The sequence below is a fragment of the Bradyrhizobium sp. USDA 4538 genome, from assembly GCF_024171045.1.
Classification (GTDB): domain Bacteria; phylum Pseudomonadota; class Alphaproteobacteria; order Rhizobiales; family Xanthobacteraceae; genus Bradyrhizobium; species Bradyrhizobium australafricanum.
Genome location: NZ_JALJZE010000001.1, coordinates 7,560,890 through 7,617,064, shown reverse-complemented (window position 1 = coordinate 7,617,064; position 56,175 = coordinate 7,560,890). Strand labels below are relative to the sequence as shown.

General features: G+C 65.2%; 54 protein-coding genes (1 of these 54 running past the window's edge). 29 read left to right on the top strand and 25 right to left on the bottom strand.

The annotated features are described in order from the left end of the window. Window positions 1-471: the 5' portion of a CaiB/BaiF CoA-transferase family protein gene (locus J2R78_RS34945; protein ID WP_253608440.1), read on the bottom strand. The gene continues 729 nt to the left of window position 1, outside the view; the window shows 471 of its 1,200 coding nt (coding positions 1-471); the start codon lies at window positions 469-471; the stop codon falls past the left edge of the window. Then, complete coding sequence (locus J2R78_RS34940; RefSeq protein WP_253608439.1) at window positions 461-1,462, bottom strand: CoA ester lyase; 1,002 nt, start codon at window positions 1,460-1,462, stop codon at window positions 461-463. The genes J2R78_RS34945 and J2R78_RS34940 overlap by 11 nt, the downstream gene beginning before the upstream one ends. Before the next feature lie 157 nt (window positions 1,463-1,619). Here J2R78_RS34940 and J2R78_RS34935 point away from each other — a divergent pair, with 157 nt between their 5' ends. Further along, complete coding sequence (locus J2R78_RS34935) at window positions 1,620-2,519, top strand: LysR family transcriptional regulator (protein WP_253608438.1); 900 nt, start codon at window positions 1,620-1,622, stop codon at window positions 2,517-2,519. Here J2R78_RS34935 and J2R78_RS34930 read toward each other — a convergent pair. The 3 genes from J2R78_RS34930 to J2R78_RS34920 form a co-directional block, all read right to left on the bottom strand. Beyond that, a complete protein-coding gene (locus J2R78_RS34930) occupies window positions 2,516-3,073 on the bottom strand; it encodes a flavin reductase family protein (RefSeq protein WP_253608437.1) in 558 nt (185 codons plus the stop codon). The genes J2R78_RS34935 and J2R78_RS34930 overlap by 4 nt on opposite strands. 86 nt (window positions 3,074-3,159) lie before the next feature. Continuing rightward, window positions 3,160-3,285 (bottom strand): hypothetical protein, encoded by a 126-nt coding sequence (locus J2R78_RS34925; RefSeq protein ID WP_309145028.1) that lies wholly within the window; start codon window positions 3,283-3,285, stop codon window positions 3,160-3,162. After that, window positions 3,275-4,774, bottom strand: coding sequence for an NAD(P)H-hydrate dehydratase (locus J2R78_RS34920; RefSeq protein WP_253608436.1), 1,500 nt, complete (start codon window positions 4,772-4,774; stop codon window positions 3,275-3,277). Before J2R78_RS34920 ends, J2R78_RS34925 begins: the two co-directional genes overlap by 11 nt. Window positions 4,775-5,128: 354 nt before the next feature. Here J2R78_RS34920 and J2R78_RS34915 point away from each other — a divergent pair, with 354 nt between their 5' ends. Both J2R78_RS34915 and glnA read left to right on the top strand, forming a co-directional pair. Next, the gene (locus J2R78_RS34915) at window positions 5,129-5,467 is read left to right on the top strand and encodes a P-II family nitrogen regulator (protein ID WP_011441447.1); all 339 of its coding nucleotides are present in this window, start codon (window positions 5,129-5,131) and stop codon (window positions 5,465-5,467) included. Between the two features lie 151 nt (window positions 5,468-5,618). After that, window positions 5,619-7,028, top strand: a complete 1,410-nt coding sequence (gene glnA / locus J2R78_RS34910; RefSeq protein WP_028333940.1) for a type I glutamate--ammonia ligase — start codon at window positions 5,619-5,621, stop codon at window positions 7,026-7,028. A 166-nt stretch (window positions 7,029-7,194) separates the two neighbouring features. On the opposite strand, the gene J2R78_RS34905 is transcribed toward glnA, so the two are convergent. After that, the gene (locus J2R78_RS34905) at window positions 7,195-7,458 is read right to left on the bottom strand and encodes a tautomerase family protein (RefSeq protein WP_168855915.1); all 264 of its coding nucleotides are present in this window, start codon (window positions 7,456-7,458) and stop codon (window positions 7,195-7,197) included. Between the two features lie 152 nt (window positions 7,459-7,610). On the opposite strand from J2R78_RS34905, the gene J2R78_RS34900 reads away from it, so the two are divergent. Together J2R78_RS34900 and J2R78_RS34895 are read left to right on the top strand one after the other, a co-directional pair. After that, entirely contained in the window at window positions 7,611-8,588 is a 978-nt protein-coding gene (locus J2R78_RS34900) for a GlxA family transcriptional regulator (protein WP_253608435.1), read from the top strand. Between the two features lie 184 nt (window positions 8,589-8,772). Next, the gene (locus J2R78_RS34895) at window positions 8,773-10,002 is read left to right on the top strand and encodes an ABC transporter substrate-binding protein (RefSeq protein WP_253608434.1); all 1,230 of its coding nucleotides are present in this window, start codon (window positions 8,773-8,775) and stop codon (window positions 10,000-10,002) included. A gap of 274 nt (window positions 10,003-10,276) precedes the next feature. Here the strand turns inward: J2R78_RS34895 and J2R78_RS34890 are convergent, their stop codons facing one another. Both J2R78_RS34890 and J2R78_RS34885 read right to left on the bottom strand, forming a co-directional pair. Next, window positions 10,277-11,344 (bottom strand): ABC transporter substrate-binding protein, encoded by a 1,068-nt coding sequence (locus J2R78_RS34890; RefSeq protein WP_253608433.1) that lies wholly within the window; start codon window positions 11,342-11,344, stop codon window positions 10,277-10,279. Window positions 11,345-11,525: 181 nt separating this feature from the next. After that, window positions 11,526-13,799 (bottom strand): PAS domain S-box protein, encoded by a 2,274-nt coding sequence (locus J2R78_RS34885; protein WP_253636033.1) that lies wholly within the window; start codon window positions 13,797-13,799, stop codon window positions 11,526-11,528. Between the two features lie 760 nt (window positions 13,800-14,559). On the opposite strand from J2R78_RS34885, the gene J2R78_RS34880 reads away from it, so the two are divergent. Beyond that, window positions 14,560-15,369, top strand: coding sequence for a hypothetical protein (locus J2R78_RS34880; protein WP_229192711.1), 810 nt, complete (start codon window positions 14,560-14,562; stop codon window positions 15,367-15,369). Between the two features lie 573 nt (window positions 15,370-15,942). Here the strand turns inward: J2R78_RS34880 and J2R78_RS34875 are convergent. Next, entirely contained in the window at window positions 15,943-16,713 is a 771-nt protein-coding gene (locus J2R78_RS34875) for a gamma-glutamyl-gamma-aminobutyrate hydrolase family protein (protein ID WP_021079122.1), read from the bottom strand. Window positions 16,714-16,991: 278 nt separating this feature from the next. Here J2R78_RS34875 and J2R78_RS34870 point away from each other — a divergent pair, with 278 nt between their 5' ends. Next, the gene (locus tag J2R78_RS34870) at window positions 16,992-18,128 is read left to right on the top strand and encodes an AI-2E family transporter (RefSeq protein WP_253608431.1); all 1,137 of its coding nucleotides are present in this window, start codon (window positions 16,992-16,994) and stop codon (window positions 18,126-18,128) included. Window positions 18,129-18,135: 7 nt separating this feature from the next. Here J2R78_RS34870 and J2R78_RS34865 read toward each other — a convergent pair whose 3' ends face one another. From J2R78_RS34865 to J2R78_RS34845, 5 genes are all read right to left on the bottom strand, one after another. After that, entirely contained in the window at window positions 18,136-18,372 is a 237-nt protein-coding gene (locus J2R78_RS34865) for a hypothetical protein (protein WP_028333932.1), read from the bottom strand. Between the two features lie 44 nt (window positions 18,373-18,416). Next, a complete protein-coding gene (locus J2R78_RS34860; RefSeq protein WP_057020653.1) occupies window positions 18,417-19,634 on the bottom strand; it encodes a GGDEF domain-containing protein in 1,218 nt (405 codons plus the stop codon). A 249-nt stretch (window positions 19,635-19,883) separates the two neighbouring features. Then, entirely contained in the window at window positions 19,884-20,360 is a 477-nt protein-coding gene (gene rpsI / locus J2R78_RS34855) for a 30S ribosomal protein S9 (RefSeq protein ID WP_028333930.1), read from the bottom strand. Continuing rightward, on the bottom strand, window positions 20,360-20,824 hold the full coding sequence (gene rplM, locus J2R78_RS34850; RefSeq protein WP_016840522.1) for a 50S ribosomal protein L13: 465 nt from the start codon (window positions 20,822-20,824) through the stop codon (window positions 20,360-20,362). Before rplM ends, rpsI begins: the two co-directional genes overlap by 1 nt. Window positions 20,825-20,976: 152 nt before the next feature. Further along, window positions 20,977-21,405 carry a PaaI family thioesterase gene (locus tag J2R78_RS34845; RefSeq protein ID WP_028340177.1) on the bottom strand — a complete coding sequence of 143 codons (429 nt, stop codon included), beginning with the start codon at window positions 21,403-21,405 and terminating at the stop codon, window positions 20,977-20,979. A gap of 70 nt (window positions 21,406-21,475) precedes the next feature. Here J2R78_RS34845 and J2R78_RS34840 point away from each other — a divergent pair, with 70 nt between their 5' ends. From J2R78_RS34840 to nadC, 8 genes are all read left to right on the top strand, one after another. Continuing rightward, window positions 21,476-22,303 carry an enoyl-CoA hydratase gene (locus J2R78_RS34840; RefSeq protein ID WP_253608430.1) on the top strand — a complete coding sequence of 276 codons (828 nt, stop codon included), beginning with the start codon at window positions 21,476-21,478 and terminating at the stop codon, window positions 22,301-22,303. A gap of 106 nt (window positions 22,304-22,409) precedes the next feature. After that, complete coding sequence (locus J2R78_RS34835; protein WP_057020656.1) at window positions 22,410-22,994, top strand: CoA-binding protein; 585 nt, start codon at window positions 22,410-22,412, stop codon at window positions 22,992-22,994. A gap of 148 nt (window positions 22,995-23,142) precedes the next feature. Next, entirely contained in the window at window positions 23,143-24,423 is a 1,281-nt protein-coding gene (locus J2R78_RS34830; protein WP_038385449.1) for an O-acetylhomoserine aminocarboxypropyltransferase, read from the top strand. A 157-nt stretch (window positions 24,424-24,580) separates the two neighbouring features. Next, complete coding sequence (locus J2R78_RS34825) at window positions 24,581-24,988, top strand: hypothetical protein (RefSeq protein WP_018271884.1); 408 nt, start codon at window positions 24,581-24,583, stop codon at window positions 24,986-24,988. Window positions 24,989-25,002: 14 nt separating this feature from the next. Next, complete coding sequence (locus J2R78_RS34820) at window positions 25,003-25,959, top strand: hypothetical protein (RefSeq protein ID WP_253608429.1); 957 nt, start codon at window positions 25,003-25,005, stop codon at window positions 25,957-25,959. 54 nt (window positions 25,960-26,013) lie between these two features. Beyond that, entirely contained in the window at window positions 26,014-27,000 is a 987-nt protein-coding gene (gene nadA, locus J2R78_RS34815) for a quinolinate synthase NadA (protein ID WP_253608428.1), read from the top strand. Next, complete coding sequence (locus tag J2R78_RS34810; protein WP_253608427.1) at window positions 26,997-28,547, top strand: L-aspartate oxidase; 1,551 nt, start codon at window positions 26,997-26,999, stop codon at window positions 28,545-28,547. Before nadA ends, J2R78_RS34810 begins: the two co-directional genes overlap by 4 nt. After that, window positions 28,544-29,395: a carboxylating nicotinate-nucleotide diphosphorylase gene (gene nadC / locus J2R78_RS34805; protein ID WP_253608426.1), complete on the top strand. Its 852-nt coding sequence runs from the start codon at window positions 28,544-28,546 to the stop codon at window positions 29,393-29,395. The genes J2R78_RS34810 and nadC overlap by 4 nt, the downstream gene beginning before the upstream one ends. Before the next feature lie 4 nt (window positions 29,396-29,399). On the opposite strand, the gene J2R78_RS34800 is transcribed toward nadC, so the two are convergent. Further along, window positions 29,400-30,485 (bottom strand): COX15/CtaA family protein, encoded by a 1,086-nt coding sequence (locus J2R78_RS34800; RefSeq protein WP_168855922.1) that lies wholly within the window; start codon window positions 30,483-30,485, stop codon window positions 29,400-29,402. A 195-nt stretch (window positions 30,486-30,680) separates the two neighbouring features. Between J2R78_RS34800 and J2R78_RS34795 the strand changes: the two genes are divergently transcribed. Further along, window positions 30,681-30,890 (top strand): DUF2842 domain-containing protein, encoded by a 210-nt coding sequence (locus tag J2R78_RS34795; RefSeq protein WP_016844954.1) that lies wholly within the window; start codon window positions 30,681-30,683, stop codon window positions 30,888-30,890. On the opposite strand, the gene J2R78_RS34790 is transcribed toward J2R78_RS34795, so the two are convergent. Continuing rightward, window positions 30,887-31,915, bottom strand: coding sequence for a polysaccharide deacetylase family protein (locus tag J2R78_RS34790; RefSeq protein WP_253608425.1), 1,029 nt, complete (start codon window positions 31,913-31,915; stop codon window positions 30,887-30,889). The genes J2R78_RS34795 and J2R78_RS34790 overlap by 4 nt on opposite strands. 167 nt (window positions 31,916-32,082) lie before the next feature. Here J2R78_RS34790 and J2R78_RS34785 point away from each other — a divergent pair, with 167 nt between their 5' ends. Continuing rightward, entirely contained in the window at window positions 32,083-33,276 is a 1,194-nt protein-coding gene (locus tag J2R78_RS34785) for a GNAT family N-acetyltransferase (protein ID WP_253608424.1), read from the top strand. 4 nt (window positions 33,277-33,280) lie between these two features. Here the strand turns inward: J2R78_RS34785 and J2R78_RS34780 are convergent, their stop codons facing one another. Next, entirely contained in the window at window positions 33,281-34,219 is a 939-nt protein-coding gene (locus J2R78_RS34780; protein WP_253608423.1) for a LysR family transcriptional regulator, read from the bottom strand. A gap of 323 nt (window positions 34,220-34,542) precedes the next feature. On the opposite strand from J2R78_RS34780, the gene J2R78_RS34775 reads away from it, so the two are divergent. Then, complete coding sequence (locus tag J2R78_RS34775) at window positions 34,543-35,880, top strand: MFS transporter (RefSeq protein WP_016844958.1); 1,338 nt, start codon at window positions 34,543-34,545, stop codon at window positions 35,878-35,880. A gap of 34 nt (window positions 35,881-35,914) precedes the next feature. Here J2R78_RS34775 and J2R78_RS34770 read toward each other — a convergent pair whose 3' ends face one another. Then, complete coding sequence (locus tag J2R78_RS34770) at window positions 35,915-36,874, bottom strand: LysR family transcriptional regulator (protein WP_253608422.1); 960 nt, start codon at window positions 36,872-36,874, stop codon at window positions 35,915-35,917. Window positions 36,875-37,013: 139 nt separating this feature from the next. Here J2R78_RS34770 and J2R78_RS34765 point away from each other — a divergent pair, with 139 nt between their 5' ends. After that, a complete protein-coding gene (locus tag J2R78_RS34765) occupies window positions 37,014-37,994 on the top strand; it encodes a tripartite tricarboxylate transporter substrate binding protein (RefSeq protein WP_253608421.1) in 981 nt (326 codons plus the stop codon). A gap of 9 nt (window positions 37,995-38,003) precedes the next feature. Here J2R78_RS34765 and J2R78_RS34760 read toward each other — a convergent pair whose 3' ends face one another. Continuing rightward, complete coding sequence (locus J2R78_RS34760) at window positions 38,004-40,340, bottom strand: GumC family protein (protein WP_253608420.1); 2,337 nt, start codon at window positions 40,338-40,340, stop codon at window positions 38,004-38,006. A gap of 175 nt (window positions 40,341-40,515) precedes the next feature. Here J2R78_RS34760 and J2R78_RS34755 point away from each other — a divergent pair, with 175 nt between their 5' ends. The 4 genes from J2R78_RS34755 (at window position 40,516) to J2R78_RS34740 (ending at window position 45,343) form a co-directional block, all read left to right on the top strand. Then, entirely contained in the window at window positions 40,516-41,127 is a 612-nt protein-coding gene (locus tag J2R78_RS34755; RefSeq protein ID WP_253608419.1) for a polysaccharide biosynthesis/export family protein, read from the top strand. A gap of 3 nt (window positions 41,128-41,130) precedes the next feature. After that, entirely contained in the window at window positions 41,131-42,270 is a 1,140-nt protein-coding gene (locus tag J2R78_RS34750) for a glycosyltransferase family 4 protein (RefSeq protein ID WP_168855926.1), read from the top strand. Between the two features lie 115 nt (window positions 42,271-42,385). Next, window positions 42,386-43,930, top strand: a complete 1,545-nt coding sequence (locus tag J2R78_RS34745; RefSeq protein ID WP_092077940.1) for an undecaprenyl-phosphate glucose phosphotransferase — start codon at window positions 42,386-42,388, stop codon at window positions 43,928-43,930. Window positions 43,931-44,074: 144 nt separating this feature from the next. Further along, on the top strand, window positions 44,075-45,343 hold the full coding sequence (locus tag J2R78_RS34740) for an O-antigen ligase (protein ID WP_253608418.1): 1,269 nt from the start codon (window positions 44,075-44,077) through the stop codon (window positions 45,341-45,343). Here the strand turns inward: J2R78_RS34740 and J2R78_RS34735 are convergent. Then, complete coding sequence (locus J2R78_RS34735) at window positions 45,315-45,809, bottom strand: MarR family transcriptional regulator (protein ID WP_141341084.1); 495 nt, start codon at window positions 45,807-45,809, stop codon at window positions 45,315-45,317. The two genes, J2R78_RS34740 and J2R78_RS34735, sit on opposite strands and share 29 nt — an antisense overlap. A 123-nt stretch (window positions 45,810-45,932) precedes the next feature. On the opposite strand from J2R78_RS34735, the gene J2R78_RS34730 reads away from it, so the two are divergent. Then, a complete protein-coding gene (locus tag J2R78_RS34730; RefSeq protein ID WP_253608417.1) occupies window positions 45,933-47,132 on the top strand; it encodes an NAD(P)/FAD-dependent oxidoreductase in 1,200 nt (399 codons plus the stop codon). 177 nt (window positions 47,133-47,309) lie between these two features. Here J2R78_RS34730 and J2R78_RS34725 read toward each other — a convergent pair whose 3' ends face one another. From J2R78_RS34725 to J2R78_RS34715, 3 genes are all read right to left on the bottom strand, one after another. Continuing rightward, the gene (locus J2R78_RS34725) at window positions 47,310-48,485 is read right to left on the bottom strand and encodes a trans-acting enoyl reductase family protein (protein WP_253608416.1); all 1,176 of its coding nucleotides are present in this window, start codon (window positions 48,483-48,485) and stop codon (window positions 47,310-47,312) included. Between the two features lie 66 nt (window positions 48,486-48,551). Further along, entirely contained in the window at window positions 48,552-49,334 is a 783-nt protein-coding gene (locus tag J2R78_RS34720; RefSeq protein WP_092077950.1) for a DUF169 domain-containing protein, read from the bottom strand. 86 nt (window positions 49,335-49,420) lie between these two features. Next, complete coding sequence (locus J2R78_RS34715) at window positions 49,421-50,215, bottom strand: YdcF family protein (protein ID WP_253608415.1); 795 nt, start codon at window positions 50,213-50,215, stop codon at window positions 49,421-49,423. Between the two features lie 66 nt (window positions 50,216-50,281). Between J2R78_RS34715 and J2R78_RS34710 the strand changes: the two genes are divergently transcribed. The 4 genes from J2R78_RS34710 (at window position 50,282) to J2R78_RS34695 (ending at window position 54,169) form a co-directional block, all read left to right on the top strand. Next, the gene (locus J2R78_RS34710; protein WP_028340203.1) at window positions 50,282-51,223 is read left to right on the top strand and encodes an acetamidase/formamidase family protein; all 942 of its coding nucleotides are present in this window, start codon (window positions 50,282-50,284) and stop codon (window positions 51,221-51,223) included. A 169-nt stretch (window positions 51,224-51,392) separates the two neighbouring features. Continuing rightward, entirely contained in the window at window positions 51,393-53,219 is a 1,827-nt protein-coding gene (locus J2R78_RS34705) for an AMP-binding protein (protein ID WP_253608414.1), read from the top strand. Between the two features lie 174 nt (window positions 53,220-53,393). Further along, window positions 53,394-53,594, top strand: coding sequence for a hypothetical protein (locus J2R78_RS34700; RefSeq protein WP_016844973.1), 201 nt, complete (start codon window positions 53,394-53,396; stop codon window positions 53,592-53,594). Window positions 53,595-53,701: 107 nt separating this feature from the next. After that, window positions 53,702-54,169 (top strand): GcrA family cell cycle regulator, encoded by a 468-nt coding sequence (locus J2R78_RS34695; RefSeq protein ID WP_076825272.1) that lies wholly within the window; start codon window positions 53,702-53,704, stop codon window positions 54,167-54,169. Between the two features lie 41 nt (window positions 54,170-54,210). Here the strand turns inward: J2R78_RS34695 and J2R78_RS34690 are convergent, their stop codons facing one another. After that, window positions 54,211-55,173, bottom strand: coding sequence for an SDR family oxidoreductase (locus J2R78_RS34690; RefSeq protein ID WP_253608413.1), 963 nt, complete (start codon window positions 55,171-55,173; stop codon window positions 54,211-54,213). 228 nt (window positions 55,174-55,401) lie between these two features. Between J2R78_RS34690 and J2R78_RS34685 the strand changes: the two genes are divergently transcribed. Beyond that, complete coding sequence (locus tag J2R78_RS34685; RefSeq protein WP_253608412.1) at window positions 55,402-55,539, top strand: hypothetical protein; 138 nt, start codon at window positions 55,402-55,404, stop codon at window positions 55,537-55,539. Between the two features lie 184 nt (window positions 55,540-55,723). Here the strand turns inward: J2R78_RS34685 and J2R78_RS34680 are convergent, their stop codons facing one another. Next, complete coding sequence (locus tag J2R78_RS34680) at window positions 55,724-55,903, bottom strand: hypothetical protein (RefSeq protein ID WP_050999539.1); 180 nt, start codon at window positions 55,901-55,903, stop codon at window positions 55,724-55,726. Between the last annotated feature and the right edge of the window lie 272 nt (window positions 55,904-56,175).

Sequence of the window (56,175 nt, the reverse complement as noted above, 5' to 3'; positions counted from 1 at the left end):
CTCGCCGGCAAGATAAGCGAGCCCGCTGAAGCCGTGCGCGATCCGGGCAAAGCCCGGCTTGTCGCGCAGCGGGCCGTCCTGCCCATAGGCGCTGATGCGTAGCATCACGAGTCTTGGGTTGATCTCGCGCAGCGCCTCGAAGCCGAGCCTCCATTTTTCCAGCGTGCCCGGCCGGAAGTTCTCCAGCACCACGTCGGATTGGCGGACCAGCTCGCGAAACAGCGCGGCACCTTGCTCGGTGCGCAGATCGAGCGTCACCGACTTCTTGTTGCGGGCCTCGCTGAGCCAGACATAGGTGTCGCCGCAGTCGCTCGGGGTGCCGAACCGGCGCAAGGGATCGCCTGTGCCCGGCTGCTCGATCTTGATCACCTCGGCGCCGAAATCGGACAGCACCGTCCCGCAGAACGGCGCCGCCACGAAGGTCGCGATGTCGAGCACGCGAATTCCGGAGAGCGGTGGCTCATGCGACATCCCGCACTCCTTGTCTGCCTGCCGCCTGAATTGCGTCATGGCGCTCGATGATCGCCTGCGCGCGCTTGAGCACCGCAAGATCGATCAGCACGCCGTCCTGCCCGAAGGCGCCGTCGCCGCCGGCGCTGGCGGACTGGATCTTGGCGGTGATCTCGCGCGCCCAGCCGATCTCGCGTGCGGTCGGCGAGAACACCTCGTTGGCGGTCTCGAGCTGCGAGGGATGGATCGCCCATTTGCCCTCGAAGCCAAGCGCGGCCGCCCGCGCCGCACTGGCGCGAAAGCCTGCGGCATCGCCGAAATTGGCATAGGGGCCGTCGATCGCACGCAGGCCGTGGGCGCGGCAGGCATTGGCGATGCGGGCGAGCGCGAAGTGCCACTGGTCGTTCCAGTGCATGCGGCGCGCGCCGCCCTCGACCGCATCGGTGAGCACGGCATAGCGCGGATCGGAGGCGCCGATGATCTCGCCGCAGGTACGCAGGTCGATCGAGTAATCGCCGATGCCGAAGATGACCGCTTCCAGCCGTTCCGACGCCTGCACGATGTCCTCGACATTGGCGAGCCCAAGCGTGGTCTCGATCAGGATCTCGATGCCCAGCGGCCTTGCGCGCGGGAACTCGCGCTCGAGCCCCGCCAGCAGCGCGTCGACGAAACGGACGTCGAACGCGGTGCCAACCTTCGGCACCATGACGAGGTCGAGGCGCGGCGCGCGGCTGACGATCTCGATGACGTCGCGATGCGCCCATTCGGTGTCGAGCCCGTTGATCCGCACCGCCAGCGTCTTGTTGCCCCAGTCGATCCGGTTCAGCGCCTCGATCGCGATCTCGCGCGCCTCGGGTTTTCGCGGCGGCGCAACCGCGTCCTCCAGATCGAGGAAAATGAAATCGGCCGCGCTACTCGCTGCGCGTTCGAAGAAATGGGTCGAGGTCGCGGGAACCGCGAGTTCGGAACGCTGGACGCGGCGCGTGCGCGGCTTGGTGACGGTGAAGGACATCGGAGCGTCTTTTCTGGAGCATCTTTTCTGCATCGCGCCGCAGGATCGTCTCCCACGGCCAACAACAATCATGCTAGATGTCCGACACTGATCTTTCTAACGAGATTATCTTAAGAACTGTTCAGTTCTCCGGGACAATCGTCTGCAGGGCAAAACGATGTCGCAGATCAATTTCAAGCTGCTGCACATGTTCATCGCGGTCGCGGAGAACAAGAGCTTTCGCCAGGCCTCCGAGCAGCTCAACCGCTCGCAATCCGCGGTCAGCATGCAGATCAAGCTGCTGGAGGATCAGGTCGGCGCCGCGCTGTTTCATCGCACGACGCGACGCGTCGAGCTGACCGCGGAGGGACTGCAACTGCTGACGCATGCGCGGCGCGCGCTCGGCGAATGGGAGAACGGCCTGCGCGAGATCCGTGAGGTCATCGACATCCAGCGCGGCACGCTGTCGCTGGCCTGCGTCCCGACCATTGCCGCGACCATCCTGCCGCAGGCGCTGCACGCCTTCCAGGCGAGCTATCCCGGCATCAACATCAATCTGCGCGAGCTTGCGGCCGAGGACATGCTGGACTGCCTGCGCCGGCGCGAGGCGGATTTCGGCATCGGGCCGGAGATGGACGGCTCGACCGAGTTTCAGTTCGCGCCGCTGTTCAACGACCCGATCTATGCGTTGGCGACAAGAGCGTTTCCGTTTCGCAAGCGCAGCGCGGTCGACCTCACCGAACTGTCCGCCTATCCGATCCTGCTGAACTCAAAATCGGCGGCGCTGCGCTCGATGCTGGAGCGTGCGCTCGCCACGCGCAATCTGCAAATGAAGATCAAGTTCGAGGTCGAACACAGCTATACGCTGGCCGCGTTGGCCGGCGCCGGCCTCGGCGTCGGCATCCTGCCGAAGGTCGCCTTGCCGCGGCCGGTCAGGAAGACGATGCAGGCGCTGCCGATTGTCAATCCTGTGCTGGAGCGCACGGTCTGCATCGTCTCGCTGCGCGGACAATCGTTCTCGCCGGCCGCCGGCGCGCTGACATCAGTGATTCACAAATTCCTCAAGCCGCGCCCTTAGGTCCGCCGGGCCAACCCGCAGAACGCGCCACCAAAATAGATCAGCGGCGTCTCCCCCTCACGCAGATGCATCGCGCGGACCGCGCCGACGAAGATCGAATGCGTGTCGTGCGCATGCTCGTCGATCAGCTCGCAGTCGAGCCCGATCAGCGCATCCTTAAGGATCGGCGCGCCCGCGGCCAGCGACAGCCAGCCGTCGGCGTCGGAAAAGCGATCGTCCCGCTCGATGCCGCGGCGGCCGGCGAACACGTTGGCCAGTTCGGCCTGGTCGGCGTGCAGCATGTTGACGCCGAACGCGGCGGTGCGCCGGATCAGGCCATGCGCGCTCGCCGAGAGGTTGACGCAGGCGATCAGCCGCGGCGGCGTGTCCGACAGCGAACAGACCGACGTCGCCGTCATCCCCGTTCTGTCGCCCGGGCCGCCCGCCGACAGGATCGTCACCGCACCGGCGTGGTGGCGCATCGCCGCGCGATAGGACGCGGGGTCGACGCTCCCGTGAGCCGGAGCGGCGGCGGTCCGTGAGGCGGTCGAAAGCAGGCTGGTCGGTGCATTCATCTGGCTGTTCCGGGCGAGAGGCGACGGTTTTGAATCGTATAGGCCAGCCGGATCGATCGCAGAAACGCAAATATCTAACCAGTTGTTCAGATCATCCGATCAATGCCGGGCGTGTGCAGGCCGGCGAGCCGCGGCAGCGCCTGATCGAATGCCGCGCGATGCACGCGCGCGGCAACATCCATGTCGGCCAGCACGAGCCGCCTAATACTCAATCCCGAACTCGTCATAGAGACGGCGGAACACGGCGGGCAGCACTTCGGTGAGATCTTCCGCGATCAGGCCGGGGCCCGCCTCGCTCGCGCTCTCGCCGTGCATCCAGACGCCGATGCTGGCCGCCTCGAAGGCCGCGACGCCCTGGGCCAGGAAACCCGCGATGATGCCCGACAGCACGTCGCCGGCGCCGGCGGTGGCGAGCCACGGCGGCGCGTTGGCGGCGACAGTGGCGCGGCCGTCGGGAGACGCGATCACCGTGTCGGCGCCTTTCAGCAGCACCACCGCGCCGGAGCGCTCGGCCGCCGCGCGCACGCGCTCGAGCTTGGAGCGGCCGGGATGCTTGTTGGAAATATCGCTGAACAGCCGCGGAAACTCGCCCTCATGCGGCGTCAGCACCACCTGCTGACCGGCGCTTGACTTGATCGCCTCGAACAGCCGGTCCGGCGCGCCGGCAAAGCTGGTCAGTGCATCGGCGTCGAGCACCAGATGCCGCTGCGCCGACAGCGCGGTGTGGACGAAGTCACGGGTCCGCGCGCTGACCCCAGCGCCAGGACCGATCACGCAGGCATTGAGGCGCTTGTCGCCAAGCAACTCGGCGAACTGGATCGGGTTGTCGACCGCGCGCACCATCACCGCGGTCAGCGCCGCAGCGTTGACGGCAAGCGCATCGCGCGGCGAGGCCAGCGTCACGAGGCCGGCGCCGGCGCGCAGCGCGGCGCGCGCGGCGAGCCGTGCCGCCCCGGTCGAGGCGAGATCGCCCGACACCACGACGGCGTGCCCCCGCGCGTATTTGTGGCCGTCGATCCGCGGTACCGGAAACGACCATCGCCAGGCCTCCGGCGCATTCTCCGCGGTCAGCGGCTTGATCTCGTCGAGCACCTGCGCGGCGATACCGATGTCGGCGACGCGCACCCGGCCGCAATACATCCGGCCCGGCAGCAACAGATGCGCGGGCTTCTTGCGGAAGAAGGTGACGGTCTCGGTGGCCTGCACGGCCGTGCCCATCACCGCGCCCGATGTGCCGTTGATGCCGCTCGGCAGGTCGACCGCCAGCACCGGCGTACCGTTGGCATTGATCGCCGCGATCATCTCCAGCGGATCGCCCTTTACCGGCCGGTTGAGGCCGGCACCGAACAGCGCGTCGACGATCAGCGCCGGCTTGCCGAGCGCCTGCGGGTTGAACGGCAGCACCGGATATTTCCAGCCCTTCGCCGCCAGCGCCGCGTCGCCCTGCAGGCTGTCGCGCTCGCAGAGCAGGATCACCGAGACCTCGCGGCCGCGCGCGGCAAGCTCGGCGGCAGCGACAAAGCCGTCGCCGCCATTGTTGCCGCGGCCGGCGACCACCACGATCGGCCCCTCCTCGACCAGGTCCATCGCGGCTTCCGCGACGGCCTGGCCCGCGCTCATCATCAGCGCAAAGCCCGGCGTTCCGGCTGCGATGGTCAGCCGGTCAGCGCGCTCCATCTCGGTCGTGGTCAGAACGTCCATGCCGAATCCTCAATCGCTTCGCCTTTTCGAGAGGCAATTCCTGTGACGTTCGTGGGGTTTCTACTGGCCGACTGCATACGGATTGATCTATTTGCCTATTTGTTAGGCTTGGATATCATAGCCCATGTGGTTCGATATCAGCCGATTGCCTGTTAAAAGGCTGATAACATTCTGAAATCGGGGACCTTAACAACTTGGCATAGACCCTGCTTTTGAGGAAGCCGCGCGCAAGGCCGCTTCATGCGACCATTGCGCGTGTTTCCGGCCACCGGCCGGAAGCCTTAAGACCAACCAGACTGCGCCCCACGCGCATCGAACTCGACCCTGCAATCTGCAATGCCCGGGAGGCGCTCAGTGAAGAAGATTGAAGCCATCATCAAGCCCTTCAAGCTCGACGAGGTGAAAGAAGCGCTCCAGGAAGTCGGACTGCAAGGCATCACCGTCACCGAGGCCAAGGGATTTGGCCGCCAGAAGGGCCATGCCGAACTCTATCGCGGTGCGGAATACATCGTCGACTTCCTGCCCAAGGTGAAGATCGAGATCGTGATCGGCGACGACCTGGTCGAGAAGGCGATCGACGCGATCCGCCGCGCGGCGCAGACTGGCCGGATCGGCGACGGCAAGATTTTCGTCTCCAACATCGAGGAAGCCATCCGCATCCGGACCGGCGAATCCGGGCTGGACGCTATTTAAGGGCGGTGCTATCCGGATTTTCTGACGGCAAAAGAGAAAAAAGGCTGCTTCGGCAGCCTGATTTCGTTTGTGTAGTCACACGAACTCGCCAAAAGCGGGAATAACGTCGCTCTCCGCTGGAAACCGACCCGCACATCCATAAGGGGTATTCATGAAGACCGCCAAAGACGTCCTGAAATCGATCAAGGACAACGACGTCAAATACGTCGACCTGCGCTTCACCGATCCGCGCGGCAAGTGGCAGCACGTCACCTTCGACGTCAGCATGATCGACGATGACATCTTCGCCGAGGGAACGATGTTCGACGGCTCGTCGATCGCCGGCTGGAAGGCGATCAATGAATCCGACATGTGCCTGATGCCCGACCCGGTCACCGCGACGATCGACCCGTTCTTCGCCGAGACCACCATGGTCATCACGTGCGACGTGCTCGAGCCGACCACCGGCGAGCCCTACAACCGCGACCCCCGCGGCATCGCCAAGAAGGCCGAAGCGATGGTGAAGTCGATGGGCGTGGGCGACACCGTGTTCGTCGGCCCCGAGGCCGAGTTCTTCGTGTTCGACGACGTGCGCTATTCGGCCGAACCATACAACACCGGCTTCCGCCTCGACTCCTCCGAGCTGCCGATCAACTCGGCGACCGAATATGAGGGCGGCAACCTCGGCCACCGCATCCGCACCAAGGCCGGCTACTTCCCCGTGCCGCCACAGGACTCGGTGCAGGACATGCGCTCGGAGATGCTCGGCGCGATGGCCAAGATGGGCGTCAAGGTCGAGAAGCACCACCATGAAGTCGCTTCGGCCCAGCACGAGCTCGGCATGAAGTTCGACACGCTGACGCTGATGGCCGACCATATGCAGATCTACAAGTACTGCATCCACCAGGTCGCCCACATCTACGGCAAAACCGCCACCTTCATGCCGAAGCCGGTCTACGGCGACAACGGCTCGGGCATGCATGTGCATCAGTCCATCTGGAAGGACGGCAAGCCGACCTTCGCCGGCAACAAATACGCCGACCTGTCGGAGACCTGCCTGCACTACATCGGTGGCGTCATCAAGCACGCCAAGGCGATCAACGCCTTCACCAACCCGTCGACCAACTCCTACAAACGTCTGGTGCCGGGCTATGAAGCCCCCGTGCTGCTCGCCTACTCGGCGCGCAACCGCTCGGCGGCCTGCCGCATCCCCTACACCGCGAACCCGAAGGCCAAGCGCGTCGAGGTGCGTTTCCCCGACCCGATGGCCAACCCCTATCTCGGCTTCGCCGCGATGCTGATGGCCGGTCTTGACGGCATCAAGAACAAGATCGATCCGGGTCCGGCGATGGACAAGGACCTCTACGATCTGCCGAAGGAAGAGCTGAAGCAGATCCCGACCGTCTGCGGCTCGCTCCGCGAGGCGCTCGAGAGCCTCGACAAGGACCGCGCGTTCCTCAAGAACGGCGGCGTGTTCGACGACGACTTCATCGACGCCTATATCGAGCTGAAGATGACCGAGGTCGCGCGTTTCGAAATGACCCCGCACCCGGTGGAATTCGAGATGTACTACTCGCTGTAAATCTTACGGCACCGACGACAAGCGAAAGGCGCTTCCACCGGAAGCGCCTTTTGTTTTTGGGTGAGAACGGTGCGTAGGATGGGTAGAGCGAAGCGAAACCCATCGCACCGGTGCAAGCCTTGAGATGATGGGTTTCGCTTCGCTCTACCCATCCTACGCAGGACGGTTACACCTTCGCCTTGGCGAGCCGCCGTCCGCCGGCGTCGAGCGCGCCGAATTTGCCGGCGATCATGTCGGGCGTCGGGATCATGCCGCCGAGCGACCAGCTCGCCGGCTCGCCTTCCTCGATCTTGACCCAGACGTTGCGGCGGAAGTCCGGGTTGCCCTGCCCCTCGATCTCGACCATGAGATCGGTGACGCGCTCCAGCAGCGCCTGCTTCTGCGCGACATCGAAGATGCCGCGGACGGTGGAAATGGTGACGTAAGGCATGGTCTCTCTCCATTGCTGAGGGTGTGACAACGCAGCGAAGATGGACCGGCACGGCACAATCAGGCAGTGGCCGATCGGACAGAGATCGGGCAATATCTGCCACCGCCCGATTGCGCTGATCGGCTAGCATGACGGCAAATTCCGGAGGTCCCATGAAGCTTGCGATCCTCGCGCTGGAAGGCTGCATGCAATCGGCGGTCGCCGGCATCGCCGACATCCTCACCCTCGCCAACCACGTGATGCAGCTGCGCGGCGGCAAGGCGCGCTTCAGCTGGCAGACGCTCTCGCTCGACGGCAAGGCGGTGCGCGCCGGCGGCGGCAAGTTGCTCGCCGTCGATGGTGCGGTGGGCAGGCGGACGGCGTGCGACGCGATCATCGTGCCGGGCAGCCTGGTCGATCATCTCACCGCCGAGCGCCTGCAACCGCAATATGACCGTGCTGGCGCCTGGCTGCGCCGGCAGCATGCCAGCGGCCGGCTGATCGGTGCATTCTGCAGCGGCGTGCTGCTGCTCGCCAATGCCGGCCTGCTCGACGGCCGCCGCGCCACCATCACGTGGTGGCTGCAGAGCGAGCTGCGCCGCCGCCATCCCAAGGTCGATCTCGCCGGTGATGCCGTGATCACGCAGGCCGATCGCCTGGTCTGCGCCGCCGGCCCGATGTCGTGGGTCGATCTGTTGCTGCGGCTGATCGAGCTTGTCGAAGGCGCGGAGGTCGCAAAAATTTGCGCCGACTATGCGGTGATCGACACCGCGCAGCGCACCCAGGCGATCTTCATGCCGCTCGGCTACATGCTCGGCCAGGATCCGCTGCTGATCAAGGCGGACATGCTGGTGCGCCGCACCGGCAAGGCCCCGATCACGGTGCGCGGCCTCGCACACGCGCTCGGCCTCAGCGAACGCACGCTGAACCGCCGCTTCCGCGAACTGACCCACGAGCCGCCGCAGGCCTTCATCATGCGCCGCCGCGTCGAGCACGCCCGCACGCTATTGGAAACAACGGCGCAGCCGATCAAGGCGATCGCCCGCGCCACCGGCTATGAGGACGAGAGCAGCTTTCGAAAAGCCTTCCGCAAGCTCACGCTGACGTCGCCGCAGGCCTATCGCGCGCAGCGATCGATGCGCGCGGCCTGATCGCAGGAAGCCCGGAAGACTACGGTCAGCAACGCTGACGAACCTGATGACGTGATGCGAACCGCACACAAGGTTGTGTTTCCGGGATCGACAACGCCTGGGCTCGGGTGTTCACTGCCGGCAAGGACCCGAAAGCGGCTTCCGATAAAACACACATTCATTTTTCTGCATGGGGAGAAACGAGATGTCTTTCGTCGCTCGACGAATGGCGGCGCTTTCGACCGCCATCACCATTCTCGCTGTCTGTGCTGGCAGCGCATTGGCACAGAAGAAATACGACACCGGCGCAACCGATACCGAAATCAAGATCGGCAACATCATGCCGTATAGCGGGCCGGCATCCGCCTACGGCACCAGCGGCCGGGCCCAGGCGGCCTATTTCCGCAAGATCAACGCCGAGGGCGGCATCAATGGCCGCAAGATCAACTTCATCTCCTATGACGACAGCTACAGTCCGCCGAAGACGGTCGAGCAGGCGCGCAAGCTGGTCGAAGGCGACGAGGTCCTGCTGATCTTCGCCTCTCTCGGCACGGCATCCAACGGCGCGATTCAGAAATACATGAACGTGAAGAAGGTGCCGCAGCTGTTCATTCAGACCGGTGCCACCAAGTGGAACGATCCGCAAAGCTTCCCATGGACCATGGGCTGGCAGCCCAGCTATCAGAGCGAGGGACGGATCTACGCCAAGCACATATTGAAGGAAAAGCCGAACGGCAGGATCGCGGTCCTCTACCAGAACGACGATTATGGAAAGGACTATCTCAAGGGCCTGAAGGACGGCCTCGGCGACAAGGCGGCGTCGATGATGGTGATCGAGGATGCCTATGAGGTGGCCGAGCCGACGATCGACACGCACATCGTCAAGATGAAATCGATGAATGCCGACGTATTCGTCGACATCGCCACACCGAAATTCGCGGCGCAGGCCATCAAGAAGGCGGCCGAGATCGGCTGGAAACCGCTGCACATCCTCAACTCGGTAGGTTCCTCGCTCGGCGCCGTGATCCAGCCTGCCGGCTTCGAGAACGCACAAGGCATCATCTCGGTGGCCTACCTGATGGATCCGCTCGATCCGCAATGGAAGGACGATCCCGGCATGAAGGCGTTCGACGAATATCTCTCCAAATATTTCCCCGAAGGCAATCGGGCCGACAGCCTGATTATGACAGGGTACAATGCGGCTCAGACGCTGGTTCAGGTGCTTAAGCAGTGCGGCGACGATCTCACGCGCGCCAACGTCATGAAGCAGGCCGCCAACCTGAAGGCCTTCCGCACCACCAACCTGCTGCCCGGCATCACAATGAACACCAGCACGATCGATTTCGCGCCGATCAAGCAGATGCAGCTCAGACGACTCAAGGGCGAGCGATGGGAGCTGTTCGGGCCGATGCTCAGCGCGGAAGTGGGAGGTTAGCCGACCGCAGCCCCTCACTGCGCCGCCCGGCGGTCCGAGCGTTATCCGCGTCATTGCGAGGAGCTCGCGACAAAATTGCAAAGCAATTTTGCGCTGAAGCGACGAAGCAATCCATCTCTCCGCGTATCCGGAAAGATGGATTGCTTCGCTTCGCTCGCAATGACGCTAGTAGCCTTGGATCTGTAGGATGGGTAGAGCGCAGCGAAACCCATCATCTCGCCCCCTGCACAAGCGATGGGTTTCGCTTCGCTCTACCCATCCTACGGAGCTTGACCTACACCCGGAACAGCTTCGCGTACCTCGCCTTGATCTCCTCCGACTGCACCTGCACCTGGGCCGGATCGGCCTTGAGCATTTTCAGTTTGTCGAGCGGCACGTGACCGGCCTTCTCCTTCACCTTGGCGTGGAACGAGCGGTGCGCGAATTCGTCAGCCAACATCTGCTGGGTCTCGGCGCTGAAAAAATAGCTCTGGAACAGCCGCGCCGCATTCGGGTTCGGCGCGTTCTTGAAGATGCCGCTCGGGACGATGATCAGCGGCGCGCCCTCGGCGGGATAGACCACCTCGACCGGCTTGCCCTGATCCTTGGCCAGCACGAGGTTATAGTCGTTGCCGTCGGCCATCACCGCACGCTCGCCGAGCAGGATCTTCTTCGGCGGATCGGCCGCCGACTGCACCTGCATCACGCGCTGTTGCGAAAGCTTCTCCAAATACGGCCAGCCGAGGTCGCGCGCCAGCACGAAGGTCGCGGTCATGATCGCGCCGGAATAGCTCGGGTGGCCCTTGACGATCTTGCCGCGCCACTTGGGATCGAGCAGGTCGGCGTAGCTCTTCGGCGCCTCCTCGCGCTTCACCTGTTCGGTGTTGTAGCCGATTACCTCGAACCAGGCGCAGGATGTCGCCGAGGTGCCGTCGGGATCGATCTGGTCGGCCGGAAAATGCCTGGCGACGTCCTCCGGCACATAGGCCGCGAGCCAGTCGTTCTTCTTCCAGTCGAGGTAATGCGCGGGATCTGTGGAATTGGCGACGTCGACGGCGTTGATGCCGCTGCCCTGCTCCTGTGCGATGCGCTGGAAGATACGCTCCGCGCCCGAGCGCTCGACGCGGACGCTGATCCCGGGATATTTCTGCTCGAAGTCACGCGCGAGACGCTCGGCCGTGTTCAGCTCCAGCGCGCTGTAGAACGAGATCTTGCCTTCCTTCTTGGCGGCTGCGATCAGCTCCGGCGTCACGGCTTCCGCCGGCGGCGCCGCCGCGTGCAGCGGCTCCGCGAATACCATGCCGGCGGCGGTGGCCGCCGTCACCTTGAGCCAGTCGCGCCTCGACCATTTGCGGTCCTGCATTCCATACTCCCTGAAATCGGGCCGTTGACCGGCCGCGCCTTTGTCGCGGGAGCTTAGCGCGTAGGATGGGTAGAGCGAAGCGAAACCCATCAAATAGCGGCCGCATCAGGGATGATGGGTTTCGCGCAGTTTATCATCGGGCCGCGCTTGCGGACCCGTTGGCATCCAGGTCACGCCGCGGCTACGTCTTCGCGGGCGGATTCTCGCGCAGGAAGCGTTCGAGATCGGGCTGCACGGAATAAGGCTGCGGAACCGGATCGCCCTGAAAGTCGACCTGAAGATCAAGGCAGCGCCGCAGCATCCGCGCCAGCTCGCCGCGCCGATAGGGCTTGGTCAGCAGCGGAATGCCGTGGCCGCCACGCCCCTGCTGCGCGGGCAGCACGCCGTCACTGTAGCCCGAGGTGAACAGCACCCGCAGTGCCGGGCGCCCGGCCATCAGCGTCTCCGCCAATTGCCGGCCGTTCATGCTGCCGGGCATCACGATATCGGTGAACAGAAGGTCGAACGCGGTGCCGCGTTTGACGATCTCGAGCGCGGCGTCCGCGTTCGCCGCAACCAGAACGTGGTAGCCGAGGCTTTCGAGCTGGCCCGTGACATAGTCCCGGATCGTAGGATCGTCCTCGACGCACAGGATCGTCTCGTCGCCGCCCCTGACGGGCAGATCGTCCTCCTCCGCCGCGCGCTGTGCGGTGCCGTCGGCCTTCGGCAGATAGATCCTGAAGATGGTGCCGCGCCCCTGCTCGCTCTTGACCTCGATACCGCCGCCGCTTTGCTTGACGAAGCCGAACACCATGCTGAGCCCAAGCCCGGCGCCCTGCCCGACCTCCTTGGTGGAAAAGAACGGATCGAAGATCTTCTCTAGATGCGTCGGCGAAATGCCGGTGCCGGTATCGGTCACCTCGATCACGAGATGATCGCCGGCGCGCTCGACGCCGCACGCCACGGCGTCGGGAATCCCGAGCTGGATGTTGCGGGTCGCAAAGCTCAGCATGCCGCCGTCGGGCATGGCATCGCGCGCATTGATGGCGAGATTGACCAGCGCGGCACCAAGCTGGCTGCGGTCGACGAAGGCGAGCCAGGCGTTGCGGCCGAGCTCCGTCCTGATCTCGGTCTGCGAGCCGAGCGTCTGCGACAGCAGCCGGACCACCTCGCCGACCAGGTCGTTGACGTCGGTCTCGCCGGGCTGCAGCGGTTGCTTGCGCGCGAATGCCAGGAGGCTCGAGGTGAGCTGCGCGCCGCGATCGGCGGCATCGCTGATCAGCTTGGCGATCGCGGCGAGTTGCGGGTTGTCCTTGACGCCGTCGGCAAGGATCTCGATCGTGCCGGTGATCACGGTCAGCATGTTGTTGAAGTCGTGCGCGATGCCGCCGGTCAGCCGCCCCAGCGATTCCGACTTCTGGGCCTGGATCAACTGCTCCTCGGCGATCCGGCGCTGGCTGACGTCCCTGACAAAGGAATTGATGATCCAGCCGTCACCGCGGCGCAGCGCGTTGAGGGACACCTCGACATAGAACCGGTGACCGTCGCGGTGCAGGCACGCCGTTTCAAAGCGCATGCCCATGCCGCCGGCCGCGGTCTCCTGCAGGAAGCGGGTGATCCGCTGCCGGTGCGCGAGGCGCAGCTCCTCCGGAAACACCAGTTCGACCACCCGATAACCGACCGCCTCGGAGCGCGTCCAGCCGGTCAGCGCCTCGGCCTGCGGGCTCCAGTCGAGAATGACGCCGTCCTGGTCGGTCTGGACGAAGGCGTCGAGCGCGGTCCTGACGATGGCCTGCGCCATCTGCTCGCTTTCGACCAGCGCCTGGTGTGCCCGCCGCTGCGCGGTGACGTCATGCAGTACGGCGACCGCGCCCCGCAGATTGCCGGTATCGTCGCGCAGCGGCCGCGCGTTGACGACAAGGAAGACGGCCGGTTGCGGCGGTTGCGGTTTGACGATCAGCTCGAAATCGTCGACGTCATCGCCGCGCAGCGCACGCGCCATCGGCGTGTCCGGGATCGGCATCACGGTGGTGCCGTCGGCATAATAGTTCTGGAAGGTGCGAACGCCGGTCAGGGTATCAAAACCGGGTTCGACACTGTACAGCCGTCGCGCCGCGGCGTTGACGATCACGATCATCCCGTGCTCGTCGGCGACCACCACCGGATCGCGGATGCTCTCGACGGTCTTCTCCAGCAGGTGCTGCCTGCTGCCCAGCTGCGCCGACAATTCGGCAAGCGTCGCCGCGAGCTGAGCGGTCTCGCCGTCATCGCTTGAGCCGAGCGAGACCTGCTGGCCGCGCGACAGCGCCTCCGCCGCCCGCACCAGCTGGGCGGGCGTCCTGGACAGCGATCTCGCAATCACCTCAGCCGTCATCAATACCACCGCAACCGCGCCACCCGCGAGCAGAACGCCCGGCCAGGTCACGCCATGGATGAAGCCCAGCGCGAGCAGGAGCGCGGCGACGGGAAACAACATCCCCATCGCCAGACGGCCCGACAAATTCATCCCGACCAACCCCTCGTGTCGGCTGCACCCGAAAGTGGAAAAGGAAAAGCAGTATTCGGAAAGGGGCGTCGGCGCCGGAGCAAATATCCCTGTTGCTTAGCCGAGTCCGGCGCCGCAATCCGCCACTTTCGTATCCGTATTAGTACGGAGGGAGGCCGATTCCGGCGCACGCGCAATACCGGAAGTATAGCTGCGACCTGTCGACCAGCGGTACATCTCGCCGGCAGCACAACTCAATATACCGAGAATTTGCAGGAGGGCCCCGGAGTACATGTTTGGCGCCGTGGTCAGCCGTCGGCCGAACGCGCCAGGCGGGATGCCGACATGGTCGCTCGCCAAACATGGAACACTCCCGCGTTTCAGGGTCCAGCCCAGCCCTCGCCGGCGCTTGGCGACGCTCTCAACGCCGACTTACGACACCTCGAAGTAACGTGCCTCGGCTGCGAGACGCATCGTGAGGCGGCCGAACAGGACCTCGATCCACGAGCTCGAGCGCCCCGTGGCAAGCGGTGTTCCCGATTGCGGACGAACAATATCTCGGCCAAAATCGTCGGGACAGTTCAGGAAGGATGAGCTTACAAAAAGAGAGACGATGTGACGTGCAGGCCGCATCCTCATCCCTCGTAGGCTTAAGCTGCAAATACCGATCTGGGTCCCGTTGAATGTTAGCGCGCCGAAGAGCGGATCTGCTCTCAAGGCGGGTGACCTTGCATTTGCTACGGAGCACAAAATGGATTCCATGCTGAATGACAGGGTCGCGGAAGGGCGGCTCGTGAGCTTGGAAGAGCAGCTTTCGAACCTCGCGCGCGAAGCAGGAGTCAGCCCTTCCGGCCCGCCGACCGGCAAGAAAGCGTTTCACGCGCCGCTAGAAGCGGTTCATCGATTGGCGGATTGGCGCCACCTGGCCATTGTCGGTTCCGTGCTGGCAGCATGCATTGGTGGCGCTGCTTGGTGGTGGTCGTCACCCAGCGATACGGCGATGGTGGCCTCCCCTGGCCACTCCTCACCTCCTGCGCAAACCCCGCCGAAGGACGCCGCGCCGAAAGACGTTGCGCCGACTGCCGCCGCACTTTCTTCCGACTTGGCGCAGCAGCTTCAACCGATGGCGCGCGATCTCGCTGCCTTGAGGCAAGCGGTCGAACAGCTTGAGGTGAGGCAAGAACAATTGGTCCGCGACCATAAAAATGTCGCAAGCCAACTCGAGGCGAGCCAAGCAGAAATGGCACGCAGCAAAGATATCATCGACCAGATCAAGGCGACCCAGGATCAGATGGCTCGCGAAAGCGAGACGGTCACCGAGCGGCTCAACGCAAGCCAGGACCAGCTGGCCGGTGTCATTGCCAACGCCGCAGAGCCGAAGGTGAGCCCCGAACAGCCAAAGGTAAGCCCCGAACAGCCAACGGTAGCCCCGGAAATACCACTGCCGCGTCCGCGGCCGTCGACCGATGTTGCCCAGGCGCGCAAACCGGCGCCAACCCCGACGCGGCCGCACGCCACCAGCAAACCGCAACCGCCGGCATGGCCATGGTCAGTGCGCTAATGCCGTGACGTGCTGCTTCCTGCGTGCCGTCGACGCGGCAACGGCCGATACCTGCACTTTGCGATCAATGAAGCAACACGAAGAGGCCGCTGGCGCTGGTCAGCGGCCTCTTGAACCTGATCTTAAATGAACGTCTTGGTGGTAAAATCTTTGCCTCAGGTCCGCCGTTATTAGACTGGGAATTTGCCACACAGTGAAGCCCCAACAGGTACGATGCTCAACGGAACTCTTGTGACGTTGCGGGGACAACACACTTTGCGTTCGTGACGCCCTGAGTGGACGATCCACTCGCCTGCCGCTCGGCTCGCATGGATTGGCAAAGGAAAGCTCCACGTCTTTCATTGCTTCCCGAACCGAGGTGCCACAAACCGACCCGACGGACAGACGACGCCACACATTCGGTGTCGTCCCTGCGAAAGCAGGGACCCAACCACCGATGGTCATTGTTGAGCAGTGCTGCAATGACGAGCCCCTCCACAACAACCGCTGCGGAGCATGGGTCCCTTGCTTTCGCAAGACGACAGCGCGTCGTCGTCGTGATTAACGGACAGGGACGGAGGCGGTGAAACCGTCCTACGCCGCCCGCCGCCGTTCGCGCAGCGCGTCGCCGAAGGCTTCGAACAGCGCGCGGTTGATCGGATTGCGCTGCGGATCGTATTCGGCGTGCCACTGCACACCCAGCGCAAAACCCGGCGCATCGGCGATGCGGATCGCCTCGATGGTGCCGTCCTCGGCGATGCCCTCGATCACGACGCGCTTGCCGGGCTCGAGGATGCCCTGGCCGTGCAGCGAATTGACTCGAATGGTCTCCCGGCCGAGGATTTTTGCGAACGCGCCGCCCGGCGTCAGCGCGACGTCATGACGGTCGGCGAACACAACGGTCGGGTCAGGATGGATCTCGCCGTTCTCCAGCCGCGGCATCCGGTGGTTCATGCGGCCCGGAATCTCGCGGATCTCCGGATGCAGCGAGCCGCCGAAGGCGACGTTCATCTCCTGCAGGCCGCGGCAGATGCCGAAGATCGGCACACCGCGCGCGACGCAGGCTTCCGACAGCGCCAGCGCAACGTCGTCGCGGTGGATGTCGTAGGGCTCGTGGGCGGCGCAAGGTTCGGTATTGAAGCGGGTCGGATGAACATTGGCGCGGGCCCCGGTCAGCACCACCCCATCGACCACGTCGAGCAAGGCGCCGACCTCGGTGATTTCGGGGCTGCCGGCGAACATCAGCGGCACCGCGCCCGACACCTCGGCAACCGCGCGAAGGTTGCGCTCCCCGACCATCTGGACTGTGAAACGATTTTCGATGCGATGGGCGTTTCCGATCACGCCGACCACGGGCCGTCTCATTATTGAAGTCTCGCGCAATGATTCTTCTAAGTTTGCGACGTTGCGGAGACGATCATGCCTTCGAGTTCCCGCTGGATCAACTGTCTATATCTGCACAGGGGGGCTTGCAGTCCTGCACAGATTCGCACCCCTCGGGACCCAAAGCCGGCCAGATGCCCACCGATCGCGCCGGGCGCCGCGGCGCGTCAGCGGCGAACCGGCATGGCCCCGCCAGCTTGATCCCGGCGCGGTTTTCGCCAAAGACTGCTCGAAACACCGTCGCGAAGGGGGAATCACCCGTGACAGACTCGGCTGACAATCGCCTGCAGGCCCGCAACGACTTGGCATGGGCGATCGCCGTCGGCGGCATCGGCGTGGTGCTGTTCGCTGCCCTGCTGACCTTCGCCTGGCATTTTGCCGCGACCCTGTTCCTGCTGTTCGCCGGCATGCTGCTCGGAGTCGCCCTCAATGCCATGACCACCCTGCTCGGCCGGCTGACCAAGCTGCCCCACGCGTTGCGTCTTGCGATCGTCTGCCTGGCGATGGCCGGGCTGCTGTCCGGCATCGTGTTCCTCGGCGGCACCACGATCGCGCAGCAGGCCACGGTGCTGAGCAACACGATCAAATCACAGCTCGGCAGCGTCAAGGACTTCCTCGAACAGCACGGGGTCGACACCAGCTATCTCGATTTCACCAATGCCGCGGGCGAGGCGAAGGGCGAAGGCACCGCCGTGACGACGACAACGACGACGCCCCCATCGTCCCAGTCCCACGGCATCCCCGGCGCCGGTGCGCTCGCCTCAAGCGGCGGCGCCATCATCAGCCAGACGCTGAAGGTGCTGCTCGGCACAGTCAGCGTCGTCGGCAACTTCTTCATCGTGCTGTTTCTCGGGCTCGCCTTCGCGGCCCAGCCGAGCATCTACCGCGCCGGGCTGTTGTTCATCGCGCCGGCGAAGTACCGCGCGCAGGCGACCGTCATCGTCGACCGCATCGGCGAGACGCTGGAGCGCTGGCTGATCGCGCAGATCATCACGATGACGGCGGTGTTCCTCGTCACCTGGATCGGGCTTGCCATCATCGGCATTCCGAGCTCGTTCATCCTCGGCATCCAGGCCGGCCTGCTCGCCTTCATTCCGACCGTCGGCGCGATCCTCGGCGGGCTGATCGTGGTGCTGGCGAGTCTGGCGACCGGATGGATCGCGGCGCTGTCGGCCTTCATCCTGTTCCTCGGCGTGCACGCGCTGGAAAGCTACGTGCTGACGCCGATCATCCAGCGCCAGGCGCTCGACATCCCGCCGGCCACGCTGTTCGCGTTCCAGATCCTGCTCGGCGTCGTGTTCGGCATCTGGGGGCTGGCGCTGGCGCTGCCGCTGATGGCGATCGCCAAGGTGATGATCGATCACTTCAAGACCGAGGATCCGGAGCGGGCCGCGTGACCGCACGTCAGGAGAGCAGCAGCACCGTTCCCGCGACCATCAGCATTACGCCGGCCAGCATCACCATCGGCCAGCGACTCTTCGGCGGCTGGTATCGCCCCTGCGCGCGTCGTTCAGCGATCAGCGCGGTCTCGTATTCATGGGAGTCCGAGAACAGGCAGGCGAAACCGCTGCGCGCCGAAACCGCGTCGGCTTCGAGCGACATCAGGGCTGACTGAGGATTGCGGGTGCGGATCGACTCCATGCCCGAAAGCATGGGATCGAATGGTTAACCACTCGTTACCGCACTCATGCCCGGACGCTTGCCGGCTTTTGCCGCGCCGAAGCCGGCAGGCCCGCAGTCTTGCGCCGCCAGTTCTCAAGCGAGAGCGGCAATTCCTCCGCCGCCTCGACGCGGTTGCGGCCGCCGCGCTTGGCCTGGTAGAGCGCGGTGTCGGCCGAGGCCAGCAGCACCTCGAGCTCGGTGCCGGCGGGGCCACCGGCGACGCCGATGCTGACCGTGGTGTCGACCGCGCCTTCCTCGCAGGTGATGTTGCTGTTCTCGAAGGCTTCGCGCACGCGCTCGGCGACCAGCACACCTTCCTCCAGCGAGCACGGCAGCAGCGCCGCGAATTCCTCGCCGCCGATCCGGCCCGACAGATCGCTGATCCTGAGGCTGTTGACCACGACGGCGGAGAACAGCTTCAGGATCTCGTCACCCGCGGGATGGCCGAAGCGGTCGTTGATCGACTTGAAGTGATCGATGTCGAAGATCATCACGGTGACCGGCCGGCCGGCAATGGACTCGCGCTCGATCACCCGCGCGCAGGCCTCGGTGAAGCCGCGGCGGTTGAGCATGCCGCTCAGGGGGTCGATCGACGCGGCCGTCTTGTGCACGGCCACCGCGCGGTCCGACACCATCATGAAGATCACGAACACCGTGCCGATCGCGTACAGCACGAGTTCGATCGAAAACAGCGTGACCCAAAAGCTGGAGACGAAATTCTGGCCGTTCAATCGCAGCAGGTCGCCGACCAGGATCGGCAGCATCAGGACGCAACCGTGCGCGACCGGGATGACGATCGCAAGCCAGCGCCGTTGCATCGCGCGGCGGCGCTCGCTCCACAGTTCTGATGCGGTCAGCGCGGCGTAGATCGCGACGATCCCGGCGCCGATCGTCAGGCGCATCGCGGGATCCTCAACCGTCGTCACCGCCCCGATCCATGCGATCGGGCCGAGCACGAGGCCCAGCAAATTGGCCTTGCGGCCGTGGAAAATGCGCGCGGCATTCCAGACCAGGCCGCAGGCGGCGAAGCCGATCGCATTGAGGCCCAGCAGAACCATCGGATCGAGCGTCGAACTGCCGACCGTCCAGACCGCAACCGAGGCCGCGCCGAGCAGATAGGCGGTGCCCCACCATTTCAGCGCGGAAATGTTCTCCTGCCTACCGAACAACCACAGCATGGCGCCGAGCATGCCCGCGACCATGGTGGCGAACAAATAAAGTGTCGATGGATCGAACGACATAAACTCACCCCAGCCCGGTGTGATGCAACGTTCGCAGGCGCAAATAAATACGGTGATGCAGCGCCATTGCGAGCCCGCAAGCTAGAAGGTGCGAGTTCCAATTTCGTTTGCACGCACACGCAAGTTTTCATGAAAAACTGCGCTAATTCGCGCCGAAGCATCGCCGGTCGGACGCAGCAAAAAGGGCGCCTCGCGGCGCCCTCTGCAACTCGATGCCCGCGGCAATTGCCGCGAATTTTAGAACTCGAATTAGCGCTTCGAGAACTGGAAGGACTTGCGGGCCTTCGCCTTGCCGTACTTCTTGCGCTCGACCGAGCGGCTGTCGCGGGTCAGGAAGCCGCCCTTCTTGAGGACGCCGCGCAGCTCGGGCTCGAAGTTGGTGAGCGCCTTCGAGATGCCGTGGCGGACAGCACCGGCCTGGCCGGAGAGACCGCCGCCGGCGACGGTGCAGATCACGTCGTACTGGCCGTTACGGGCGGCAGCGACCAGCGGCTGCTGGATCATCATGCGCAGCACCGGGCGGGCGAAGTAGACTTCGAACTCGCGGGTGTTGACCGAGATCTTGCCGGAGCCCGGCTTGACCCAGACGCGGGCGACCGCGTCCTTGCGCTTGCCGGTGGCGTAGGCGCGATTGTACTTGTCGACCTTCTTGACGTATTTCGGCGCGTCGGGAGCGGCCGGCTTGACCTGCGAGAGCTGGTCGAGGGACTGCAACGTATCGGACATTATGCGGCCCTCGTGTTCTTGCGATTCAGGGAAGCGATATCGACCTTCTCGGGGCTTTGCGCTTCATGCGGATGATCAGCACCGGGATAGACGCGCAGATTGCCCATCTGCATGCGGCCGAGCGGACCGCGCGGGATCATGCGCTCGATCGCCTTCTCGACGACGCGCTCGGGGAAGCGACCCTCGAGGATCTGCTTCGCGGTGCGCTCCTTGATGCCACCGATGAAGCCGGTGTGCTTGTAGTAGGTCTTCTGGTCGCGCTTGCGACCGGTCAGCACCACATGCGCGGCGTTGACGATGATGACGTTGTCGCCGCAATCGACATGCGGGGTGTAGGTGGGCAGGTGTTTGCCGCGCAGGCGCATCGCGACGAGCGTGGCGAGGCGACCGACGACCAGACCCTTGGCGTCGATCACGACCCACTTCTTCGTCACTTCGGCGGGCTTGGCCGAGAACGTGCTCATGTGTGAAATCCGTGAAAAAGAAATCGGCGCCGTATGCGCCGAACTGGCAGCTTTCTAGAGAAGCCGCGATCGCGCGTCAACGCCCACGCGCTCAAATTACATCAGAAAAAACAATGGCTTGCAATTATGGTGCAATAATACCGTAGAAAAGCCTATTGATTTGGAATGGAATAGGTCGCCGTGACATGGGCGATGGGATCGGGAGACGAGCCGGACAGCAGGTTGACCTCGCCGACCGCGAGCCGCTTGCCGAGCTTGAGCAGCCTCGCCACCGCAAGTACGTCCTGCCCCGGCTGACCCTTGCGCAGGAAGTTGATGTTGAGGTTGGTGGTCACGGCAAGGCCAACCGGCCCGATCGCCGACAGCAGCACCACGTACATCGCGAAATCCGCCAGCCCCATCAGGGTCGGCCCGGACACCGTACCGCCCGGCCGCAGCATGCGCTCGCTGAAGCGCTGGCGCAGCAGGGCCGTCTCGCCGTCGGCGCTTTCGATCCGGACATCGTCGTGGACGAACGCCTGCGGGAATTCCCTCCGCAGGAACTCCTCCACGTCAGCCACGCTCATTTTCGCAGTCGCCATGCCGTCCCTGCCCTCGCTTCAGCCTGCCTGTTACATTAAGTTGTCACAGAGACCAAAGTGGAATTTCAGCATGTCCGCCCAAGCCGCCCGCGCCGAAGCGCCGCAACACCAGCCGATCCTGCTGCGCGAGACCGTCGGCAGTATCGCGCTACTGACGCTCAATCGCCCCGGAGCGCGCAACAGCCTCTCCGAGGGCCTGATCGCCGAGCTGCACGCCGCCCTGAACGATGTCGGCGGTGACAAGCGCATCCGCGCCGTCGTGCTCGCCGCCAACGGCCCGGCGTTCTGCGCCGGCCACGACCTCAAGGAACTTACCGCGCGCCGCAGCGATGCCGACCGCGGCCGCGCCTATTTCGCGCAAATCATGAACGCCTGCAGCGCGATGATGCAGGCCATCGTGCGCCTGCCGAAGCCGGTGGTGGCGTCCGTCCAGGGCATCGCCACTGCAGCCGGCTGCCAGCTCGTCGCAAGCTGCGACCTCGCGGTCGCCTCCGAAGCGGCGGCGTTCGCAACGCCGGGCGTCGACATCGGGCTGTTCTGCTCGACGCCGATGGTGGCGCTGTCGCGCAACGTGCCGCGCAAGCAGGCCATGGAGATGCTGCTGACCGGAGAGCCGGTCTCGGCGGCAACGGCGCAGGGCATCGGCCTCGTCAACCGCGTGGTATCCGCGGGCACCGAACGCGACGCTGCGATCGCGCTGGCCGAGAAGGTCGCGCTGAAATCGGCCTACACCGTCAAGCTCGGCAAGGAGGCGTTCTATCGCCAGGCCGAGATGAGCCTCGCCGATGCCTATCGCTTCGCCGCCGAGGTGATGACCGAAAACATGATGGCGCGCGACGCCGAGGAAGGCATCGGTGCCTTCATCGAGAAGCGCGATCCGAAGTGGCAGGACAAGTGACGACCTGAGGTCGTCATTCCGGGATGGTGCGTTAGCACCAGACCCGGAATCTCGAGATTCCGGGTTCTCGCTGCGCGAGCCCCGGAATGACAAACCCGGAAGAAAAATGAATCACGACGCCTACGACGACAATTACATCCGCAGCATTCTGAACAACGTCAAGACCATCGCGATGGTCGGCGCCTCGCCGGTCAATGTGCGGCCGAGCTATTTCGCGTTCAAATATCTGGCGCAGCGCGGCTACGACATGATCCCGGTCAACCCCGGCCATGTCGGCAAGACGCTGATGGGCAAGCCGTTCGTCGCCTCGCTTGCGGACATCGATCGGCCGATCGACATGATCGACATCTTCCGCAATTCAAGCCACATCATGCCCGTGGTCGAGGAGGCGCTGAAATTGTCGACGCCGCCGAAGGTGATCTGGATGCAGCTTGGCGCACGCGACGACGCCGCGGCCGAGAAGGCGGAAGCCGCGGGCCTCAAAGTGGTGATGAACCGCTGCCCGAAGATCGAGTATGGCCGGCTGTCGTCGGAGATCTCGTGGATGGGCGTCAACTCGCGCACGCTGAGTTCCAAACGCGCGCCGATCCCGACGCAGGGCATGCGGCTGTCGCTCAATCGCACGAGCTTCGGCGGCGGACAGACCGCGGCGTCCGACCGCGCGGCAAAGAACAAGACCGAGACGACCTGACATCGCGGCGGAATAATCGCTGCGATCATCCGGTATAGCGCGGGATGCCCCTCCAAAAACTGGCGATGCGCCCAACTCGCTTGACGGCGGGCGCCGTCGCCATCAGCATGCCGCGCGTTTCGACCAGGCCACAACAGGATACTAAAGAATGACCGATCGCCTTCCGGGATTTTCCACCCTCGCCGTGCACGCCGGCGCGCAGCCTGATCCCACCACCGGCGCACGGGCGACGCCGATCTACCAGACCACGTCATTCGTCTTCAACGACGCCGACCACGCGGCCTCGCTGTTCGGCCTGCAGGCTTTCGGCAACATCTATACCCGCATCGGCAACCCGACCAATGCCGTGCTCGAGGAACGTGTCGCAGCCCTCGAAGGCGGCACCGCGGCGCTCGCCGTCGCTTCCGGTCACGCGGCGCAGGTCGTCGTGCTGCAGCAGCTGTTGAAGCCCGGCGATGAGATCATCGCGGCACGCAAGCTCTATGGTGGCTCGATCAACCAGTTCACCCACGCCTTCAAGGCGTTTGGCTGGAATGTGGCCTGGGCCGACCCCGATGAGATCGAAAGCTTCGAGCGCGCGGTGACGCCGCACACCAAGGCGATCTTCATCGAGTCGATCGCCAACCCGGCAGGCAGCATCACCGATATCGAGGCGATCGCGGCCGTTGCGCGCAAGGCCGGCGTGCCGCTGATCGTCGACAACACGCTGGCCTCGCCCTATCTGATCAAGCCGATCGACCACGGCGCCGACATCGTCGTGCACTCGCTGACCAAGTTCCTCGGCGGTCACGGCAACTCGCTCGGCGGCATCATTGTCGATGCCGGCACCTTCGACTGGTCGAAGGACAACAAATACCCGATGCTGAGCGAGCCGCGCCCGGAATATCACGGCATCCGGATCCAGGAGACCTTCGGCAACTTCGCCTTCGCGATCGCCTGCCGCGTGCTCGGCCTGCGCGACCTCGGCCCCGCGCTGTCGCCGTTCAACGCCTTCATGATCCTGACCGGCATCGAGACGCTGCCGCTGCGCATGCAGAAGCACTGCGACAACGCCAAGGCGGTGGCGGAATTCCTCTCCACCCACCCCGCCGTGTCAGCGGTGAACTATGCCGGCCTGCCCGGCGACAGGTACAACGCCCTGCAGCGCAAATATTCGCCGAAGGGCGCCGGCGCGGTGTTCACCTTCAGCCTGAAGGGCGGCTATGACGCGGGCGTCAATCTGGTGTCGAACCTGCAGCTGTTCTCGCATCTCGCCAATGTCGGCGACACCCGCTCGCTGGTGATCCATCCGGCCTCCACCACCCACAGCCAGCTCGACGACGCCGCCAAGGTGAGGTCGGGCGCGGCGCCCGAGGTGGTGCGGCTTTCGATCGGCATCGAGGATAAGGAGGACCTGATCGCCGACCTCGACCAGGCCCTGCGCGCCTGATCCCGCAATTGTTCCGGAGCGGTGCGCCGTATCGCTCCGGCAACTTGCCCAAAGCGACCGACCTCCCGTTAACGCTTAATACCGACGGGCCTCTCGTTAACGTTCAATCCGGCTTAAAGTGCCAGTGATAGGCTCCGGATGATTCGGGAGACCATTGATGCTGCGCTGGACATTGCCGCTCGCGATCGCATTGTTTGCGATCCCGCCTGCTGACGCCGCCGACGGCCCGGCCGTCGCCAAGAGCGCGACCGTCAAGGCCGCGCGCCAGCTGCCGGCGGGCCTGCCGCACCGGCATTACGCCTACCGCACCACGATCACATCGCCGACCTATGTGCGGCGCGGACGCCAGCTCGTGGTCGTCGAGCAGCCCGTGGTGATCCCGCTCAATTCCGAGCCGTATATCCCGTTCGTGCCCGGCGAACCGCTGCTGCCGGGGTCGTCGTCGCTGCCCGGCTATTACGGCAACTGGCACTCCTACAACTATTTCGGCCCGTACTACGGCGGTGCCTATGTGACCTATTGGGACCGCCTGCCCTACGCCTGTGGCGTCTACGGCTACTGCTAGCGCGGACCGATCGGGTGGCCAGATCGCCGCAGAAATCCAGCACACCGGCTTCGGGGAATGCGGTGACCGCCGATCTCGTCGCGGTGCTGGTCGCCGTCACCGAGGGCACGCCGAAGATCATGACCATCGCCGGCGGCTCCGCGCTGCCGAGCGGCCCGTTCGAGTTCACCCATCGCTCGCTGCAGACCGCGCTGCGGGCCTGGGTCGAAGCGCAGACCGGCCACCCGCTCGGCTATGTCGAGCAGCTCTACACCTTTGCCGACCGCGGCCGCTCCGGAGACACCAAGGGGCCGCACAGCGTCTCGATCAGCTATCTCGGCCTGACCCGCGAGGATCGTGTCGGCGAAGGCTTTGAGGCGCACTGGTCCGGCTGGTACGACTACTTCCCCTGGGAGGATCATCGCGCCGGCGCGCCGGCCTTCCTGGCCAAGACGATCGCGCCGAAGCTCAAAACGTGGGCGAAGGCGGCGCCGTCACCGACGCTGCAGCGCGAGCGCTGGCAACGTTGCGCCATCACCTTCGGTCTCGATGATCGCGACTGGAACGAAGAGCTGGTGCTGCAGCGCTATGAGCTGCTCTACGAGGCCGCGCTGATCCCGGAAGCCGGCCGCGGGCATGGCCGCGAGGCGCCGATCGTGCCGGGCAAGCCGATGACGGCGGATCATCGCCGCATTCTCGCGACCGGGATCGCGCGGCTGCGCGCCAAGATCAAATACCGTCCGGTGGTATTCGAGCTGATGCCGGCCGAGTTCACCCTGCTGCAACTGCAACGCAGTGTTGAGGCGCTCGCAGGCCGGCTGGTCCACAAGCAGAACTTCCGCCGGCTGATCGAGCAGCAGGAACTCGTTGAAGAGACTGGCGCAATGGCCGCCGATACCGTCGGCCGGCCGGCCAAGCTATTCCGCTTCCGCCATGCCGTGCTGGCCGAACGGGCCATCGCCGGCACCAAGCTCCCGCTTTCGCGCACTTGACACGCCTTATGCTCAGGATAAGTATAAGCCATCTTATGCTCACGGAGAGTATAAATGGTTGCACTCGATACCGATCTGCTCACCCGCACCGCGCCGCTCTATGAGCGCGTCAAGCGCGTCATCCCGCCGTTCGAATGGGCCACATTCGCCGAGGACGTCGATGCGATCCTCGCGCTGAAACGCCGCCGCAACGCGGTGGTGCTGGCGCATAATTACCAGACGCCGGAGATCTTCCACGGCGTCGCCGATATCGTCGGCGACAGCCTGTTGCTCGCGCGCGAAGCAACCAAGGTCGATGCCGATGTCATCGTGCTCGCGGGCGTGCATTTCATGGCCGAGACCGCGAAGCTGCTCAATCCGGCCAAGACCGTGCTGATCCCCGACCTCAAGGCCGGCTGCTCGCTGGCGGATTCGATCACGGCGGAGGACGTGCGGCTGATGCGCGCGCGCTACCCGGACGCACCGGTCGTCGCCTATGTCAACACCTCGACCGCGGTGAAGGCCGAGTCCGACATCTGCTGCACGTCGGGCAATGCGCTGAAGGTGGTTGAATCGCTCGACGCCGAGCGCGTCATCATGCTCCCTGATGAATATCTGGCGCAGAACATCGCCAAGCAAACCAGCAAGAAGATCATCGCCTGGAAGGGCCACTGCGAGGTGCACGAGCTGTTCACCGCCGATGACGTGCGCCAGCTGCGCGAGGATCATCCCGATGTCACCATCCTGGCGCATCCGGAATGCCCGCCCGAGGTGGTCGCCGAAGCGGACTTTGCCGGCTCGACGGCTGCGATGCAGTCGTTTGTCGAGACCAAACGTCCGCCGCGCGTCGTGCTGCTGACGGAATGCTCGATGAGCGACAACATCGCTGCGCTAAATCCCGGTGTCGACTTCATCCGCCCCTGCAATCTCTGTCCGCACATGAAGCGGATCACGCTGAAGAACGTCCGTCACGCGCTGGAGACCAACCAGCACGAGGTCACCATCGACCCCGCGATCGCCGATCGCGCGCGCAAGAGCGTCGAAAGGATGCTGGCGATATGAGCACCGATATCTCCGATCTCAACGGCCGGCCGGTGATCATCGGCGGCGGTGCCGCCGGGCTGATGACCGCGCTTCAGCTCGCACCCGAGCCGGTCGTGCTGCTGCCGAAGTCGCCGCTCGGCGCGGAAGCTTCCAGCATGTGGGCACAGGGCGGCCTTGCCGCACCGGTCGGCGCCGACGACAGCCCTGCCCTGCATCTCGCCGATACGCTCGCGGCCGGCGCCGGCCTTTGCGACGCGGCCGCGGCGAGTCGGATCGTCCACGCCGCGCCCGCCGCCGTCGAGCAGCTGGCGAGACTCGGCGTCGCCTTCGACCGGCACGCCGACGGCAGCTGGCGCCTCGGGCTCGAGGCCGCACACCGCCGCAACCGCATCGTGCACGCCACCGGCGACGGCACCGGCCGGGAGATCATGCGCGCGCTGATCGCGGCGGTCCGCCAGACGCCGTCGATCACACTGCTGGAAGGCGTCGAGGCGCGCCGGCTGATCGTCGAGGACAATGCAGTCAGGGGCGTGCTTGCAGCGAGCGACCGTGGCGCGCTGACGATCACGACCAATCGCGTGGTGATCGCAACCGGCGGCATCGGCGGGCTGTTCGCCGACAGCACCAATCCCGGCGGATGTTTCGGCCAGGGGCTCGCGCTTGCCGCACATGCCGGTGCAAAACTGTCGGACATCGAGTTCGTGCAGTTTCATCCGACCGCGTTCGACGGGCCGTCGCGCCCGATGCCGCTGCTGACCGAGGCGATCCGCGGCGACGGCGCGGTCTTGATCGACGAGACCGGCGAGCGCTTCATGGCCGATCAGTCCGGCGCCGAGCTTGCGCCACGCGACATCGTGGCGCGCGCCGTGTGGCACCACCGCGCCGCGGGGCATCGCACCTTCCTCGACGCGCGCCAACATCCGGGCGCGGAGTTTGCGCAGCGCTATCCCGTGATCAGCGCGTTCTGCAAGATGGCCGGCATCGACCCCGCCCATGATCCGATCCCGATCCGGCCGGCGGTTCACTACCATATGGGCGGCATCGCGGTTGATGGCTATGGCCGCAGCACGGTGCAGGGCCTGTGGGCCTGCGGCGAGGCCGCGCGCACCGGGTTGCACGGCGCCAACCGCCTCGCCAGCAACTCGCTGATGGAAGCGATCGTCTGCGCGCGCTGGGTCGCGGAGAGCATCGAAAGCGTAAGTGCGGGCCCGCGCGCCATGCTGCGCGACGATGCGATGCCACAGGCTTCCGATCCCTCCGCCGTGCGACCGATCCTCACCCAGGGACTCGGCGTCCTGCGCGATCGCGACGGGATCGCCCGCGCGATCCGCAGTCTCTATCCACTCGCATGCGGTCACAGTGCGGCGTCCGACGCAGCATTGGTCGGATTGATGGTCGCGGTTGCCGCCATCCGGCGTGAGGAAAGCCGCGGCGGCCACTTCCGCACCGATTTCCCGCACATTGCTGCGTCGGCCGTTACGTCGTCCCTTACCCGCGCCGATGCACTCGCCGCCGCGCGCGACATCGTCGAATCCACGCCATTTGCCAGGAGTGCCCTGTCATGACCCTCACCCCCCTGTTGCCGCTGATCTATGAGCCGATCGTGCAGACCGCCTTGCGCGAGGATCTCGGCCGCGCCGGCGATATCACCGCAGACGCCATCGTGCTGGCCGGCCAGCAGGCGCGGCTGGTGATGCGGGCGCGGCAGCCCGGCGTGATCGCCGGGCTCGATGTCGCGCGGTCAGCCTTCCAGACGGTGTCGCCGGCCATCACGCTGCGCGCCGAACGGCCCGACGGCAGCGCGGTCGAACCCGACCAGGTCATCGCGATCATCGACGGCCCGGCCCGCAGCCTGCTCACCGCCGAGCGGACCGCGCTCAACTTCCTCTGCCATCTGAGCGGTGTCGCCACCGCAACGGCTACGCTGGTCAAGGCCGTGGCGGGCACCCGCGGGCAGATCGTCTGCACCCGCAAGACCACGCCGGGACTGCGTGCGCTGGAGAAATATGCGGTGCGCGCCGGCGGCGGCGGCAATCATCGCTTCGGGCTGGATGACGCGGTGCTGATCAAGGACAACCACATCGCGCTCGCCGGCGGCATCCGCACCGCGATCGAGCGCGCCAAGGCCAATGCCGGCCATCTCGTCAAGATCGAGGTCGAGGTCGACACGCTGTCGCAGCTCGAGGAGGCGCTGACGCTCGGCGTCGACGCGGTGCTGCTCGACAACATGACGACCGAGCAGCTCAGCCAGGCGGTCGACATGGCGCGCGGCAAGGCGATCACCGAAGCCTCCGGCCGCATCACCGCGGCGACGGCCGCAGCGATTGCCACAACCGGCGTCGATCTGATCTCGGTCGGCTGGGTGACCCACAGCTCGGCCGCGCTCGATATCGGGCTCGACTACCTGTCCTGATCGATCAACCGGGCTGGCCGACCGCAACGAGGGTCGGCTGGTCCCGCTCGGTCCGGCGCGCGGCGAAGCGCTCGGCCTGCAGCACCGCGAGCGTCAGCACGACGATGGCGACGGCCTGGTGCGTCAGCGCCAGATCGATCGGCACCTGATGCAGCAGCGTCAGGATGCCGAGCGTCGCCTGCAGCGTGATCGCCGCCACCAGCCACCAGGCGCCGGCGATCACCGCGCCGCCGGCGCGCGCGCGCATGGCATCGATCGCATGCGCGATCGCCAGCGCGAACAGCAGATAGGCGGTCATGCGATGTTCGAACTGCACCGTCAGCGTGTTGTCGAACAGATTGCGCCACCACGGTGTCTCGAACCAAAGCCGGTCAGCCGACGGAATGAAGCCGCCGTCGATGTCGGGCCAAGTATTATAAACCCTGCCCGCGCGCAGCCCCGCGACCAGCGCGCCGAAATAGAGCTGCACGAAGGTCAGCACGAGCAGCACCGCGCTCGTGAGCTTCAGCCTGAGCGGCGCGATCACGCTTGGGCGGTCGGTCAGGCGCCGCAGCGTCCAGACGATCGCCGCGAAGATCAGAAGCGCCAGCACAAGATGCGTCGCCAGCCGATACTGCGATACCTCGATGCGTTCCGAGAGGCCGGACGCGACCATCCACCAGCCGACGCCGCCCTGCAGCGCGCCGAGGCCGAAAATCACCCACAATCGCCGGCCGAGTTCGCCGCTCACCGCGCCGCGCCACAGGAAATACAGGAACGGCAGCAAATAGGCCGCGCCGATCACGCGGCCAAGCAGCCGGTGGCTCCACTCCCACCAGAAGATCGTCTTGAATTGCTCGAGCGTCATCCCGGCGTTGAGCTCGCGATATTGCGGGATCCTCTTGTAGCCCTCGAAGGCCTGGGTCCACTGCGCCTCGGTCAGCGGCGGCAGCGTACCGGTCACCGGCTTCCATTCGACGATCGACAGGCCAGACTCGGTCAGCCGCGTGGCGCCGCCGACCAAGACCATCAGGGCGATCAGGGCGGCCACCGCGACCAGCCATACCCTGACGGCGCGAAGCTGCGATGTCTTTGCGGAAATACCGGCCATTTCGCCCTGACTTGATTGGATTTTCGGGCCCCTTATAGTCCGCCGCGCCCGCGGCGCAAGCCGCCGTCCGGAGCCTCGTTTCCGATCAAGTCGGAAGCAAGCTCCAGAACGTTGTTTTGACGCGTTTTCTTTGCGCGAACCGGTGCCCGCTTCGCTCGAAAAAACGCCTTGGATCACGAGTTGCAAATATCCGCCATGGCCATACGCACCCGCAAACTGCTCGGAACCATCTTCCTGCTGATCCTGGTGGTGGTGTGGTCACTGCTTGGCATGACGGTCGCCCAGACGCCGTGGCTTGCCAATTCGGGGTTGCTGCAGGCGATCTTCTACGTCGTCGCCGGCCTCGGCTGGGTGCTGCCGGCGATGCCGATCGTCGCCTGGATGTCGCGGCCCGATCGCGCCTAAGTAACGTTCTGGTCGCGCGCGCTGCGCGTCGGCCGCACCGGCGCGAACATCACGCCCGACAGCAGCACCCGCATCATCCGCAGCGAACGCACGCGGCCGTCCCATGCGATGCGCGGCAGCGCGTGGAGGTTGGTGCGCCCCTGCGCCTCGACGACCCCTGGTATGGTCGACACCGCGCTGGCAAAGCCGGCCTCCTCGGCCATCACGACATGCGGACGGCCGAACGCATCGCGGTCCCCGAACGGGAATGCGAAATGCCTGACCTGCCGCCCAAGCGCGCTCTCGGCCACCGCCTTGCCCATCGCCATCTCGCGCTGCGCGTCGGCATCCCTGAGGCTCGACAGCGCCGGATAGTTCACCGTGGCGCTGCCGAGCGTCACGTTCGGATCGGCGGCAAGCTTCGCCAGATCCTGCCAGTCGAGTGACGCATTGCGTGACAATTGGGCTGCGTCGGCCGAATAGCGCCTGGCGAGATCGTTCAGCGCGTAGGACAGGTCCGACGGCGGCAGCTTGCGCAGCCAGCCGGACAGGAAATCGAACAGCTCGTATTTGTCCGAGAGATTTGAAATCGCGAAGTGCCGCTCCCGGCCGTCAATCATCATGCTGATGCGGTTTTCGCGCGCGATGATGTCCTCCAGCACCAGCCACCACGCCACGCCGACGCCATCGGGAAAGGCCGTCGGCAGGTACAGCGCGAAGGGAACGCCGTGCCTGGCGAGCACCGGCCAGGCATGGGCGACGATGTCCTTGCTGGCGCCGTCAAAGGTCAGACAGGCAAAGCGCCGGCGCTCCGGCAAAGTCACCGCGCGGCGGCAAGCCTCGTCAATCCCGACGAGGTCATACTGCCAGCGCTTCAACGCGCGGATCGTGCGATCGAGGAAAGCCGGGGTGATCTCCTGGGACTTCAGCGGCTGAAACCGGCCGCGTCGCGCGGGACGAACGCGGCCGAAGCGCAGGATCACCCCGGCGCCGCCGCTCTCGCGTTCCCGCAGCTTGAAGGCGCCACTGAAATACGCGAGCTCCATTCGGGCCCGTCGTAAAATCCCGCTGTCCGGCGCCAAGATCCCCGTCCTTGTCAGGCGGTTCCCGCACACCGCCGCGGCATTGTTCTTACTCTTTGTTGACATTTCCCTGCGAAGGTCGGCCCCAGCCGAGAACTGTAAATTAATACCCTAAAATTTCGGGTTCCGAGATGACCATGGCGGCGGCAATCGAAGGCCAGACGGCTGAGACGCGGGCGTGGCCGAACGCGATCCGCGTTGCCGGCGTCGACATCTTTCATGATCTCACCGCGGCCGAAGCGACCTGGCGCGGCTTCGAGACATCGCAGCACAGCTACACGCCCTATCAGCGGTTCGATTTCCTCGCCAGCTGGCAACGCCAGGTCGGCGAGCGCGAGGGCCTGCGGCCCTTCATCGTCGTCGCTCATGACAGCGAACGCCGGCCGCTGCTGCTGCTGCCGCTCGCAATCGAGTCCCGCCTCGGCGCGAACTGCGCGAGCTTCATGGGCGGCAAGCATACGACCTTCAACATGGCGCTGTGCGAGAAGGATTTCGCCGCCAACGCGACGGAAGCCGACATCGCGGCTCTGATCGGATCGATCGCCGAACGCTCCCGCGCCGATGCGCTCGTGCTCTGCCAGCAGCCGCTGCGCTGGCAGGACCTCCCGAATCCGCTGGCGCTGCTGCCGCGTCAGCCTTCGGTCAACGACTGCCCGGTGCTGGCGATCGAGCCCGGCGCGGCACCGGCGACGCTGGTCAGCAACTCGTTCCGCCGCCGCCTCAAGGGCAAGGAGCGCAAGCTGCAGGCGCTGCCCGGCTATCGCTATTATGTCGCGAGCGAGAGCGCCGATGTCTGCCGCCTGCTCGACTGGTTCTTCCGCGTCAAGCCGCAGCGCATGGCCGAGCAGAAGCTGCCGAACGTGTTCGCCGAGCCGGGCATCGAGCAGTTCATTCGTGCCGCCTGCCTCGCGCCGCGCGCCGACGGCAACGGCTATGCGATCGACATCCACGCGCTGGAGTGCGACGAGGAAGTGATCGCGATCTTCGCCGGCGTGTCCGACGGTCATCGCTTCTCGATGATGTTCAACACCTACACGATGTCGGCCAATTCCAAGTTCAGCCCCGGCCTGATCCTGATGCGCGATATCATCGATCGCCATGCCGGCCTGAACTACCGCGCTCTCGATCTCGGCATCGGCTCGGACGAGTACAAGCGGCTGTTCTGCAAGGACGATGAAGCCGTCGTCGACAGCTTCATTCCGCTCAGCTTGCGCGGCAAGCCGGCGGCCAGCGCGCTGTCGGCCATCAATCGCGCCAAGCGCGCCGTGAAGCAAAATCCGGCGCTGTTCGAGATTGCCCAGAACCTGCGCAGCATGTTCCGCTGAGTGTTCAGCTCGCCGCGTCGCCCTGCTCTGCACCGCCATTCGGTACGCCGAGCCGTTTCATCGCGTCGAACAAGAGTGTCGCGGCGGGTGACAGCGCGCGCTTGCGCAACTTGATCAGGCCGTAATTCTCCAACAACAGCCTGTCGCGCAGGCGCAGCACCTTGAACCGCTGCGGATCGACCAGATCGAACACCAGCATGGGGACCGGCACGATCGCGTCGATGCCCGCCGCAATTCCGACCGAGGCGAAAAACGACTCGGTGTTGATGACCCGGCGCGGCGGCGTCACGCCGCGGCTCATGAACAGCCTCTCGAGCGCCTGGCGCATGAAGGATTCGCGCGGCTGGCAGATCCATTGCTGGTCGGCCATGTCCTCCAGCTCGACCGTCTCGCGGCCGGCCAACGGATGCTCCGCGCGAACGAGCAGCACCGCCTCCTCCGCGCCGATCTCGTAATAGTCGAATTGCCGGGGGTCGATGCCGGCGGGAATCCTGGCGACGACGAAATCGAACTCGAGCGCCAGCAGTCGCGTGATCAATGGCGGGCTGGTGCTGACATCGAGCGAGATGTTCACCCGATGCAGCTTTTCGCCGAGATACTGGATGACGTCGACGACGAGGTCGATGCTCGGCTTGGCGACTGTTCCAACGGAGACGGTGCCGAGCTCACCGGACTTGTAACCCGCGAACTCGTCGGTGACCTGGTCGAGATCGGCCAGCACGCTCTTGCCGCCACGGATCAGGATCGACCCATAGGCCGTCGGTTCGACGCCGCGCGCCGTGCGCTCGAACAAGGGAACCCGCGCCAGCGCCTCGATTTCGGCAAGCATCTTCGATGCCGCTGATTGGGTGATGTTCAACCGCTCGGCGGCGAGCTGCAACTTGCGCTCATTGTCGAGAGCGACCAGCAGGCGCAGCTGGCGCAGTTTCAGATTACTGATCACGGCCCGCCACCATCCTGCCCGGAAAGAGCCTCTTCCGCTCCGGCTAAACCGGAACGGGGCTCCAGATTCTGCTTTGAGGCGTTTTCTTGACGCGAGCCGGCAGCCACTTCGCCGGAAAACGCTCCAGGGTTCCCGCGTTTATACCGCGGTGCATCATGACAGTTTCGCCGTGGCTCCATTCCCAAATGCCATTAGTCACGCGGCAGTCGATTACACAACAATGAAGAAGACTTGCAAGAGCAACGCGACGAACCGCTGCGGGTGCGCCAGGTGCCGCCCCGAACAGCGCAGTGATCGTCTGCCGAATCGAAAAACAGGAAGGGATGGGAACGATGAGCGACGATGTCGAGAAGCGCGCGATCGGAAAGATGATGCGGCGGCTGATTCCGTTCCTCATCCTGTGTTACTTCGTGGCCTATCTCGATCGCGTCAATGTCGGCTTCGCCAAGCTGCACATGAACGCGGCGCTCGGCCTCAGCGAGGCTGCCTACGGGCTCGGCGCCGGTCTGTTCTTCATCGGCTACTTCTTCTTCGAGGTGCCCTCCAACATCCTGCTGGAGCGGTTCGGTGCGCGGCGGTGGATCGCCCGCATCATGATCAGCTGGGGCATCGTCTCGGCCGCATTTGCCTTCATCCCGCAGATGTCCGCGGCGAGCGGCCTGTCGAGCGAATGGATCTTCTACTTCCTGCGCCTCCTGCTCGGCGCCTGCGAAGCCGGCTTCTTCCCCGGCATCATCTTCTATCTGACGCTCTGGTTCCCGTCGGTGTACCGCGCGCGCGTCATCAGCCTGTTCATGCTCGCGATCCCGATCTCGAGCATCATCGGGGCGCCGATCTCGGGATTGCTGCTCAACCTGTCGGGCGCCGGCCTGACCGGATGGCAGTGGCTGTTCGTTTGCGAGGCATTGCCGTCGGTCCTGGTCGGCTTCGCTGTCCTGACCTTCCTGCCGGACTTTCCGCGTCAGGCAAGCTGGCTGCAGCCCGACGAGGTCAAGTGGATCCAGACCACGCTTGAGCGCGAGCGGCAGCAAACCGAGGCCGTGGAGCATATTTCCGTTCTGCAGTCGCTCACCGACTCGCGGGTCCTTGCCTGCGCCTTCGTGTATTTCTGCCTCAACGCGGCAAGCTACGGCGTCGCATTCTTCCTGCCCACCATCATCAAGGCGTTTGGCGTCACCGACACCCAGACTGGCTTGATCGCGGCCCTGCCCTTCGTGTTCGGCGCGGTCGGCATGGTGCTGCTCGGCCGCCATTCCGACAAGACCGGCGAGCGGCGATACCATGTCGCCGGCGCGCTGACGCTCGCCGCCGTCGGTATCGGCCTTGCCGGGCTGGTATCGAATCCGGTGCTGATCGTCGCCCTGCTCTGCCTTGCGCAGATCGGCGTGTCGGCAGTGCCGCCGATGTTCTGGCCGATGCCGGCCGGCATCCTGACCGGCGCCTCGGCGGCGGCAGGCATTGCGGCGATCAACTCGCTCGGCAACCTGTCAGGCTTCGCCGGCCCATTCGCCGTCGGCTATCTGAAGGACCTGACGGGCAGCTTTACGGCAGGGCTGCTGCTGCTCGCCGTGATGGGACTGATCGGCGCGCTGGTCACGATCAGGCTGCGGATCGATCCGGTGCTCGAGCGAACCGCGCGCGAGCCGATGATGGCGCACTAAACGCGCCTGCGCGGAACGGCGCCTGTAATATCCGTCATTTGCCGGCGGCCGCCTTGCTTGCGGCCGCCTTGGCGATCTCACGGATACAGGCGATGAAGATCTCGGCGGTCGGGCCCAAGGTGCGGCCTTTCAACGTGACGATCGCGGCCGAGACGGCGGCCGCCCGCGGAAGCTGAACCGGAAGCACCTTCAGCCCGAGATCGCCGCCGGCAAACCGCGCGACCGAGCCCGGCAGCACCGTAATGAAGCGGCCGGTCGCGGCGAGCCGGCAGCACAAATGAAGCGACAGCGTCGTGATCGGCGCGCTTGGCATCTGCATTCCGAATTCACGAAACGTCTCCGCCACTGCGGCGCCCGGAAAGGTGTCCGGCGGAGGTAACACCCAGCGCTCGTGTGCGAGGTCGGCCAATTCGAGCCTGGATGCGCGCGCCCATTTGCTTCGCTTTCCTGCGACAACGACGCGCTGATCATCGAGCAAGGGCTCGACCGCCAGGTCTGTCTCGTCAAACGGTGTCGGCGTCCATCCCAGCAACAGATCGATGTTGCGCTCGCGCAGTTCGCGGTAGCGCAGATCGCTGAGAACGGTCTGCGCGACATTGATGCGGATGCCGGGATGCTGCCGCGTGAAGCGGTCGATCGCCACCGGGAGCAAGCCCGCTGCGATGCTCTCCGTGCTGCCGATGCGCAACTCTCCGATGCTCGGATCGGCCAGAAACTCGAGCTCCTGCAAGCCTTGGGTAAGCTCGTCGAAGATCGAGACCCCGCGTCGCACCAGAGCATGGCCATAGGCCGTCAGTTCGATGCCGGTACGGCAACGATCGAGCAGCCGACGGCCGAGCGCGTGCTCCATGTCGCTGACCGCCCGCGAAATCGCCGGCTGCGACACCGCGAGCTCCGCGGCAGCCTTCGCCATGCTGCCGCGCTGCGCGATGACGAGCAGGATGTGCAGGTCGCGCAGCTTGATCCGGCGTCGGGCACGCTCGATGTCCTGCATCAGCGATCCTTACCAAAACGGTTATGGAAGCCTCAGACACTAGCATTGGACGTTTATCCCCGCCTCACGCATCCTCCGCGTGCGATGACGCAGATCGTCGCGCCCCGGACGGCGCGACTCCATGACCTTGGAGGCATGCATGTTGACCCGTCGCGACGTCCTGACCGCGTCAGCGGCAGGTGCCGCGCTCGCCGCCGCGGGCCTGGTCCGGCCAGTCGGCGCGCAGCCCCGCCTGAAGACCGCCCATATCCTGACCGGCTACACGCCCGGATTGCCGGACGCCGTCGCAAGGCTCATCGCCGGGCAGATGCAGGATTATGCCGATTCCATCGTCGTTGAGACCCGGCCCGGCGCAAGCGGCCGGATTGCGATCGAGGCCGTCAAGAACGCCGAGGCCGATGGATCGGTCATGCTGCTCGCGCCGCTTGGATTCATCGCGCTGTTTCCGCACACCTACAAGTCGCTGACATACGCACCGCAGGACTTCACGCCGGTATCAACCGTCGGCTCATTCGCGACGCTGCTGGCGATCGGCCCGAAAGTCCCGAACGATGTCAGGAGCCTCGCCGACTTCGTCGCCTGGTGCCGCGCCAACCCGACACAGGCGACCTACGGCACGCCGGGCGTTGGCACCACGCTGCATTTCATCGGTGCGATGCTCGGCCGGACCGCGGGCTTCGACTATCTCCACGTGCCCTATCAAGGCAGAGGGGCGGTCCAGGATCTCCTGAAAAGCGAGATCGCGTCGGCGGTGATGCCGATCGACAGCCTGCTGGGCCAGGTCCAGTCCGGACAGCTTCGCGCTCTTGCGACGACCGGTCCCAGCCGTCTCAAATCTCTCCCCGATGTGCCGACGGTGGCGGAAGCCGGTTACCCCGCGCTTCAGGACGTGACCTGGTTCGGCATCTTCCTGCCGGCGAAGACGCCTCCCGCAATCGTCGCGCAACTCAACGGTGCGATCCAGGCGTCATTGCGCAGCGACGAGGTCAAGTCCGGCATGGCCAAACTGTCGGTCGACGTCGACGCAATCGCGATGAATGACTTTGCGCAACTGCTCGCCACCGAATCCGATCGCTGGAAAGGGATCGTGCGGGCGACAGGATTTACCCCGACGGGCTGACGGCGGCGCTCAGGCAGCCACCACCCGCGGGCTCCTCACAGCCGCTTCCGACGCCGCGCAGGGCTTGCTCAGCATCGTCACTTCGGCGAAGCCGACCGCCCTGAGTTGCTCGACCATCGAGTGGCGGGCATCCTGCGCCATGGCGGCGTCGGGCACGACGACCGCCTGCGCCTTCGCGGTCAGCAGTTCGGCCGGAAGGTCGACGGCCGAACCGGCGTCGAGCAGCACGTGGTCGTAGACCCTGAGCAGCGCGTCGATCGCAAGTGCGAGCCGCGGCGATTGCAGATGCGAGCGATCGAAGCCCGGACGCCCGGCGCTGACGATCTGAACACGCGACTGCCGATCCTTGGTGATGATCTGCGCGAAGGTCGCCTCGCCCTGCATCAGCTCGGCAAGGCCGGGCGCCGCCGGATCGACGGTCGCCGACGTCAGTACCGGCGAGGACGCGACGAGATCGACGACGACGACCTTGGCCTGGCGCGCCATCAGACGCGCCAGCGTCAGGGTGGTCAGCGTAACGCTATCAGCCGCGGCCGGGCCGAGCACGGTGACCTTGTGGGCGGCGGGACCGGCGGCGGCGAGGCGCTCGGCGAGCTCATCGATCTCGTCGGCGGTCTGGGCGGAATCAGGCTGCGGCGGAGATTCATAGGCAGCCGCAGGCTCCAGCGGCAGTTCGGGCTCCACCGCCGGCTTCGGCGCGACCGGCGATGCGAGCGCGGGTTCGGGCGACAGCGCGGGCTGGTCCACGGTTGCGGCATCCATGACCGGCTCGCGGCGCCTGATCACGGCAGCCGCCGGCGCGAAGGCGCGGCCAACCGCACCGGGCGCGGAGATGCGCAGCAGCTCGCCGGTAATGATGATGCCGGACGACAGCAGCAGCGTCGCCAACGTCGCGATCAGCACGATCGGCAGCTTCTTCGGATAGGCCGGCGTATTCGAAACCGAGGCGCGCGAGATGATGCGACCGTCGGTCGGCGCGGCCTCGATGTTCTCGCGCGCCGTCGCCTCGCGATACTTGGCGAGATAGGCCTCCAGCAGGTCGCGCTGCGCCTTGGCTTCACGCTCCAGCCCGCGCAGTTGCACGTCCTGGCTATTGCTAGACGACGCCTGCCTCTTCGACTGGTCCAGGCTCGCCTGCAACGCCATGACCCGGCCATCGGCGACGCGGGCGTCATTGTCCAGCGAGCGCGAAACCTTGCCGGCTTCCTCGCGCAATTGCCTGTCGAGATCGGCGATCTGCGCCTTCAATTCCTTGATGCGCGGATGGTTGTCGAGCAGCGTCGACGACTGCTCGGCAAGCTGCGCGCGCAGCGTGCCGCGCTGTTCGGCGAGCCGGCGGATCAGCTCGGAATTGAGGACCTCGGACGCCTCGATCGGCTTGCCGCCCTGAAGCATCTCCCGGATCAGCCGCGCCTTGGTCTCGGCATCCGCCTTCAGCGCGCGGGCATTGTTGAGCTGCGTGTTCAGCTCACCCATCTGCTGGTTCGACAGCGGGATGTTGTTGGTGCCGACGAACAGGCTCGACTTCGAGCGGAATTCCTCGACGCGCGAATCCGCCTCCGCGACCTTGGTGCGCAGCTTGTCGATCTCGCCAAGCAGCCATGTGCTGGCGGATTTGGCCTGGTCCTGTCGCGCGGCCTGCTGCAACACGAGATAACCGTCCGCGATCGAGTTGGCGACGCGCGCCGCAAGCTCGGGATCTTCCGACTGGAACTCGATCACCATGACGCGCGACTTGTCGACCGCAAAAGCCTGGAAGCGCTCGTAATAGGAATCAAGCACCCGCTCTTCCGGCGTCAGGCTGAACGGATCACGGCCGATGCCGAACAGCGCCAGCAGCGACTTCAACGGCGAAAAGCCCCGCAACACCGGATCGAACTCCGGACGCTCGGCCAGCTTGTTCTTCTTGATGATGTCGCGCGCGAGATCGCGCGACAGCAACAGCTGCACCTGACTCGTCACCGCCTCGGCGTCGAGCGAGGTGCGCTCCAGGTCGCGCTCGCCGTTCGGACGCAGGAAGGCGTTCTCGCGATTGTCGATCAGGATTCGCGCTTCCGACTTGTAGCGCGGCGTCACGACGTTGACCGCGGCAAGCGACAACGCGAACACCAGCACCGTCGGCACGATGATCCAGCCGCGCTTGCGCGCCAGCGCGCGGCCGAGCACGTGCAGGTCGAGATCGGCCGCCTCCGCCGGGCGCGCCGGCTTGTCGGGCGCAGGCTTGTCAGGAGCAGGCTTGGGCGCAGCCGGCTTCACGACAGCTTCGTCGGCGACGGGCGCAGACTTCGGCAACGCCCGTTGCACGACGGCCTTATCCTTGCCTCTACGCCAGAATGCAAAACGCATAACGAACCCCCGCGGACACCGCGACTCCATCTCAATGGGGCGATTACAGTCCATTAAGGTTGCCGCTGGGTTAATCGGTGGGGTTGACGGGCATGGCCGCCACCACCCGCCCCGTCATTCTTTGTTAACCATGGGTGCCGTTAATCGGAGCCGATATTGTCGCGGGATTCCTTGCATGCGCGATCTGCGCGCTCCCCTTATTTGTCTGGTCGCTGCGCTCGCGCTGTCGGGCTGCATGGGCCGAACGTCGCCGCTTGCCGGCGACCCCGGTCTCGAACCGATGGCGTATGCTGCGCCCGTGGCCTATGCCGATCCCGCACCGACGCGCGAGGGCTATAATCTCGGCCCCGGCGACAAGCTCCGCGTTGTGGTCTATGGCCAGGAAGGGCTGACCAACGCCTATGCGATCGACGCCGCGGGCGCGATCACCATGCCGCTGATCGGCTCGGTGCCGGCGCGCGGCCGGACGCCCGCCGGGCTTGCCGCCGAGATCACCGCGCGGCTGCGCAACGGCTTCATCCGCGAGCCGTCGGTCGCAGTCGAGATCGAGGCCTACCGGCCGTTCTTCATCCTCGGCGAAGTCCAGGCCCCCGGCCAATATCCCTATGTGCCCAAGATGACGGTCGAAAGCGCGATCGCGATCGCCGGCGGCTTCTCGCCGCGCGCCAGGCGCGACGAGGTTACCGTCACCCACACCAATGCATCCGGCGCCGGCCGCTTCGTCGCTCCCCTGGGCACGCCGATCGGCCCCGGCGACACCGTGTTCGTCGGCGAGCGCTGGTTCTGATCGATGGCGCAGGATCAAAATCAGCAACCGCCCCTCCGCATCCTGCACGTGGTGCGTGCCCCGGTCGGCGGCATCATTCGTCACATCCTCGACGTCGCCAACGGCCAGATCGAACGCGGCCATCATGTCGGCATCGTCGCCGACAGTTTGACCGGCGGCGCGCGGGCCGACGCGGCGCTTGCCGAGATCGAGCCGCGGCTCAAGCTCGGCGTCCACCGCGTGGCAATACGCCGCGAGCCGCGCTTCGCCGATTTCATGGTCTGGGCCCACATCGCCGGCCTGATCCGCAAGCTGAAACCCGATGTCGTCCACGGGCATGGCGCCAAGGCCGGCGCCTATGTCCGGCTGCGGCGGCGGTCGAGCAAGGTGATCCGGGTCTACACGCCGCATGGTGGCTCGCTGCACTACCCGCTCGACACCTGGAAGGGCCGCTTCTACAGCCAGCTCGAGCGCACCCTGATGAACAGCACCGACCTATTCCTGTTCGAGAGCGCGTTTGCCCGCGACACCTATCAGCGCACGGTCGGCAAGCCGGCAGGCCTCGTGCGCTGCGTGTTCAACGGCGTCACCGCGGAGGAATTCGAACCGGTCCCCGGCGCCGACGATGCCACCGACGTGGCCTATGTCGGCGAGTTCCGGCGCATCAAGGGCGCCGATCTCCTGATCGACGCGGTAGCGAAGCTGCGCGCCGAGGGCAAGCCGGTGACGTTGACGCTCGGCGGTGACGGCGAGGAATTCGAGCGCCTCAAGGAGCAGGTGACGCGGCTGTCGCTCGGTGAGGCAGTCCGCTTCATCGGTCACGTCAAGGCGCGCTACGGCTTCTCGAAGGGCAGCCTGCTCGTGGTGCCCTCGCGCGGCGATTCGATGCCCTATGTGGTGATCGAGGCGGGCGCGGCGGGCGTTCCGATGATCGCAGCCGATGTCGGCGGCATCCCGGAGATCTTCGATACCCACACCGACGCCCTGTTCGCGCCGAGCAATGCCGGAGCGATGGCCGACGCGATCAAGGCCGCGCTCGACGATCCCGCCGCGACCGCGGCGCGCGCCGAGAGACTGCGCGAGCGGATTTCGGAACATTTCTCGCAAAGCGCGATGGTCGAGGGGGTACTGGCCGGCTATCGCGACGCATTTGCCAAACGTTAACCACTTCTTGCACACGTAACCGTTTCTTCCGATTTGTCCCCTTAAGTCACGCCCGGGGGAATTTTCGTGCTGCGCGCGGATGCCCATCTGCATGCGCAGGAATGGACGTGGACTCGTGGAACCGTTTAACGCACGCTCGATGCTGGATGCCGCTGCGTCTGCGACGGCCGCTCAGCCGCAGATCGAACGGCGCCGGCGCCTCTCGCCGGCCGCGCTCGCCGTTACCAACCAGAAGGTTCGCGGCGCCTACTCGCCGGTTGTGATCGCCGGCGTGGTTCGCCTCGCCGACTTCGTGCTGCTCAGCCTGGTCGGCGTCGGGCTCTATCTCGCCTATGTCAGGCCGCTCGCCGGCGGCAGTATTCACTGGGGGTACATCGCATCGATCCTCGGCATGTCGGCTGCCGCCGTGGTCTGCTTCCAGGCCGCCGATATCTACCAGGTGCAGATCTTCCGCGGCCAGCTTCGCCAGATGACGCGCATGATCTCGTCGTGGGCCGTCGTGTTCCTGCTGTTCATCGGCATCTCCTTCCTGGTCAAGCTCGGCGGCGAGGTATCGCGGGTCTGGCTGTCGTCGTTCTTCTGCGTCGGCCTTGCGGTGCTGATCGCCGAACGGCTGCTGCTGCGATCGATGGTGCGCGCCTGGGCGCATGACGGCCGGCTCGACCGCCGCACCATCATCGTCGGAGCAGACCACAATGGCGAGCAGCTGATCGAGGCGCTGAACGCCGAGGATGATTCCGACATCCATCTGCTCGGCGTGTTCGACGACCGCAATGACGATCGCGCCACTAATACCTGCGCCGGCTCACCGAAACTCGGCAAGATTGATGACATCGTCGAATTCGCCCGCCGCACCCGCGTCGACCTCGTGCTGTTCGCGCTGCCGATCTCGGCGGAGACCCGCATCCTGGAAATGCTGAAGAAGCTCTGGGTGCTGCCGGTCGACATCCGCCTGTCGGCCCATACCAACAAGCTGCGCTTCCACCCCCGTTCCTATTCCTATATCGGCAAGGTGCCGACGCTCGATATGTTCGAGGCGCCGATCACCGACTGGGATCTGGTGCTGAAATGGCTGTTCGACCGCGTGGTCGGCGGTCTGGCCTTGCTTGCGGCGCTGCCAGTGTTGGGATTGGTGGCGCTCGCGGTGAAACTCGACAGCCCCGGCCCGGTGCTGTTCCGCCAGAAGCGCTTCGGCTTCAACAACGAGCGGATCGACGTCTACAAATTCCGCTCGCTCTACCACCACCAGGCCGACCCCACCGCTTCCAAGGTGGTGACCAAGAACGATCCACGCGTGACCCGCGTCGGCCGCTTCATCCGCAAGACCTCGCTCGACGAATTGCCGCAACTGTTCAACGTTGTGCTGAAGGGCAATCTCTCGCTGGTCGGCCCGCGCCCGCACGCCGTGCAGAGCAAGCTGGAGAACCGCCTGTTCGACGAGGCGGTCGACGGCTACTTCGCCCGCCACCGCGTCAAGCCCGGCATCACCGGCTGGGCGCAGATCAACGGCTGGCGCGGCGAGGTCGACACTGACGAGAAGATCCAGAAGCGCGTCGAATACGACCTCTATTACATCGAGAACTGGTCGGTGCTGTTCGACCTCTACATCCTGCTCAAGACCCCGTTCTCGCTGCTGACCAAAAGCGAGAACGCGTACTGAAGGTTGAGACTTACTGACGTCGTTGCGAGCGCAGCGAAGCAATCCATATCGCGGCTCGGGGATAGATGGATTGCTTCCTCGCTTCGCTCCTCGCAATGACGAAGCAATGTGTTGAGTGCTTGTACCAAGTTGCGTGAGTATCCGATGGCCTATGCGGCGACAGCCGGGACGTCCCATTCGCTGACATCAGCACCAACGGGCGTGCTGGCGCTGCAGCGGGCGCTGGTGTGGCTGGCCGGCGCGTCCGGCGCCATCGTGTTCATCGAGCCGAGCCCGTATGAGCTCGTCACGCTGACCGCCTGCGTGCTGTTCTTCGCCACCGGCCTGCGCATGCGGCTGGTGTTCATGCCGCTGCTGTTCACATTGATCGTGCTCAATGTCGGCTACAGCATCGGTGCGGTGCCGTTCCTCGACAAGCCGGAGGTGGTGAACTGGATCCTGACCTCCTGGTACATGGCCATCACCGTCATCTTCTTCGCGATGGTGATGTCGGAGGATACCGAAGCCCGCCTCGACATGCTGCGCCGCGGCCTGATCGTCGGCGCGATGATCGCTTCGCTCGCCGGCATCGCCGGCTACTTCCGTCTGGTGCCCGGCGGCTACGACCTGCTGACGCTGTATGACCGCGCCCGCGGAACCTTCAAGGACCCGAACGTGCTCGGCGCCTTCCTGATCCTGCCGGCGCTGTTCACACTGCAGAGCGTGGTCTCCGACCGCTTCGGCAAGGCGCTCCGCAACGCCATCGCCTTCGGCATCATCTCGCTCGCGATCCTGCTGTCGTTCTCGCGCGCCGCCTGGGGCGGCCTCGTGATCACCGCGGCCTTCATGCTGGCGCTGATGGTGTTCACCAGCCGCTCGCAGGCGCAGCGCTCGCGCATCATCGTGATGACCTTGATCGCCGCGATCCTGGCCGTGGCGCTGATCGCTGTGCTGCTCTCGATCGGCTCGGTCGCCGACATGTTCAAGCAGCGCGCGAGCTTCGACCAGAGCTATGACGAAGGCCGCTTCGGCCGGTTCGGCCGCCACATCCTCGGCGCCCAGATGGCGCTGGAGCTGCCGTTCGGCATCGGGCCGCTGCAATTCCACACCTACTTCCCCGAGGACACCCACAATTCCTATCTCAACGCCTTCATGTCGGGCGGCTGGATCTCGGGGATTTGCTATCCGGCGCTGGTGTTCGTCACCGCGATCATCGGCTTCCGCTACATCTACATGCGGGTGCCGTGGCAGCGCGGCTATCTCGCGGTCTTCTCGGCGTTCCTCGGCTTCGTCGGCGAGAGCTTCATCATCGATACCGACCACTGGCGGCACTTCTGGATGATGCTGGGCACGATGTGGGGCATGTATGCGGCAGCCGAGCACTACCGCGCGACGTCGGCACGGATCATCGACGAGTCTTCGGCGGCATCTTGAGGCTGGCGCGCTGCTCCGGCGGCATGTCGATCACCGCCTTCAATGCTCCGGTCGCTTCCAGCACGCCCTTGTAGCCGTCATTGGCGAAACGCAGCAGCAAGCGCAGCTCGTCGTCGGTGTAGCTACTCCACAGCTTGAGCATCGCCTCCTGCATCGGCACGTAGAACTTGCCGATCTCCGCCGCTTTTTCCTCCACCACCGAGATGAAGACCTTGCGGCGGTCGCTCTCGTCCCGCTCGCGGCGCACGTAACCCGCTTTCTCCAGACGATCGACCACGCCGGTGATCGCGCCGGTGGTCAGCCCGGTGACCTCGGCGAGACGCCCCGCGGTTACCCGCCCCTCCAGATGCAGGATGTCCATGCATTCCATGTCGGAATTGGAGATTCCGGCCATGTTTGCAACGGCTTGGCCGTACATCACGCCCTGCGCGGATGACCGGCGCATCGCCTCCTCGAGTTCCTGCATCAGCGTTTCGCGCGACGTCGTGCTTGACAAATCGGCTCCTATATCTTACTCGCCTAATATCTTATATACTAAGATAATTAGCAACTGACCTTTCCTATCCCACACGGATGCATGGAGCAAGGCATGACCTCACGTCCCCGTAAAGCTCTGATCATCGGCGCCGGCATCGCAGGTCCTGTCACTGCGATGTTCCTGACCCGCGCCGGCATCGAGACCGAGCTCTATGAAGCCTGGCCCTACTCCACCGGGGTCGGCGGCGGGCTTCAGATCGCGCCGAACGGCATGCATGTGCTGGCCGAGCTCGGCCTCGCCGACGAACTGATCCGAAACGGCTCGATCGCGGAGTCCTTCGACTTCTATTCGCAGGGCGGCAAGAAGCTCGGCTCGCTCAACCAGAACATGCAGCAGCGCTTCGGCCAGCCCGCGGTGAACATGTGCCGCGCGACGTTGAACGAGACGCTGATCGACAAGGCCTGGGCCTCCAACGTCTCGGTGTTCTTCGAGAAGAAACTTGTAAAGATCGAAGACCGCGGCGACCAGCCCGTGATCGCCTATTTCAACGACGGCACCACCGCCGAGGGCGATTTCGTGATCGGTGCCGACGGCGTGCACTCTGCGGTGCGGCGCCACGTGATCCCTGACGGCCCGACGCCGTTCGACACCGGGCTGATCGGCTTCGGCGGATTCGTGCCCCGCGCGGTGATCGAGAAGCTGCCGATCGGCCAGAGGGTGGCGACCACGTTCGGGCAGAGCGGCTTCTTCGGCTATGGGATGTGCAGCCCCGATCCGGACACGGGCGCGATGTGGTGGAGCACGCAGCCGTCGCACGGCATGACCGCGGCGGCCTACCGCCTGCGGAGCCAGGACGCGATCAGGCAGCATCTGCGCGATTTCCACGCCGGCTGGCACGCGCCGATCCCCGAGATCATCGAAGCCGCCCAGAATATCGTGGTCACCGACACGCTTGACGTCGCGACGCTGCCGACCTGGTCGCGCAAGCGCACGCTGTTGATCGGCGACGCCGCGCACGCCACCAGCCCGCATGCCGGCCAGGGCGCATCGCTGGCGCTGGAGGACGCGCTGCGGCTCGGCATCCTGATGCGCGGCGGCCAGGAGCTCGGCATGACGTTCCAGGCTTTCGAGCACGAGCGGCGCCCGCGCGCCGAGAAGATCGTGGCGATCGCCCGCCGCAACGGCAACAGCAAGCGTGAGTTCAGCCCGACCGGCGCCTGGCTCCGCGATCACATGCTGAAGCTGCTGCTGCCGGTGTCGTCCAAGGGCATGGACTTCATGTACGCGTATGATCCGCGGGCGGCGGCGTAGCGCCTCTCCCTCTCCCCGTCCTTCACGGGGTCGAGACGAGCGAAGCTCGCTCTTAGAGGGTTGGGGTGAGGGGCTCTTTCCACGAGCAATGCGATCGGACGGACCTGTACCCTCACCCGGATCGCATCTGACGAAGCGATCCGACCTCTCCCCGCAAGCGGGGCGAGGTAAGCGAAGCTACTTCTCGACCTCGAAGGTCAGCCCGGCGTGATCGACCAGGCGCCTGATGAGCTTGTGCTGCATCGCGGCTCCCGGCGTCCAGAAGCCGGCGGCGACGTCGGGTGTATCGCGCAGCAGGCAGATCGCGCATTCCGAGATCATCTTCGAGGTCGAGCCGTAGCCGGGATCGCGATCGCCCTTGATGCCGGCGCGGACCATGCGGCCGTCAGGCGCGACCGCGAGATAAAGCAGATCGTAGCGGCCGTTCTCGCGCTCCTCCTTTGACGGCCCCTCGCCCGGCTTCGGCGCGCTTGGGCCGGTCTTCTCGGAATTCAACGCCATCACCTTCTTGGCGTTGGCCTCGCCCTTCTCGCCCGGGCCGGTCAGGACCATCTCGTCGTAGACGAAGTCCTGTCCGTAGGGAAAGCCCATCAGCATGTTGGAGCGGTGCACGTTGCGCGTGTTGATCAGCGCCATCATGAACGGCGCGGTCCAGGAGTGCAAATCCTCCTCATAGGCCGGCTTGCTGCCGCGCGGCTGCTTCGGACCCTCGAAGCCCGGCGTCAGCGCGAACGGGTTGTTGAGGATCGCAACCAGGCTGAGGTCCTTGGCGACCGCATCGAAGGTCGCCTTGGCGCTCGCCGCGGTGCCGCCGGACAGCGTGCCGCGCATGTCGCGCACGCGGCCCTTGATGCGCGGCGCCGGCGCGCCGAACACGCGCCTCGCTTCCTCCTGCACGAAGAACGCGCCCAGTTCGAACGGCACCGAGTCGAAACCGCAGGAGAACACGATGCGCGCGCCGCTGGCCTTCGCGGCGGCTTCGTATTTGTCGATCATCTGCCGCATCCAGATCGGCTCGCCGCAGAGATCGAAATAGTCGGTGCCGCTTTCCACGCAGGCCGCGATCAGCTCGTTGCCATAGAGCTGATACGGTCCGACCGTCGAGATGACAGACCTGGTTTGCGCAAGCATCGCCTTCAGCGAGGCGGCATCGCCGGCATCGGCGACGATCAGCGGCGTGTCGGCGGGCGCGCCGATCGCGTCGCGAACCGAGGCGAGCTTGTCCTTGCTGCGCCCGGCCATCGCCCATTTCAGGCTGCCGACGCGATAATGCGCCGCGAGATATTCGGCGACGAGCTGGCCGGTGAAGCCGGTCGCACCATAGACGACGATGTCGAGTTTCGACGAGGACATGGATCAGGCTCCCTGCGCAGCGAATTGGGCGCCCTTTTGTCATCGCGGGCGCGGCGACGCAATCGGCTATTTCTTGTACGAGACGCCCATGCCGGCGCGCACGTCGGCCTGGATGCCGTAGGGCGCGATCGGGTAGCGCAAACCGTTCTTGGCGAGCTGCTTCATGCCGGCGATCGCCTTCACCAGATAGGCCGGCGGCAGTGCCATCAGCATCTCCTCGTCCGGCACGCCACCATAGCGGCGCTCGGCGAAGCACGGCAGCGACAGGCTCGGCTCGCCGGTCTTCAGCGCCCGCCCCCACGAATCCGCGCAGGCGGTCTCGCCGACCACGCCCCATTCGAACTTCTTGTAGCCGGTGTACTGCAGCCCGTTGATCAGGATGATCATCTGGCCCGGCGTCGCATAGACCAGGCAGATGTCGGGCGGGTTGAGCCGTCCGCTGGTCAGCGGGCTGACCGCCATCGCCTGGTACTGACCGTACGGCACCACGTCGAGCGCCTCCTGGCGCTTGCGCGCGTCTTCGGCAGTGCCGTGCCAGACGCCGACATAGTTCTCGCCGGCAAGCCATTTCTCATCCTGCGGCGCGAGCCCGATCACGGCGCGGCATTGCGCGCCGACCAGATCGTCGCCGGTGATGCCGACGGTCCAGCCGAGCCGCGAGGCCATGCTGACGATCTGGTCCGTGGTGTGGACCGCCGACGGACGGCGAATCTTCGGGATCGCCTCCATCTCCTCGGCGCGCGCGAACATCTTGATGCCGATCACCGTGGTCTTCAGCCGCAGCAGATTGTTCAGATCGGTGACGATTGCGCCGAGGTCGAACTGTTCCGGCGGTGTCTGCTGTTGCATGGCGTGAACTCCCGTGATCGGCGGCTTGGCGCCGCCTGTTGCGTCGATGTTAGGATTGGCCGTTGGAGGCGACAAGTGCCTACGCCTCAGCGCGCGGCCGGCCCCGGCAGCAAATCATCGGTTCGGCCGGCCAGGTGATAGGCCAGAAGCCCGATCCACTCGCGTGTGCCGAGATCGGTGCGCGACAGGCCCTCGATCGCAAGCGTCGCGAAGCTGAAGACATTGCCGACGCGCCAGTCGACCGGATAGGCCTCGACGTTGAATCCCGCCTTGCGGAACAGCCCGACCGAGCGCGGCATATGGTAGGCCGAGGTGACGAGCAGCCAGCGCTCGCCCGGCTTGGGATCGACCAGTGCCCTGGAGAACTCGGCGTTCTCCACCGTGTTGCGGGAGCGGCGCTCGATGATCAATCGCGACCTGGCAATGCCGAGCCCCTCGAACATCTCGGCGGCATAGTCGGCTTCGCGCGCATCGTTCGAGATCAGGTTCGCGCTGCCGCCGGTGAACACGAGGCGCGCATTCGGATATCTGCGCGCGAGCGTCGCCGCCGCGATGACGCGATCGGCCGCGCTGCGCACCACCGGCGTGCCATGCGCAACCGACAGATCGGCATCGATCGAGCCGCCGAGCACGATGATGCCGTCCGGCACGCCGCGCGAGGCGTCCCATGGCGGGAAGCGCTGCTCCAAAGTGGAGATCAGGACATTGCCGAGCGGCGAGAAGCCGCAGATCGCGAGCAGCAGCAGCGCGGCCACCATCAACCTGCGGCCGAGGCGCGCAAACCGCGTCAACAGCAGCACGGTGCCGATCACGCCGATACCGATCAGGAAGTTGATCGGCAACAGCATGATGCCGAGCGTCTTGGAGAGCACAAAAAACAAGAGAAGCCCCTGCGAAGTTCTGCTACAGCGTCATACGCTGCTGGGAAACTAATCAAAAGCCGTCACATGACCCATCATCATCTGAAGTCGAGCCCTGAAACCTGCCATTGGGGCTTCTTTGAAGCCAAGCTGAAACCGGTTCTGACCGTTGCGAGCGGCGACGAGATCACGATCGAGACCGTCAGCGGCGGCCCGGACGTGGTGCCCGACCGCGGCAAATTCTTCGTTCCGCCGGAGCTCGACGACATCCATGCGAAGTGCGAGCGGATGGTACCCGGACACATTCTGACCGGCCCGATCGCCGTTGCCGGCGCCGAACCTGGCGACGTGCTCGAGGTCGATATTCTCGACGTTCAGCTGCGACAGGACTGGGGTTACAATCTGATCAAGCCATTGTCCGGCACCCTGCCCGACGATTTCCACGAAACACGCGTCCTCAACATCCCGCTCGATCGCGGGCGCATGGTCGGCCGCATGCCCTGGGGGCTCGATCTGCCGCTCAAGCCGTTCTTCGGCGTGATGGGCGTGTCGCCGCCGCCGGCCTGGGGCCGGATCTCCTCGCTGATCCCGCGCGCGATGGGCGGCAATCTCGACAACAAGGAGCTCGGCGCCGGCGCCAAGCTCTATCTGCCGGTGTTCGTTCCGGGCGCGCTGTTCTCCTGCGGCGACGGCCATGGCGTGCAGGGCGACGGCGAGGTCTGCGTCACCGCGATCGAGACCGCGCTGACCGGCCGCTTCCGCCTCACATTGCGCAAGGATATCAAGCTCGCCTATCCGCGCGCAGAGACCGCGGATCATTACATGACCATGGCGATGGATCCCGATCTCGACCAGTGCGTGGTGCGGGCGCTGCGCGACATGATCGTGCTGCTCGGCGAGAAGCGCAATCTGTCGCGCGAGGATGCCTACACGCTGTGCAGTCTGGCGGCCGACCTGCGCGTGACGCAGACGGTCAACGGCTCCAAGGGCATCCACTGCATGATCGCCAAATCCGTGGTCCACGGCTGAGATCGTCATTCCGGGATGGTCCGAAGGACCAGACCCGGAATCTCGAGATTCCGGGTTTCGACGCTGCGCATCGCCCCGGGATGACTGAGTGCTATGGCCGCACTTGTGTTCCGCGAGCACGGCTCGATACAATCCCCGTCCCAACGAACAAGAATGGACGGGGACGGATATGCTGAAGGACAGGCTTTCGCCGGCCGACGAGGCTGCGCGCGACAGGGAGATGCAGGAGACGCTCGCCGCCTGCCCGCGCATCCTCGACCTCATTGCCCGCGGCCCGCAGGGCGCGCCGGACGCTGAAGCCGCGATCTATCTGCGCTCGCCGCTCGATCCCAATCCGGTCGTGATCTCGAACGATCACTTGATGGGCTGCATCAAGGCCGCTGAAACCTATTTCCGTAAGCACGGCATCGGCAAGGACGACGCGGTGGCTGTCCTGCTCCCGGCGTGCCCCGCGACCGTCGTCGCGATCTTCGGCGCAGCCGCCTGCGGCGTCGCCGAGCCGCTCAATTTGCTGTTCACGCGCGAAGCGATCGTCGCCCAGCTCAATGCGATCCACGCGAAGCTGTTGCTGGCGCCGCCGCCGGGCATGCCAGGCGGGCTCTATGAGAGGGTCGAGGGCCTGCAGCGCGAGGTGCCTTCCCTGAAGCACATTGTGATCGTGCCGCTCGACGGCAGCATCGCCTTCGACGGTGAGGTGCTGCGGCCTGATCCCGCCTGGCGCGACGACTACGGCAAGTCCAAGGACATGAGCGAGGCCGACCGCGTCGCCGTGATGCTCCCGACCGGCGGCACTACCGGCCATCCCAAGGTGGCGCGGCTCACCAACCGCGCGATGGTCGCCTCCACAGTATCCTCGCGGATGGCGCTCGATTTCCATCGCGGCGAGCGCGCGATGATCACGATGCCGCTGTTCCATGTCGGCGGCCTTTTCTGCACCACGGCCAATTCCCTGGCGGCCGGCACGACGATGGTCATCCCCGGTCCCGCCGGCGCGCGCGATCCGGCGCTGGTCCGGCACTTCTGGCAGATCATCGAGCAGTACCGCATCAACATCGCCGGCAACGTGCCGACGATACTTGGCGCCCTCGCCGATATCCCGGTCGCGGACAGCGACATCTCGACCCTGCGCGTCACCGCCACCGGCGCCTCGATCTGCCCGCCGGAGATCGAGCGCCGTTATCTTGCGACCTGGGGCGGCCCCTGCATCCAGCAGCTCTACGGCATGACCGAGCTCGCCGGCGCCATCACTCACGATGTGCACGGTGTGAAGCCGCGCGCCGAGAGCGTCGGCACCCGCAATCCGCTGGTCGAACTCGCGATCCTCGACGGCGGCAAGCTCCACACGGGACCGTGGCCTTCGCCGGTCGGCGAACTGCTGACCAGGGGCCCGCAGGTGTTCGCCGGCTATGTCGACAAGAAGCAGACCGAGGAGGCGTTCCGCGACGGCTGGCTGCGCACCGGCGACATCTGCCGGATCGATGCTGACGGCTTCGTCTACATCATGGGCCGCGCCAAGGATGTCATCATCCGCGGCGGCCACAACATCGATCCGCGCGCGATCGAGGACGCCGCGCTGGCGTTTCCGGGCGTGGCGCTTGCCGCGGCCGTCGGACGTCCCGACACCTACGCCGGCGAAGTGCCGATGCTGTTCGTCTCGGCGCAGCCCGGCACCCATATCGATCCGAACGCGCTCGCCGCCTTCGTGCAGGACAACATCCTAGAGCCGCCGGCGCGCCCGCGCGTGGTGTCGGTGATTCCGGAGATGCCGGTGACTCCGGTCGGCAAGATCTTCAAGCCGAAGCTGCGCGAGATCGCCGCCGGCGAGGCGGCGCGCGAGTTGCTGGCGCTGGAAGGATTGTCCGGCGAGGTCACTGTCGACGCGATCACCGACCCGTCGCGCGGACTGTACCTGAGCGTGAGCGCGCCTCCGGAAAAGGCCGAGAAGGCTGAGCGGCTTCTCAAGAAGTTCCCGGTCAAGGTCGAGTTACGGCCCTAACACCTTCATCTATCTCAATAATTCGATGACACCCGCGCGCTGGAACTCGCTTCCAGCGCGCTTGGGCGCGGCTGGCTGTTTCTTGCCGCCCACGGCTTGACGAACCGCCTCATTCCTAAATAGACTCTAAATAGATACTTTTCAGTACAGGCGTTCGGGGTTAAGCGTTTCACCATGGCTACGGAAAAGGCCGAAACCGACCGCGTCCCGGTCACGCTGGCGCTCTCGACCATCGGATACCTCGAGAAGCTGGTGAGACAGGGCACCCACGGCACGAGCGTCCCGGGCGTCGCACGGACATTGATCGAGGAAGGCATTCGGCTCGCCATCAAGGACGGGTTGCTTGCAATCCGCGACAACGGCCGCACGCCCTGAGAGCATGATCCGGAAAAGTGGAAACCGGTTTTCCGAAAAGATCATGCTCAAGAACTAAGGGCGCGTGTGCCGGCGCGGCGGTTCAACACAGAACGTGGAACCGTCAGATGATTGCCATCCAAGAGACCTGGACGCCGGAGCGCGTCGACCAACTCAAGATCTACTTTGAAGCCGGCCTCTCCTGCCGCGACATCGCCGTCAATATCGGCGTCAGCCGCAATGCGGTGATCGGCAAGCTGTCGCGGCTGAACCTCACACGCACGACGCCGGACGAACGTCGGGCGCGGCGCAAGAAATCCGCCGCCCACGCCGCGCAACGGGCGACTGCCAAGCAGCAGCTCCGGTTGCTCCAGGCGGTCTACGAGCAGGAGCCCGACGACGCCCCGATCGTCAGCGCCAACAGCTGCTCGCTGTTCGAGCTGAGCGAGCAGCGCTGCCGCTGGCCGATCAGCACCCCGGGCGCCGATGATTTCTGCTTCTGCGGCAACACACCGCTCGGCGGCATGCCCTATTGCTCAGGGCATTACCGCCTCGCCTATCAAGCGGGATCGCGCCAACGCGCGATGCGCGGATAGCGCTTGAGTGAAGCCGTCCCCACGCGATGCGGGACGGCCGTTCAGCCGACCTTCCACCCGGTTGCTGCCACGAGGTCCTGATAAAACTCCGGCGTGTAGGCCTGTTCCGGCGTCTTGCGCACGCGCTCGTCGAGCAGATGCGCATCGTCGCCGACCAGGATGCGCCAGCGTTCGGCTTTCACACCGTCGAGGATGATCTTGGCGGCGGCCGCGGCCGAAGTCGGTGCCTCGTCGTGGAAGATGCGGGCACGATCGAGCGCGAGCTGCTGGATGTCGACGTCCGACATCTTGGCGACGTCGATCCCCTGCCCCTGCAGACGCTGACGGGCCTGCTTGAGCTCGTCGGCGTTGAGCTGGTCGGAGCCGTTCTGGACCTTGCGCGAGTTCGACACGATCGAGGTGCCGATGTGACCGGGCATCACGACCGAGCACTTCACATGCGGCGCGTTGAGCCGGAGATCGTTGATCATCGCCTCGGTGAATCCCTTCACGGCAAATTTCGCCGCGCTGTAGGCGGTGTGCGACACGCCCATGCCGACCGAGGCCCAGAAGCCGTTGACGCTCGAGGTGTTGACGATGTGCGCCTCGTCGGCCTTCACCAACAGCGGCAGGAAGGTGCGGACGCCGAGATAGACGCCGCCCCAGCAGATGTTGAAGGTGCGCTCCCACTGCTCGCGCGTGTTGGAGAACAGGCTGCCGCCGCCACCGATGCCGGCGTTGTTGAACAGCAGGTGGATCTTGTCGGTCGCCTGCTGCTCGATCAGCTCATCGCGGAAGCGTTTGTAGTGATCCTCGATCGAGATGTCGGCAATGTGGGTCGTGATGCGCAGGCCCTGCGGCAGCTTCTCGACCTCGCAGAGCCGCTTGGTCTCGGCCATCGCCTCGGCCGAGACGTCGCACATCGCGACATTGCAGCCCTCGGCAACGAGCTGCCGTGCCAGCTCGCGCCCCATGCCCGTGCCGCCACCGGTGATGACGGCAATCTTTCCGGCGAAATCCTTCATGTGAGATCCGTTCCTTCCCTTATTTTTCTTGCCCTGTTCTTCTTTGTTTCGGCCGGAGCGCGGATCGCAGCCCCAACCGCTTGGCTGCGGCACCTTACATCACCGAATTGTCGCCCAGCAACGGCGCCGCCTCACGCGCAAGTGAGCCGCCTGCAGCGGGTTGAGACGGTGGCCGCGTAACGAAATCATTCCGCGTTGCGAACAATCCGACATCGACAATCGGAGACCATGATCGTGCACATCCTGAACAGATTGGTCGCGACAACGCTGATGGCGATCGCGGCCGAAATTTCCACCGCGGCCGCAGCTGCCGAGGTAAAACCAGCGAAGCAGCGCGACAGCACCTGTGCAGATGGACCACGTTGATCGCAATCGGCGCATAGCGCAGCGCGCGGCGTGGCACACCGCGCGATCGTCATAGGCGAAGCTCTGACAATGTTGCGATCACGTCGTCCGAACTCGAACACTTGTTTGCGAAGCGCGTGAGCCTCACGCGATGATCTCGCGCATCCTGGCTGCAGGCCACGCCGCGTCATGACGCGGCGTGGCGCTATTCGGCTGTCTCGATGCGCACGGATGCGCGCCGCCGCAGGACGCCTGCACCCGCACTCAGGGCCAGCTTGAGCAGGCCGCGCCACGAGAAATCGATGATCACCTCATGGTGCCGCAATCCCTTGCCGCCCTTTACCAGCCCGAGATCCCGGATCAGGCAATAGTGGCCGCTGCTCATGCGCGCCAGGCGGCTATTCTTGAAGCGTCCCATGAATGGCGAGAATGCACTGCGGATCGATTCCGTCAAATCCTGACGGCGTCGAATCGGCAAGGCGACGGCAACCCGATCGCCGGCCGCAGCTTGGCGGGCCGCGCGCGCCACCATCGTCGACGCCGGCTGGGCCCTTGAATCAAAAACCTCCGGCAGGGCATTGCCGGAGGTTTGGGAGGCTTAGCAGCTAGCTAAGAGCCATCATTCAATGTGTTGGCCGTGGCGTATATAGTTTAGTA

What these genes read in the sequence shown, in the direction of transcription:
- J2R78_RS34940 (WP_253608439.1), bottom strand. Translation starts at nt 1,462, where the DNA reads ATGTCCTTCACCGTCACCAAGCCGCGCACGCGCCGCGTCCAGCGTTCC.
- J2R78_RS34935 (WP_253608438.1), top strand. Translation starts at nt 1,620, where the DNA reads ATGTCGCAGATCAATTTCAAGCTGCTGCACATGTTCATCGCGGTCGCG.
- J2R78_RS34930 (WP_253608437.1), bottom strand. Translation starts at nt 3,073, where the DNA reads ATGAATGCACCGACCAGCCTGCTTTCGACCGCCTCACGGACCGCCGCC.
- J2R78_RS34920 (WP_253608436.1), bottom strand. Translation starts at nt 4,774, where the DNA reads ATGGACGTTCTGACCACGACCGAGATGGAGCGCGCTGACCGGCTGACC.
- glnA (WP_028333940.1), top strand. Translation starts at nt 5,619, where the DNA reads ATGAAGACCGCCAAAGACGTCCTGAAATCGATCAAGGACAACGACGTC.
- J2R78_RS34905 (WP_168855915.1), bottom strand. Translation starts at nt 7,458, where the DNA reads ATGCCTTACGTCACCATTTCCACCGTCCGCGGCATCTTCGATGTCGCG.
- J2R78_RS34900 (WP_253608435.1), top strand. Translation starts at nt 7,611, where the DNA reads ATGAAGCTTGCGATCCTCGCGCTGGAAGGCTGCATGCAATCGGCGGTC.
- J2R78_RS34895 (WP_253608434.1), top strand. Translation starts at nt 8,773, where the DNA reads ATGTCTTTCGTCGCTCGACGAATGGCGGCGCTTTCGACCGCCATCACC.
- J2R78_RS34890 (WP_253608433.1), bottom strand. Translation starts at nt 11,344, where the DNA reads ATGCAGGACCGCAAATGGTCGAGGCGCGACTGGCTCAAGGTGACGGCG.
- J2R78_RS34885 (WP_253636033.1), bottom strand. Translation starts at nt 13,799, where the DNA reads ATGTTGTTTCCCGTCGCCGCGCTCCTGCTCGCGCTGGGCTTCATCCAT.
- J2R78_RS34880 (WP_229192711.1), top strand. Translation starts at nt 14,560, where the DNA reads ATGGATTCCATGCTGAATGACAGGGTCGCGGAAGGGCGGCTCGTGAGC.
- J2R78_RS34875 (WP_021079122.1), bottom strand. Translation starts at nt 16,713, where the DNA reads ATGAGACGGCCCGTGGTCGGCGTGATCGGAAACGCCCATCGCATCGAA.
- J2R78_RS34865 (WP_028333932.1), bottom strand. Translation starts at nt 18,372, where the DNA reads ATGGAGTCGATCCGCACCCGCAATCCTCAGTCAGCCCTGATGTCGCTC.
- J2R78_RS34860 (WP_057020653.1), bottom strand. Translation starts at nt 19,634, where the DNA reads ATGTCGTTCGATCCATCGACACTTTATTTGTTCGCCACCATGGTCGCG.
- rpsI (WP_028333930.1), bottom strand. Translation starts at nt 20,360, where the DNA reads ATGTCCGATACGTTGCAGTCCCTCGACCAGCTCTCGCAGGTCAAGCCG.
- rplM (WP_016840522.1), bottom strand. Translation starts at nt 20,824, where the DNA reads ATGAGCACGTTCTCGGCCAAGCCCGCCGAAGTGACGAAGAAGTGGGTC.
- J2R78_RS34845 (WP_028340177.1), bottom strand. Translation starts at nt 21,405, where the DNA reads ATGGCGACTGCGAAAATGAGCGTGGCTGACGTGGAGGAGTTCCTGCGG.
- J2R78_RS34840 (WP_253608430.1), top strand. Translation starts at nt 21,476, where the DNA reads ATGTCCGCCCAAGCCGCCCGCGCCGAAGCGCCGCAACACCAGCCGATC.
- J2R78_RS34835 (WP_057020656.1), top strand. Translation starts at nt 22,410, where the DNA reads ATGAATCACGACGCCTACGACGACAATTACATCCGCAGCATTCTGAAC.
- J2R78_RS34830 (WP_038385449.1), top strand. Translation starts at nt 23,143, where the DNA reads ATGACCGATCGCCTTCCGGGATTTTCCACCCTCGCCGTGCACGCCGGC.
- J2R78_RS34825 (WP_018271884.1), top strand. Translation starts at nt 24,581, where the DNA reads ATGCTGCGCTGGACATTGCCGCTCGCGATCGCATTGTTTGCGATCCCG.
- nadA (WP_253608428.1), top strand. Translation starts at nt 26,014, where the DNA reads ATGGTTGCACTCGATACCGATCTGCTCACCCGCACCGCGCCGCTCTAT.
- J2R78_RS34810 (WP_253608427.1), top strand. Translation starts at nt 26,997, where the DNA reads ATGAGCACCGATATCTCCGATCTCAACGGCCGGCCGGTGATCATCGGC.
- nadC (WP_253608426.1), top strand. Translation starts at nt 28,544, where the DNA reads ATGACCCTCACCCCCCTGTTGCCGCTGATCTATGAGCCGATCGTGCAG.
- J2R78_RS34800 (WP_168855922.1), bottom strand. Translation starts at nt 30,485, where the DNA reads ATGGCCGGTATTTCCGCAAAGACATCGCAGCTTCGCGCCGTCAGGGTA.
- J2R78_RS34795 (WP_016844954.1), top strand. Translation starts at nt 30,681, where the DNA reads ATGGCCATACGCACCCGCAAACTGCTCGGAACCATCTTCCTGCTGATC.
- J2R78_RS34790 (WP_253608425.1), bottom strand. Translation starts at nt 31,915, where the DNA reads ATGGAGCTCGCGTATTTCAGTGGCGCCTTCAAGCTGCGGGAACGCGAG.
- J2R78_RS34785 (WP_253608424.1), top strand. Translation starts at nt 32,083, where the DNA reads ATGACCATGGCGGCGGCAATCGAAGGCCAGACGGCTGAGACGCGGGCG.
- J2R78_RS34775 (WP_016844958.1), top strand. Translation starts at nt 34,543, where the DNA reads ATGGGAACGATGAGCGACGATGTCGAGAAGCGCGCGATCGGAAAGATG.
- J2R78_RS34770 (WP_253608422.1), bottom strand. Translation starts at nt 36,874, where the DNA reads ATGCAGGACATCGAGCGTGCCCGACGCCGGATCAAGCTGCGCGACCTG.
- J2R78_RS34765 (WP_253608421.1), top strand. Translation starts at nt 37,014, where the DNA reads ATGTTGACCCGTCGCGACGTCCTGACCGCGTCAGCGGCAGGTGCCGCG.
- J2R78_RS34760 (WP_253608420.1), bottom strand. Translation starts at nt 40,340, where the DNA reads ATGCGTTTTGCATTCTGGCGTAGAGGCAAGGATAAGGCCGTCGTGCAA.
- J2R78_RS34755 (WP_253608419.1), top strand. Translation starts at nt 40,516, where the DNA reads ATGCGCGATCTGCGCGCTCCCCTTATTTGTCTGGTCGCTGCGCTCGCG.
- J2R78_RS34750 (WP_168855926.1), top strand. Translation starts at nt 41,131, where the DNA reads ATGGCGCAGGATCAAAATCAGCAACCGCCCCTCCGCATCCTGCACGTG.
- J2R78_RS34740 (WP_253608418.1), top strand. Translation starts at nt 44,075, where the DNA reads ATGGCCTATGCGGCGACAGCCGGGACGTCCCATTCGCTGACATCAGCA.
- J2R78_RS34735 (WP_141341084.1), bottom strand. Translation starts at nt 45,809, where the DNA reads ATGCAGGAACTCGAGGAGGCGATGCGCCGGTCATCCGCGCAGGGCGTG.
- J2R78_RS34730 (WP_253608417.1), top strand. Translation starts at nt 45,933, where the DNA reads ATGACCTCACGTCCCCGTAAAGCTCTGATCATCGGCGCCGGCATCGCA.
- J2R78_RS34725 (WP_253608416.1), bottom strand. Translation starts at nt 48,485, where the DNA reads ATGTCCTCGTCGAAACTCGACATCGTCGTCTATGGTGCGACCGGCTTC.
- J2R78_RS34720 (WP_092077950.1), bottom strand. Translation starts at nt 49,334, where the DNA reads ATGCAACAGCAGACACCGCCGGAACAGTTCGACCTCGGCGCAATCGTC.
- J2R78_RS34710 (WP_028340203.1), top strand. Translation starts at nt 50,282, where the DNA reads ATGACCCATCATCATCTGAAGTCGAGCCCTGAAACCTGCCATTGGGGC.
- J2R78_RS34705 (WP_253608414.1), top strand. Translation starts at nt 51,393, where the DNA reads ATGCTGAAGGACAGGCTTTCGCCGGCCGACGAGGCTGCGCGCGACAGG.
- J2R78_RS34700 (WP_016844973.1), top strand. Translation starts at nt 53,394, where the DNA reads ATGGCTACGGAAAAGGCCGAAACCGACCGCGTCCCGGTCACGCTGGCG.
- J2R78_RS34695 (WP_076825272.1), top strand. Translation starts at nt 53,702, where the DNA reads ATGATTGCCATCCAAGAGACCTGGACGCCGGAGCGCGTCGACCAACTC.
- J2R78_RS34690 (WP_253608413.1), bottom strand. Translation starts at nt 55,173, where the DNA reads ATGAAGGATTTCGCCGGAAAGATTGCCGTCATCACCGGTGGCGGCACG.
- J2R78_RS34685 (WP_253608412.1), top strand. Translation starts at nt 55,402, where the DNA reads ATGATCGTGCACATCCTGAACAGATTGGTCGCGACAACGCTGATGGCG.
- J2R78_RS34680 (WP_050999539.1), bottom strand. Translation starts at nt 55,903, where the DNA reads ATGAGCAGCGGCCACTATTGCCTGATCCGGGATCTCGGGCTGGTAAAG.